The organism is uncultured Tenacibaculum sp. (assembly GCF_947499065.1).
Lineage (GTDB): Bacteria > Bacteroidota > Bacteroidia > Flavobacteriales > Flavobacteriaceae > Polaribacter.
Map to the genome: position 1 here is coordinate 173,014 of NZ_CANMMT010000001.1, position 57,671 is coordinate 230,684.

At 31.6% G+C, this 57,671-nt stretch carries 44 protein-coding genes (2 of these 44 only partly in view); 29 read left to right on the plus strand and 15 right to left on the minus strand.

Translation table 11 applies throughout. The features are described 5' to 3' along the window. The 4 genes from Q0958_RS00835 to Q0958_RS00850 all read left to right on the plus strand — a co-directional run. Positions 1 to 2,923, plus strand: partial view of a SusC/RagA family TonB-linked outer membrane protein gene (locus tag Q0958_RS00835; RefSeq protein WP_299118446.1) — the 3' portion only. The gene continues 167 nt to the left of window position 1, outside the view; only the last 2,923 of its 3,090 coding nucleotides appear in the window; its start codon lies beyond the left edge, outside the window; its stop codon occupies positions 2,921 to 2,923. A gap of 17 nt (positions 2,924 to 2,940) precedes the next feature. Beyond that, positions 2,941 to 4,296 (plus strand): RagB/SusD family nutrient uptake outer membrane protein, encoded by a 1,356-nt coding sequence (locus Q0958_RS00840; RefSeq protein ID WP_299118448.1) that lies wholly within the window; start codon positions 2,941 to 2,943, stop codon positions 4,294 to 4,296. Between the two features lie 55 nt (positions 4,297 to 4,351). Beyond that, positions 4,352 to 5,596 carry a DUF4929 family protein gene (locus Q0958_RS00845; RefSeq protein ID WP_299118450.1) on the plus strand — a complete coding sequence of 415 codons (1,245 nt, stop codon included), beginning with the start codon at positions 4,352 to 4,354 and terminating at the stop codon, positions 5,594 to 5,596. A 169-nt stretch (positions 5,597 to 5,765) separates the two neighbouring features. Next, entirely contained in the window at positions 5,766 to 8,378 is a 2,613-nt protein-coding gene (locus tag Q0958_RS00850) for an insulinase family protein (RefSeq protein ID WP_299118452.1), read from the plus strand. Positions 8,379 to 8,382: 4 nt separating this feature from the next. Here the strand turns inward: Q0958_RS00850 and Q0958_RS00855 are convergent, their stop codons facing one another. The 4 genes from Q0958_RS00855 to Q0958_RS00870 all read right to left on the minus strand — a co-directional run bounded on the left by Q0958_RS00855 (position 8,383) and on the right by Q0958_RS00870 (position 24,423). Continuing rightward, the gene (locus Q0958_RS00855) at positions 8,383 to 10,311 is read right to left on the minus strand and encodes an OmpA family protein (RefSeq protein ID WP_299118455.1); all 1,929 of its coding nucleotides are present in this window, start codon (positions 10,309 to 10,311) and stop codon (positions 8,383 to 8,385) included. Positions 10,312 to 10,321: 10 nt separating this feature from the next. Further along, positions 10,322 to 11,242 carry a type IX secretion system membrane protein PorP/SprF gene (locus Q0958_RS00860; RefSeq protein ID WP_299118457.1) on the minus strand — a complete coding sequence of 307 codons (921 nt, stop codon included), beginning with the start codon at positions 11,240 to 11,242 and terminating at the stop codon, positions 10,322 to 10,324. Between the two features lie 23 nt (positions 11,243 to 11,265). After that, the gene (locus Q0958_RS00865) at positions 11,266 to 23,415 is read right to left on the minus strand and encodes a gliding motility-associated C-terminal domain-containing protein (protein ID WP_299118459.1); all 12,150 of its coding nucleotides are present in this window, start codon (positions 23,413 to 23,415) and stop codon (positions 11,266 to 11,268) included. A gap of 420 nt (positions 23,416 to 23,835) precedes the next feature. Beyond that, positions 23,836 to 24,423: a riboflavin synthase gene (locus Q0958_RS00870; RefSeq protein WP_299118461.1), complete on the minus strand. Its 588-nt coding sequence runs from the start codon at positions 24,421 to 24,423 to the stop codon at positions 23,836 to 23,838. Positions 24,424 to 24,485: 62 nt separating this feature from the next. On the opposite strand from Q0958_RS00870, the gene pdxA reads away from it, so the two are divergent. The 10 genes from pdxA to Q0958_RS00920 all read left to right on the plus strand — a co-directional run bounded on the left by pdxA (position 24,486) and on the right by Q0958_RS00920 (position 32,618). Beyond that, the gene (gene pdxA, locus Q0958_RS00875) at positions 24,486 to 25,520 is read left to right on the plus strand and encodes a 4-hydroxythreonine-4-phosphate dehydrogenase PdxA (protein WP_299118463.1); all 1,035 of its coding nucleotides are present in this window, start codon (positions 24,486 to 24,488) and stop codon (positions 25,518 to 25,520) included. A gap of 74 nt (positions 25,521 to 25,594) precedes the next feature. Beyond that, a complete protein-coding gene (locus tag Q0958_RS00880; protein WP_299118465.1) occupies positions 25,595 to 26,134 on the plus strand; it encodes a DUF177 domain-containing protein in 540 nt (179 codons plus the stop codon). Between the two features lie 8 nt (positions 26,135 to 26,142). Next, positions 26,143 to 26,337 (plus strand): 50S ribosomal protein L32, encoded by a 195-nt coding sequence (rpmF, locus tag Q0958_RS00885; protein ID WP_150898450.1) that lies wholly within the window; start codon positions 26,143 to 26,145, stop codon positions 26,335 to 26,337. 149 nt (positions 26,338 to 26,486) lie between these two features. Next, positions 26,487 to 27,482 carry a beta-ketoacyl-ACP synthase III gene (locus Q0958_RS00890; RefSeq protein WP_299118472.1) on the plus strand — a complete coding sequence of 332 codons (996 nt, stop codon included), beginning with the start codon at positions 26,487 to 26,489 and terminating at the stop codon, positions 27,480 to 27,482. 26 nt (positions 27,483 to 27,508) lie between these two features. Then, complete coding sequence (gene accB / locus Q0958_RS00895; protein WP_299118473.1) at positions 27,509 to 28,000, plus strand: acetyl-CoA carboxylase biotin carboxyl carrier protein; 492 nt, start codon at positions 27,509 to 27,511, stop codon at positions 27,998 to 28,000. 65 nt (positions 28,001 to 28,065) lie between these two features. Then, complete coding sequence (accC, locus tag Q0958_RS00900) at positions 28,066 to 29,403, plus strand: acetyl-CoA carboxylase biotin carboxylase subunit (protein WP_272150657.1); 1,338 nt, start codon at positions 28,066 to 28,068, stop codon at positions 29,401 to 29,403. A 111-nt stretch (positions 29,404 to 29,514) separates the two neighbouring features. Further along, positions 29,515 to 30,375 (plus strand): DUF2911 domain-containing protein, encoded by an 861-nt coding sequence (locus tag Q0958_RS00905; protein ID WP_299118475.1) that lies wholly within the window; start codon positions 29,515 to 29,517, stop codon positions 30,373 to 30,375. A gap of 29 nt (positions 30,376 to 30,404) precedes the next feature. Beyond that, the gene (locus tag Q0958_RS00910; RefSeq protein WP_299118477.1) at positions 30,405 to 31,643 is read left to right on the plus strand and encodes a glycosyltransferase N-terminal domain-containing protein; all 1,239 of its coding nucleotides are present in this window, start codon (positions 30,405 to 30,407) and stop codon (positions 31,641 to 31,643) included. Beyond that, on the plus strand, positions 31,643 to 32,203 hold the full coding sequence (locus Q0958_RS00915) for a YeeE/YedE thiosulfate transporter family protein (protein WP_299118479.1): 561 nt from the start codon (positions 31,643 to 31,645) through the stop codon (positions 32,201 to 32,203). Before Q0958_RS00910 ends, Q0958_RS00915 begins: the two co-directional genes overlap by 1 nt. A gap of 1 nt (position 32,204) precedes the next feature. Further along, a complete protein-coding gene (locus Q0958_RS00920; RefSeq protein ID WP_272150653.1) occupies positions 32,205 to 32,618 on the plus strand; it encodes a DUF6691 family protein in 414 nt (137 codons plus the stop codon). On the opposite strand, the gene Q0958_RS00925 is transcribed toward Q0958_RS00920, so the two are convergent. The 4 genes from Q0958_RS00925 to Q0958_RS00940 are packed head-to-tail and all read right to left on the minus strand — an operon-like array spanning position 32,615 to position 35,604. After that, positions 32,615 to 33,217 (minus strand): DUF4230 domain-containing protein, encoded by a 603-nt coding sequence (locus tag Q0958_RS00925; protein ID WP_150898442.1) that lies wholly within the window; start codon positions 33,215 to 33,217, stop codon positions 32,615 to 32,617. The two genes, Q0958_RS00920 and Q0958_RS00925, sit on opposite strands and share 4 nt — an antisense overlap. Positions 33,218 to 33,270: 53 nt before the next feature. Next, a complete protein-coding gene (locus Q0958_RS00930; protein WP_299118483.1) occupies positions 33,271 to 33,852 on the minus strand; it encodes a lipoprotein signal peptidase in 582 nt (193 codons plus the stop codon). A gap of 51 nt (positions 33,853 to 33,903) precedes the next feature. Then, positions 33,904 to 34,620, minus strand: coding sequence for a LytTR family DNA-binding domain-containing protein (locus tag Q0958_RS00935; protein WP_299118485.1), 717 nt, complete (start codon positions 34,618 to 34,620; stop codon positions 33,904 to 33,906). Next, positions 34,621 to 35,604 (minus strand): histidine kinase, encoded by a 984-nt coding sequence (locus Q0958_RS00940; RefSeq protein ID WP_299118487.1) that lies wholly within the window; start codon positions 35,602 to 35,604, stop codon positions 34,621 to 34,623. Positions 35,605 to 35,812: 208 nt separating this feature from the next. On the opposite strand from Q0958_RS00940, the gene Q0958_RS00945 reads away from it, so the two are divergent. The 3 genes from Q0958_RS00945 (at position 35,813) to Q0958_RS00955 (ending at position 39,600) form a co-directional block, all read left to right on the plus strand. Then, positions 35,813 to 37,111 (plus strand): serine hydrolase, encoded by a 1,299-nt coding sequence (locus Q0958_RS00945; protein ID WP_299118489.1) that lies wholly within the window; start codon positions 35,813 to 35,815, stop codon positions 37,109 to 37,111. 62 nt (positions 37,112 to 37,173) lie between these two features. Next, on the plus strand, positions 37,174 to 38,037 hold the full coding sequence (locus Q0958_RS00950) for an ABC transporter ATP-binding protein (protein ID WP_299118491.1): 864 nt from the start codon (positions 37,174 to 37,176) through the stop codon (positions 38,035 to 38,037). A gap of 12 nt (positions 38,038 to 38,049) precedes the next feature. Continuing rightward, positions 38,050 to 39,600: a hypothetical protein gene (locus tag Q0958_RS00955; RefSeq protein ID WP_299118493.1), complete on the plus strand. Its 1,551-nt coding sequence runs from the start codon at positions 38,050 to 38,052 to the stop codon at positions 39,598 to 39,600. A gap of 75 nt (positions 39,601 to 39,675) precedes the next feature. Here the strand turns inward: Q0958_RS00955 and Q0958_RS00960 are convergent, their stop codons facing one another. From Q0958_RS00960 to Q0958_RS00980, 5 genes are all read right to left on the minus strand, one after another. Beyond that, on the minus strand, positions 39,676 to 40,257 hold the full coding sequence (locus Q0958_RS00960) for a hypothetical protein (RefSeq protein ID WP_299118495.1): 582 nt from the start codon (positions 40,255 to 40,257) through the stop codon (positions 39,676 to 39,678). 113 nt (positions 40,258 to 40,370) lie between these two features. Beyond that, positions 40,371 to 40,748 (minus strand): TraR/DksA C4-type zinc finger protein, encoded by a 378-nt coding sequence (locus Q0958_RS00965; protein ID WP_150898439.1) that lies wholly within the window; start codon positions 40,746 to 40,748, stop codon positions 40,371 to 40,373. A 3-nt stretch (positions 40,749 to 40,751) separates the two neighbouring features. Beyond that, positions 40,752 to 44,150: an isoleucine--tRNA ligase gene (gene ileS / locus Q0958_RS00970; RefSeq protein ID WP_299118497.1), complete on the minus strand. Its 3,399-nt coding sequence runs from the start codon at positions 44,148 to 44,150 to the stop codon at positions 40,752 to 40,754. Positions 44,151 to 44,263: 113 nt separating this feature from the next. Next, complete coding sequence (locus tag Q0958_RS00975; RefSeq protein ID WP_299118499.1) at positions 44,264 to 46,468, minus strand: OmpA family protein; 2,205 nt, start codon at positions 46,466 to 46,468, stop codon at positions 44,264 to 44,266. Between the two features lie 70 nt (positions 46,469 to 46,538). Then, positions 46,539 to 47,300, minus strand: a complete 762-nt coding sequence (locus tag Q0958_RS00980) for a TerB family tellurite resistance protein (RefSeq protein ID WP_299118500.1) — start codon at positions 47,298 to 47,300, stop codon at positions 46,539 to 46,541. A gap of 117 nt (positions 47,301 to 47,417) precedes the next feature. On the opposite strand from Q0958_RS00980, the gene Q0958_RS00985 reads away from it, so the two are divergent. Beyond that, a complete protein-coding gene (locus Q0958_RS00985) occupies positions 47,418 to 47,828 on the plus strand; it encodes a BrxA/BrxB family bacilliredoxin (protein ID WP_150898432.1) in 411 nt (136 codons plus the stop codon). A 50-nt stretch (positions 47,829 to 47,878) separates the two neighbouring features. On the opposite strand, the gene umuD is transcribed toward Q0958_RS00985, so the two are convergent. Further along, positions 47,879 to 48,316: a translesion error-prone DNA polymerase V autoproteolytic subunit gene (gene umuD / locus Q0958_RS00990; RefSeq protein ID WP_150898431.1), complete on the minus strand. Its 438-nt coding sequence runs from the start codon at positions 48,314 to 48,316 to the stop codon at positions 47,879 to 47,881. 3 nt (positions 48,317 to 48,319) lie between these two features. Beyond that, positions 48,320 to 49,576 carry a Y-family DNA polymerase gene (locus tag Q0958_RS00995; RefSeq protein ID WP_299118503.1) on the minus strand — a complete coding sequence of 419 codons (1,257 nt, stop codon included), beginning with the start codon at positions 49,574 to 49,576 and terminating at the stop codon, positions 48,320 to 48,322. 104 nt (positions 49,577 to 49,680) lie between these two features. Here Q0958_RS00995 and Q0958_RS01000 point away from each other — a divergent pair, with 104 nt between their 5' ends. The 11 genes from Q0958_RS01000 to Q0958_RS01050 form a co-directional block, all read left to right on the plus strand. Further along, on the plus strand, positions 49,681 to 50,142 hold the full coding sequence (locus Q0958_RS01000) for an Lrp/AsnC ligand binding domain-containing protein (RefSeq protein ID WP_150898429.1): 462 nt from the start codon (positions 49,681 to 49,683) through the stop codon (positions 50,140 to 50,142). Between the two features lie 9 nt (positions 50,143 to 50,151). Continuing rightward, the gene (locus tag Q0958_RS01005; protein ID WP_299118506.1) at positions 50,152 to 50,733 is read left to right on the plus strand and encodes a HupE/UreJ family protein; all 582 of its coding nucleotides are present in this window, start codon (positions 50,152 to 50,154) and stop codon (positions 50,731 to 50,733) included. 66 nt (positions 50,734 to 50,799) lie between these two features. Continuing rightward, positions 50,800 to 51,222: a dCMP deaminase family protein gene (locus Q0958_RS01010; protein WP_255689253.1), complete on the plus strand. Its 423-nt coding sequence runs from the start codon at positions 50,800 to 50,802 to the stop codon at positions 51,220 to 51,222. Next, positions 51,215 to 52,777, plus strand: coding sequence for a S41 family peptidase (locus Q0958_RS01015; protein ID WP_299118510.1), 1,563 nt, complete (start codon positions 51,215 to 51,217; stop codon positions 52,775 to 52,777). Before Q0958_RS01010 ends, Q0958_RS01015 begins: the two co-directional genes overlap by 8 nt. 112 nt (positions 52,778 to 52,889) lie before the next feature. Continuing rightward, a complete protein-coding gene (locus tag Q0958_RS01020; RefSeq protein ID WP_150898426.1) occupies positions 52,890 to 53,435 on the plus strand; it encodes an RNA polymerase sigma factor in 546 nt (181 codons plus the stop codon). Next, positions 53,425 to 54,195: a HEAT repeat domain-containing protein gene (locus Q0958_RS01025; RefSeq protein WP_299118511.1), complete on the plus strand. Its 771-nt coding sequence runs from the start codon at positions 53,425 to 53,427 to the stop codon at positions 54,193 to 54,195. Before Q0958_RS01020 ends, Q0958_RS01025 begins: the two co-directional genes overlap by 11 nt. Before the next feature lie 16 nt (positions 54,196 to 54,211). Then, positions 54,212 to 55,048 carry a hypothetical protein gene (locus tag Q0958_RS01030; protein WP_299118513.1) on the plus strand — a complete coding sequence of 279 codons (837 nt, stop codon included), beginning with the start codon at positions 54,212 to 54,214 and terminating at the stop codon, positions 55,046 to 55,048. A gap of 30 nt (positions 55,049 to 55,078) precedes the next feature. Further along, a complete protein-coding gene (locus tag Q0958_RS01035) occupies positions 55,079 to 55,810 on the plus strand; it encodes a DUF4097 family beta strand repeat-containing protein (protein ID WP_299118515.1) in 732 nt (243 codons plus the stop codon). A 163-nt stretch (positions 55,811 to 55,973) separates the two neighbouring features. Beyond that, complete coding sequence (locus Q0958_RS01040) at positions 55,974 to 57,092, plus strand: transglutaminase domain-containing protein (RefSeq protein ID WP_299118517.1); 1,119 nt, start codon at positions 55,974 to 55,976, stop codon at positions 57,090 to 57,092. A gap of 121 nt (positions 57,093 to 57,213) precedes the next feature. After that, a complete protein-coding gene (locus Q0958_RS01045; protein ID WP_150898421.1) occupies positions 57,214 to 57,561 on the plus strand; it encodes a YciI family protein in 348 nt (115 codons plus the stop codon). Then, positions 57,561 to 57,671: the beginning of a sigma-70 family RNA polymerase sigma factor gene (locus Q0958_RS01050; RefSeq protein WP_299118522.1), read on the plus strand. 1,128 nt of this gene lie beyond the right edge of the window; only the first 111 of its 1,239 coding nucleotides appear in the window; its start codon is at positions 57,561 to 57,563; the stop codon falls past the right edge of the window. The genes Q0958_RS01045 and Q0958_RS01050 overlap by 1 nt, the downstream gene beginning before the upstream one ends.

Below are 57,671 nucleotides of genomic sequence, written 5' to 3' on the forward strand. Positions count from 1 at the left end.
GTTTAAAATAATAGCTACATCAAAATTATCATTTAGCTATATTGGATATAAGACTAAAACCTTAAACTTATCCGACAACAAAAATCCTTTAGTTATACAATTAGAACATCAAGCTGAATTGTTAAATGAAGTTGAAGTAATTGCTAGGAAGAACATCAACGATATTGATTTACGTAAAGCCACTGGAGCTATTTCTACAGTAAAATCGCAAAAAATAATAAACAGACCTACTGTTAATGCACTACAACCTCTACAAGGTCAGGTAGCCGGTTTAACTATAAAAGCAAGTGGTGAGTTAGGCAAGCCCTTAAAAATTAGAATTCGAGGTACCTCAACACTACCTATAAAAACACCAACCAATAGTAAATTAACTGATGAGCAGCGTGAGTTATTAGACAACAAAGCCAATCAACCTTTGTTTGTATTGGATGGACAAATAATTTCAGCTGATGCTTTTGCTACTTTAAACGTTAATGATATTGAAGAAATAAAAGTACTAAAAGACGCTGCTGCTAATGCTTTATATGGAGTTAAAGCTTCTAATGGTGTAATTGAAATTACAAGTAAACGCGGTATTAATGGCGACACTCAATATACCTTTAATTTCCAACAAGGTGTTACTTTTAAAGGTAGACCCAGCAGAAATATGATGGGAACTAAAGAGAAATTAGAATTCGAGCGTTTATCAAAAAATCAAGCAACACCGGGTTATTATTTATCTGAAGAGTTTATTAGAAAAACTTTTAGTGGTAATCCTAATCTTGAACACTTAGTAGCTGAAGGACAACGAAAGTTAGATTCTATAAAAAAAATTAATACTAACTGGTTTAATGAGTTAGCTCGTATTAGCACATATCAATCTTACAACGTTAGTACTCGTGGTGGTAATGAAGCAAGTAAGTTTTATGTTTCTGGTAACTTCACCAAACATGGTGGTAAATTTGACGGAAATGAAATTAATCGATTTACTGGTAGATTAAATTATGAATATAATATATCGAAAAATATCTATTCCATGTTCAATGCTGGTTTTGGTATTTCTGAAAGCAAAACCCCACATGGTTCTTCATATTCTCCTACAAATTTAATTTATGAGTTAAACCCATATGAACAAAAACATGCTGGAAAATTAATATCATACAGAGGTTATACTTTTCAAGAATTAGTGAATCAATACACCAGAACTTCTAACGATAAACGTTTTAATTTTTCATCCAATATAACTGCTAAATTAGCTAAGAACTTAAACATTGCAACTGTTGTAGGTGTCGATTATGTAGTAAGTGAAAATTTATCTATCACCCCTCCAACGGCTTATTCTGAAATAATTAAAGGTACTCCTGTACATGAAAGGGGGCAAGCCACTAAAAATAAAGTAGTAAACACTAACTTAAACACTAACACACGTTTAAACTACGACATTAACTTTAATAAACATCATTTATCATTTAGTGCCAATATAGATTATTTTAAATCGACAAATGATTTTATTGGAATTAGCGGACATGGTTTACCTAGTAAATTACTTTCAGGAGCAGGAATAAACAATGATTTAACTGGAGCCAATAGAGCTAGAACTTCTTCATCAAAAGTCCAGGAAGCTACATTAGGTTACGGTTTTTCTACTTTATATGAATGGAATAATAAAATAGACATTTATGGTAGTTATAAAAGAGATGCTTCTTCTCTTTTACCTAGCGACAAACGTTGGAATACATTTTGGGCAACAGGTATTGGCTATACTTTAAGTAATGAATCTTTTTTAAAAAACAGCACTTGGTTAAACAGGTTAAAGTTTCGTGCAAGTTATGGTAAAACTGCAAGTTTAGCTGGTATTTCACCTTCTTTAGCCGTACCAACTTTTAGCTATTCTACAAATGCATACTTAGGGATTCGTGATTTTTCATTAGTAAATTTATTTAATGATGATTTGCGACCAGAAAAAAACACCTCGATAAACTTTGGGGTTGATTTACGATTATTTGATATTTTTAATTTAACAGCAGAAGTATATCATAGAAGGACAAAAGACATGCTACTTACTGTATCCATCCCTCCTTCTAATGGATTTACAAGTCAATTAAAAAATGTAGGAGTTATGGACAATGAAGGGTTAGAAATAACTTTAAACACTACACCTATTAAGAACGGTAATTTCCATTGGAATACTTCTGCTACTTTTTCTTACAACAGAAATAAGGTAATCGACTTATATGATGGGCCCACTTTGAATGTAACCCCTAAAGAACCTGGTTATTCATACCCTGATTATCAAGTTGGGCAACCAACAGATATCATTTATGGTTTAGTTTTTATTGGTATTAACCCAGCCGATGGCCAGCCATTATTTCAAAGAAAAGATGGAAGCTCTTTCAATGGTAATACAGAAAAACCAAATAAGGAAGATTTTATTGTTTTAGGTAGGTCTACTCCTCCATTCACTGGTGGTTGGTTCCATAATATTAGCTACAAGAACTGGCAGTTAGGAATTGATATCTATTATAGTTTTGGTGGTAAAGCAGTACACAGAAACAGAAGTAGAGTATTTGGACAAGAAGATGTATATAAAAACCTTAATGCAGGTCAATTAAACCAAACATGGTTTAATGTTGGTGATGTTAATAAAATATATCCAACACTATATCTACACACTAATGAGTTTGGAGGTCTAAATAGCATCGCAAACACACAAAACATTAGCAGCACAGATTTTATAAGGCTTAACAACATTATGCTACGTTATAATTTTGACAATCAAATGCTCAAAAAAATAAGTAATGGTCTTATAAAAAATTGGGGAATGTATACGCAAGTAAGCAACATATATACATGGACTAATTTTGGTGGAGGCGATCCTGAATCTGGTAATATACAAGGCTCTTCTCAACCTATTCTAACCTTTGGTACAAACATCACTTTCTAAGTTTAAATAAATTAATGATGAAAAAAACATTTTACTTTTTACTATTTATAGTAAACATATCATGTAGTTTAGACCTACCTGTTGAAGATAGAATTACAGGTTTAGATGCAATTGATAATGTAGCAACAGCCAATGAAAGTTTATCAGGTATATACAATGCTTTTCCAATCGATAGAGTAATTTTTTCAAAACTTTCAGATGATTTATACCCAAATCACACTGTAGACGATAATATATCTAGTTATAACTTATATAAGTGGAATGCTCAGGAATTAGTGTTTTTATCTAATACATTATGGGTTTCATATTATAGCGTTAATACAAAAGCAAATATTTTGCTTAGTAGAATTCCATTTATAGAAACTTCGAATACAGAAGATTCTAAATTATTAAAACACATTGAAGCACAAGCATTATGTTTAAAAGCATATGCCTATTTTGAACTTATTCAATTATACTGCACCAACTACAACTCCAATGGTTTAGGTATTGTTTTAAAAGATGAAATAGCTGCTGCTGAACTTCCAAGAAGCAATCAAGAAACTAGTTACTTAGCTATTGAAGAACTTTTATTAAAAGCAATTAACTTATTTCCTGAAAACAATTCAAATGTGCGATTTTCAAAAAATAGCGCAAAAGGCTTATTAGCTAAACTCTATTTTTACTGGGGTAAATATCAACAATCTATTGATCTAAGTACAGAAGTAATAACAAATCTACCACTAAAAAGTGATGATTTGAATACCGTATGGCTAAAACCAGAGAATAATAATGAAGCTTTACTGACTTTTAAAGGAGAACATTTTTATTACACTTCTATTTATGATGGGGTTAAACATAATGATGAATTTTATGTAAACTTCTCTATTAATTACGATACTAACGACACTCGTTTAGCTAACACTTTTATCAATGAAGATTTTAGGTTAATTAACAACAATATTATTAAAGTTAATTTCTTAAAAAAGTATAGAAATAATACTGTAGAAAAGCTTTTAACTTCTACTGTAATGCTAAGAACAGCTGAATTATACTATATAAAAGCTCAAAGTTTAATAGCCTTAAACAAAGAAACAGAAGCAAGAGAAACTATAAATAATCTTTTATCAATTCGAAAAGCAAATCCTATTACAAGCTCTGGAACAACTCTTTTAAGAGATATTTTAAAAGACAAACAAAAAGAATTTTTAGGAGAAGGAAACCGCTACTTCGATTTGAAACAACAAGCACTGGAATTACCTAGAGTAAACTTCAATAACCACAATACTTTATTTACAATACAACCAGATAATTACAGATGGTTATTTCCAATCCCACAAAGCGAAATATCGAATAATAAAGCCATTCAGAATCAACAAAATCCGAATTGGTAAGTATAACTGAATTTACAAACACCCTTAAACATAAATATTTTTAATTAAAACAATCATGAGAATTTTAAAATCAATATTCTTAGTACTTGTAGCAAGTACTATCCTAACATCTTGTAGCGATGATGATATACCTGTTTTTTCAGGAGATGTTAGTGTAACCTTAATAAACAAAACATCAACAGAAGTAATAGAAGGAGAAGCTGCTACTTTTACATACGATGTAGTATTAAGCAACACTTTTAAAGAAGATATTACTATTAACTTCAACTTAGATGAGTTAACAAATTATCCTAATTTATTAAGCATTGAACCTGTAACTATAGTTAAAGACCAAACAAAAGGAATTTTAAAAGTTACAGCTACTAAAAAACCAGATGCTGAAAATGTATTAGCTGACGATTTAAAGTTAACTTTTACAATTAAAGATTACCAAGGTATAACCAATAATGTATTATTAGCTGACAGTTATACAATTACTGTAAAAGCTGAAGAAGGAATTACTCCTTTAACTGCAGATCAACAAGCTTTAATTAAGCATTATAAATCACAAGGAATCGATCTTTCTATGTGGATTGGTAAAATTCCAGTACAGGTAAAAGTAGTTACTGCTCCAAATGGTTCTTTTGCCCCATTTGAAACATCTCAAACATTAAACTATACTGGTATAACTCACATCACTTTAAGTAAAAATGCTACTAAAGACAAGCCTTTATTAGTAATGACCAAAAATGCTTTTGGTTTATCTGAATATTTACAATATGTATATAGACACGAAACTATTTTAAACACAACTGACTGGTATGGACCAACTGACCCTAACTTTCCTCCTGCTGTAAAAGAAGTTTTAAAAGCATTAGGAGACGAACGTGTTAACAAATGGAAAAACAAAGAGTATTCATTCAATGTAAAAGTAGATAACCTAGAGTTTAAAGCTGGTGGCGATATAACTTATGTAGGTGAAAACAACACTTATGTAATTGGTTCTGACTTTTTAGACCCTAATTTAACTAAAACTTTAGCAGCAGTAGATTTCCAATATGAATTTCCTTTATGGGATGAGTTAGCTACATTAGCTAAAGGGAACACCCCTTTAAAAGAACACATTGTAACTGGAGGTTCTATTCATCCTAACTATTACATAGGTTACAGTACAATTATATCAGATGATTGGGGTGAAGGAGACTGGGTTGCTCCAACTAGCTCATATAATGCAACAGAAATGAACTTTAAGTTCAACACAGATCATGAAAACTCTGGATCTTACGATATTGTAACTGTTAAGTTTACACAACCTAACTAAAAAACACAATAACAAACAATTATTTTCTTAGATGAGCACTTCTAATCTATCAACCAAACTTTTACTTTTATTCATAGAAGTATTCATCTTCTTATACCTTACTAGTATAAAAACGCACGCTTTCCAACAACAGGAAAGCGTGCTATTTTCTAATAAGCTAAAAAATGGAATGGAATATACCATTCAGAAAAACAAAAACGCTAATGAAACACTATTCTATTTTTTAGTAAAAACAGGTTCTATTAATGAATCTGATGAACAATTAGGTTACGCTCATTTTTTAGAACATATGGCTTTCAATGGAGGAAAGCGTTTTAAAAACGATTCATTTGTTCAATACTTAAAATCTCAAGGTTTACAAATAGGTGTAAATTTTAATGCTACAACAAATTATAATTACACACTATATGAAATTAACTTTCCTAAAACTGTTTCGGAAGCCACCCTTAAAAAAGTACTTTATTTTTTCGCTGATATTTTAAGTGATTTATCTTTAAGTGAAAAAGATATTCAAACACAGCAAAAAATTGTTTTAGCTGAGAAAGAAGCTGCCGCTAAAGCTGATTCTTTATTTTTATTTAAACTTGGAAAATCTAAATATCTAAATAGGTTAGCCATTGGAACTACCAAAAGCATACAAGGAATTACTTCAAAAAAATTACAGGAGTTTTATAAAAAATGGTACCAGCCTCATGCTACTAGTTTATTTGTTATTGGAGATATAGACCTATCAATTAATAAATCGAAAAGAATAATAGAAAACACTTTCTCTTCTATTAAAAACACAAATAAAAGTTTTGTTTCTAAAAACTTTTTTAAAGACTTAAACAATACTGTAATTATAAGTCAATTCAAAAAAACTAAACAGCCCAAACTCATTCTAAACTTGGCTGAAAAACATACTCCTACTTCAAAAACAGAAAGAAAAATAAAAAATATTTTAAGCAATGTTCTTTCTAAACGATTAGACACTATTCTCTCATCAAAAACAAATCCTATTGTTCGCAGTAATTACTTTTTGGGAGATGTACGCTATACTTCGGTTGAGTCTAATTTAACATCAAATCCTTCAACTACTTTAACTACAATATTTACTGAGTTAAAACGATTAGCCCTTTTTGGTATTTCTAACAATGAATTAAAAAATTACCTTAAAGAAAACACGAAAAAAAACAACTCTAAGAGTAATAACTTTTATGCTAATGAATGGTTAGATTTTCAATTAAACATTAAAAAGAAACCTACAAATTCAACTAAAAAAATCACTTCTTCTGTTATAAAAAAGACAGCTAAAAAGTTATGGAAAAACTCTATTAAAAGAGTTTATATTATAGATTCTTTACATTCTAAAAACAATATTAGCTCTAAAAACTTAGAGAGTATTATACGAGAAGTAAATCGAAAAAAACTAAACGACTACCACTATAAAACTCCTATTAAAAAAAGAGAAAAAAAGGAAAAGACTCCTGTTTTAACAACTGAAAAATTAACTCCAAAATATCCTATAACTAAAAAAGAACATGAAAACTTAGGGATTTTAGAAGTCGAATATAAAAATGGTATAAAAGTATTCTTAAAACCTATAGATTCAACCGATGAAATTCGCATTCTTGGATATGCTAATGGAGGAACATCAAATATTCCAGATACTCTTTATTACCAATTAGAATCTACAGTTTCATATATAGAATTAGGTGGTATTGGAAATTTAAATTATGAAAATCTAGAAAAATTTTTAGAAAACAAAAACATGGGAACTTCTCAAATTGTTTCAGAAGACAGTCGTGCTATTTATGGTTTCTCATCGCAAAAAGATATTCCTGATTTTTTTAAATTTTTATATTTAAAAATGACAGCTGCTCGTGCTAACGAAAAAGAATTTAAATCGATAGTTTCTGATGAAATTAAAAGTTTATCCCCAATACATGAAAGCCCTTTTGCAATAAAATCTGACTTTAAAATAGCGGAACTCTCAGGTACTTATTACCCCAATAGAAAAAGTGCCAATTCTGGAGAAGAATTTAAAAAGTTAGATTTAAATCAAATGAAAGATTGGTATAACACATGCTTTTCTTTTGCTAATGATTGGCAATTTATTGTAACAGGAAACTTTAAAAATGAAGAAATACTCCCTTTAATTAACACTTACTTTGGTAATCTAAAAAGAAATCCTAATTCAATAAAAAATAAACCTTTATTCAATCTTAAAGTTATTGATAGTACTTATACTTACAACAAAAAGAGTACAACTATTAATACAGATAATACACAAATTTATTACTTGCCTTATAAAGCCAATCTTAAAAATAGTTTACTTCTTTCTTTAAGCGAACGCATGCTTCGCGATAAGATTACGTTATTATTGAGAGAAAGCTTAGGTTTTGTATACACACCACTTATAAGTATTGAAAAAGATATTTTAAACAAACAAGCCATCTTAAAAATAAACTGGCAGTGTAAACCTTCTGTTCTTAAACGTTCTAAAAAGAAACTAAAAGAATTATTATCTAATATTGTAAATACTACACTTTCTGAACAAGATTTTAACAGCTATAAACAACAATTATATTTACAATACAACTCTATTATAAATAGCACTAGTACCCATACATGGGCATTCAGTTTACATAAAAGCTTGTCGAACAAGGTTTCAGTAAATGAACTGAACAACTACAAAAAAACTTTACAGAATATTACTATTAAAGACTTACAGGACTTTTTAAAATCTAACTTTAAAGAATCTAAAAAAAATACTGTCCAAGTTGTAAGTCAACAACCATAAAAAGTTACTTTTCAAGATTCACTATATAAAAATAAGACCTTCTGTTTTTTTGATGTTCTTCTTCCGTACATTTATTTTGATTTAAATCATCACAATTGTTTAATAATTGTTCTTCTCCATAACCAATGGCACTTTCTATCCTTTCTTCAGAAATACCTCTTGAAATAATATAGTTTTTGGTAGAAATCGCTCTTCTTTTTGATAATTGCTTGTTATACTTTTTTGTTCCTCTACTATCTGTATGAGATTCTATTTTGATAATCATTTCAGGATTATTTTTCATAACTGAAACAATGTGTTCTAACTCATACTCTGCATCTTCTCGAATGTTATACAAATCAAAATCAAAGTATATAGGATTTATTACTATTTGATCTTCCACAATTAACGATTCTAATTGTAAATTAGTTATAATTGATTTATTGTTAACATCAAGTGTTTGTACTTCTTTTTGGTCATTTCTATAATCTTCTTTTGAAGCTATAACAACAAACTTTTTCTCACAATCTATTTCATCAAAAATATAACTTCCATCTTCATTTGTTCTTTCTGATTTTAAAACATTTCCTTTCTCATCAATCAGTTTTACCATAGCATTTTCAATAGGTTCATTTGTACCCATTGCAGTTACAATTCCTTTGATACTTTCTTTACAGTTATAAATCATATAACTATAAATATCATCATCTCCTTTTCCTCCTTTTCTATTTGAAGAAAAGAAACCACTTGTTTTTTCATCATTTATTACAAATGCAAAATCATCCAAACTTCCATTTACCGGAGCTCCTAAATTAACTGGTTTTGAAAAAGAATTATCCTGACTCCTTGATTCAAAAACATCTAAAGCTCCCAATCCTAAATGACCGTCAGATGAAAAATATAATGTTCCATCCATTCCTACGTACGGAAACATTTCTCTCCCTTCTGTATTTATTATGTTGCCTAAATTTTCTGGCTTACTATAACCGTTATTATCTAAAATATTTACTTTATAAATATCTGTTGCTCCAATTCCTCCGGGCATATCAGAAACAAAATATAACGTTTTCTCATCCGGGCTTAAAGCTGGATGTCCACACGAAAATCCATCTGCATTAAACGGTAATTCTTTTACATTCTTCCATTCTCCTTCTACATTATCGGCCTTGAATATTTTTAAATGTGTTACACTATTTTTATCTCCTTTTAATTTATCATCATTATAATTATCTCTAGTAAAATACATTGTTTTTCCATCTCTAGTAATAATTACATTAGATTCATGATAACGAGTGTTAATCGATTTCAATTTCTTCACATCTGATACATCTATCAATTCACTTTCATCATTGAATGTTTCTTCTGCTTCGTAAATATTTAAAAAAGGTTGATTATTCCATTTGTATAAGTTTTTATCAAATTTAGTTCCTTGAGGCTTTGTAGATGCAAAGTATAATTTATTATTAAAAATAAATCCTCCAAAATCGGAATACGCTGTATTTGATGACAGGTTATTAATATTTACAAACGTTTTTTTCTTCTTTGAATAATTCACAAAGTAATCTTTATTATTATCCAAAGCTATAGCCCTGCTATCGGTATTCTTTACTTTTTTTAGTTTTCTCAACCAAATATCAGATTCTTTAATTTTTCCATTACTTTTTAAAACCTGTGCATATCTAAAAATGTATTCTGGTAAAACAATCGCTTCATGTTTTTCCATCAATAAAGCATACCATTTCTCTGCTTCTATTGATTCTGTATTGAAATAATAAGCATCTCCCAATCTGCTTATTACTGCCATTGAAGTATCTCCTTTTTGATATATTGACTCATACAATTCAGCAGCCTTTTTATATGCATATTCCTTAAAATATCTATTGGCCGCATATTTCCTTTGAGAATATCCTAAAACCGTGTTTAGTAAAATTACTATGATTATAATTTTTTTCATTTTCTAAGCTTTAAAAGAATCTTGGTGATTTCAATACGTTTGGTTTAAAAATCTCATAACGCAACATCAGTTCATAAGTACCAGAATTATAATTCCTATAATTAGTAGTTGTTAAATCGTAAGCAAACCCAATGTGCAATCCTTTTGATGCTTGTAGTCCTAATAAAGCACTAATAGAATCGTCCCATCTCCATGCTAGTCCTACTCTGAACTTTTCATTAAACAAAACATTTGCAGATAAATCGATTGAAATCGGAGCTCCATTCACCACTTTAGCTAGAGCTGCAGGCTTAAATTTTATACGTTCGCTTAAATCAAAAACATATCCCCCTATCAAAAAGAAATGCAATCGTTCTTCAGCTTCGTCTCCTCCATTAAAAGTATCATCGTAATGAGTAGTTCTTAAAATATTAGGAACTGCGACCCCCATATACCACTTAGGTTTATGATAATAAATACCTGCCCCTATAGTAGGTAAAAATTTATTCACATTACTTTCAAATAAAATATCAGGATTTTCAGAAATTCCTTTTGACCAATCAATATTCAAATGTCTTCCACCTAATTTTAATCCAAAAGCTAAATTTCCTTCATCACTAGTTCTTACTGTATAAGAAATATTAACATCCAAATAAATTTCACTAGAGGGTCCTATATTATCATTAGTTAGATTTACACCTAATCCTACTCCTGAATATCCTAATGGTGTATCATAACTCAATGTTTGTGTATCAGGAGCTCCATCAACTCCTACCCATTGGGTTCTACCTAAAGCGGTAATAGTCGTATGCCCTCTTGATCCAACATAAGCTGGATTTACACTCATTGTATTATACATATATTGTGTATACTGAGGATCTTGCTGGGAATACACTTCAAGAGTCAGCAGTAAGAAAATTATAGTAATTATTTTAAAATGTGAATTATTCATATCTTTTTCTATTCAAATTATTTTTACCTGTTAATGTACAACCAGCCTACAATTGGCTTTTCGTTATTCCCTAAGTCTAATACATAGTAATAAGTTCCTACTGGTAGTTTAACATCCTTTTCTACAGTTGCTCTTCCATTTGAAGTACCATCCCAAGTATTATCATAACCTTTCTTTTTATAAACCAAATTCCCCCATCTATTAAAAATTTCTAGCGTGTTATTTGGATACTTTTCTATACAGTTTATTTTAAACTTACTATTAACTGTATCATCATCATTAGGTGAAAACTCATTAAATACCGTTAAACAAATAGGAGTTACACTGGCTGATGAAGAATTATTTGAGGAATCACTATCAAACTGATCTAAATTAGATACATTAACTATATTCAAATAGTCTCCTGAAGATTTCACTTTTACAGTTAAATACAATTTGATTGTTTCATTTGGATTAAGCGTAGGTATTTGCCACAGTCCAACTATATCATCGTAAGCTCCAGAACTAGCTGTATAAGAAACAAATTCATATCCATCTGGTAAAACTTCTTCTATCTCAACATTGGTCGCAACTCCTGGTCCACTATTCGTTAAAGTAATAGTAAACATAACATTAGTATTAGCTCTAGGCTCAAGATTATCCACTTCTTTTATTAAAGCCAAATCTACACCTTGCAATAAAATTCCCACACTACCTTCATCATCTTCACTCTGATCCCCATCATCATTATCCACCTCACTATCGGTATCATATTGGTCACTTTTAATTACTTGTGCTATATTTTTATATTCATCCACAACTCCTGTTGGAGCCTTTACTGTAGCATCATATGTTAATTGTAATCCAGAGCTAGTTACCGTCAAATTAGACCAAGTTATTTTATTTCCAATTAGAACTCCTCCATTTGTAATCGAAGTTATATTCTCATAACCAACTGGTAAAACGTCTTCTACACTTACCCCTGTTGCTGTATTAGCCCCCGAATTACTTAAATCAATTGTAAAAGTGACTACATCTCCAACATTTGGAGTTGGGTTACTAATAGTTTTTTGTAAACTTAAATCAACTACTTGAGGAATAATAACAATACTATCTTCATCATCTTCACTTTGATCTCCATCATCATTATTTACATTACTATCTATATCTCCACTATCACTTGCAATAATCTGAGCTACATTTTTATACTCATTTGCTATTCCTGTAGGAGCTTTAACAGTTGCTTTATATGTTAAGTTGATTCCAGAAGTAGTTATTGTTAAACCACTCCAAGTAATTTTACCACCACTTAAAACACCTCCATTACTTATCTGTGTAATATTCTCATAGCCTGAAGGCAATATATCTTCTACACTAACATCATTTGCTAAATTAGGACCCTGATTATTAATTTCTAGAGTAAATGTAACAACGTCACCTACATTTGGAATTAAGTTATCAACTGTTTTAATCAAACTCAAATCAGCACACTTTCCAACAACAACTATTGATTTACTACTGGTAACACTTGTACATCCTGTTCCTGCATTGCTAACTACCACTTGATAATATAAAGTTCCTTCGGTTGAAGTTACAGGATTATAATTCGCTGTTGTACCTCCTGTTCCACTAGTTACATCACTATAAGGCCCTGCTAAACTTGTTGCTGATTGCCATTGATAGCTTAAACTTCCTACGCCACCACTAGCTACGACATTTAAAGTCACTGCGCCATCTTTACAAACTGTAGTACTTGCAGCTGGCTCAGTATCAATGGTTGGTAATCCATTTACTGTTACTGTTGATTTACTACTGGTTACACTAGTACAACCTGTTCCTGCATTGCTCACTACTACTTGATAATATAAAGTCCCTTCGGTTGAAGTTACTGGACTATAACTCGCTGTTGTACCTCCCGTTCCTGTGGTTACATCACTATAAGGCCCTGCTAAACTTGTTGCTGATTGCCATTGATAAGTTAAACTTCCTACACCACCACTAGCTACAACATTTAAAGTTACTGCACCGTCTTTACAAACAGTCGTGCTTGCCGCTGGCTCAGTATCAATGGTTGGTAATGCATTTACCGTCACTGTTGATTTACTACTGGTAACACTAGTACATCCTGTTCCTGCATTGCTAACTACCACTTGATAATATAAAGTTCCTTCGGTTGAAGTTACAGGATTATAACTCGCCGTTGTACCTCCTGTTCCTGTGGTTACATTACTATAAGGTCCTGCTAAACTTGTTGCTGATTGCCATTGATAAGTTAAACTTCCTACGCCACCACTCGCTGCTACATTTAAAGTCACTGCGCCGTCTTTACAAACAGTTGTACTTGCTGCTGGCTCAGTATCGATGGTTGGAACTTGGTTAACCGTTACTGTTGATTTACTACTGGTAACACTTGTACATCCTGTTCCTGCATTACTAACTACTACTTGATAATATAAAGTTCCTTCGGTAGAAGTAACTGGGCTATAACTCGCTGTTGTGCCTCCTGTTCCACTAGTTACATCACTATAAGGCCCTGCTAAACTTGTTGCTGATTGCCATTGATAGCTTAAACTTCCTACGCCACCACTCGCTGCTACATTTAAAGTCACTGCGCCGTCTTTACAAACAGTCGTACTTGCTGCTGGCTCAGTATCGATAGTTGGTAATGCATTTACTGTTACTGTTGATTTACTACTAGTAACACTGATACATCCTGTTCCTGCATTGCTAACTACCACTTGATAATATAAAGTTCCTTCGGTAGAAGTTACAGGACTATAATTGGCAGTTGTGCCTCCTGCCCCACTGGTTACATCACTATAAGGTCCTGCTAAGCTTGTTGCTGATTGCCATTGATAGGTTAAACTTCCTACGCCACCACTCACTGCTACATTTAAAGTCACTGCACCGTCTTTACAAACAGTCGTACTTGCTGCTGGCTCAGTATCGATGGTTGGTAATGCATTTACTGTTACTGTTGATTTACTACTGGTTACACTAGTACATCCTGTTCCTGCATTGCTAATTACCACTTGATAATATAAAGTTCCTTCGGTAGAAGTTACAGGATTATAACTCGCCGTTGTACCTCCTATTCCGCTGGTTACATCACTATAAGGACCTGCCAAACTTGTTGCTGATTGCCACTGATAAGTTAAACTCCCTACGCCACCACTCACTGCTACATTTAAAGTCACTGCGCCGTCTTTACAAACAGTCGTACTTGCCGCTGGTTGGGTATCGATAGTTGGAACTTGGTTAACCGTTACTGTTGATTTACTACTAGTAACACTGGTACATCCTGTTCCTGCATTGCTAACTACCACTTGATAATATAAAAATCCTTCGGTTGAAGTTACTGGACTATAATTCGCTGTTGTACCTCCTGTTCCACTAGTTACATCACTATAAGGCCCTGCTAAACTTGTTGCTGATTGCCATTGATAAGTTAAACTTCCTACTCCACCACTTGCTGCGACATTTAAAGTCACTGCTCCGTCTTTACAAACTGTAGTACTTGCAGCTGGCTCAGTATCGATGGTTGGTAATGCATTTACTGTAACTGTTGATTTACTACTAGTAACACTGGTACAACCTGTTCCTGCATTGCTAACTACTACTTGATAATATAAAGTTCCTTCGGTTGAAGTTACTGGACTATAACTCGCTGTTGTACTTCCTGTTCCACTAGTTACATCACTATAAGGACCTGCCAAACTTGTTGCTGATTGCCATTGATAAGTTAAACTTCCTACGCCACCACTCGCTACTACGCTTAGAGTTACTGCCCCACCTTTACAAACAGTCGTGCTTGCAGTCGGTTGGGTATCAATGGTTGGAACTTGGTTAACCGTTACTGTTGATTTACTACTGGTAACACTAGTACATCCTGTTCCTGCATTGCTAACTACCACTTGATAATATAAAGTTCCTTCGGTAGAAGTTACAGGATTATAACTCGCCGTTGTACCTCCTGTTCCTTTGGTTACATTACTATAAGGTCCTGCTAAACTTGTTGCTGATTGCCATTGATAAGTTAAACTTCCTACTCCGCCACTTGCTGCTACATTTAAAGTCACTGCTCCGTCTTTACAAACAGTCGTACTTGCTGCTGGCTCAGTATCAATAGTTGGAACTTGGTTAACCGTTACTGTTGATTTACTACTCGTAACACTGGTACATCCTGTTCCTGCATTGCTAACTACCACTTGATAATATAAAATTCCTTCGGTTGAAGTTACTGGACTATAATTCGCTGTTGTACCTCCTGTTCCACTAGTTACATCACTATAAGGCCCTGCTAAACTTGTTGCTGATTGCCATTGATAAGTTAAACTTCCTACGCCACCACTTGCTGCTACATTTAAAGTCACTGCTCCGTCTTTACAAACTGTAGTACTTGCAGCTGGCTCAGTATCGATGGTTGGTAATGCATTTACTGTAACAGTAGATTTACTACTGGTTACACTAGTACAACCTGTTCCTGCATTGCTAACTACCACTTGATAATATAAAGTTCCTTCGATTGAAGTTGCTGGACTATAATTGGCTGTTGTACCTCCTGTTCCACTGGTTACATTACTATATGGGCCTGCTAAACTTGTTGCTGATTGCCATTGATAGGTTAAACTTCCTACACCACCACTAGCTACAACATTTAAAGTTACTGCACCGTCTTTACAAACAGTCGTGCTTGCCGCTGGCTCAGTATCAATGGTTGGTAATGCATTTACCGTCACTGTTGATTTACTACTGGTAACACTAGTACATCCTGTTCCTGCATTGCTAACTACCACTTGATAATATAAAGTTCCTTCGGTAGAAGTTACAGGATTATAACTCGCCGTTGTACCTCCTGTTCCTGTGGTTACATTACTATAAGGTCCTGCTAAACTTGTTGCTGATTGCCATTGATAAGTTAAACTTCCTACTCCGCCACTTGCTGCTACATTTAAAGTCACTGCTCCGTCTTTACAAACAGTCGTACTTGCTGCTGGCTCAGTATCAATAGTTGGAACTTGGTTAACCGTTACTGTTGATTTACTACTCGTAACACTGGCACATCCTGTTCCTGCATTGCTAACTACCACTTGATAATATAAAGTTCCTTCGGTTGAAGTTACTGGACTATAATTCGCTGTTGTACCTCCTGTTCCACTAGTTACATCACTATAAGGCCCTGCTAAACTTGTTGCTGATTGCCATTGATAAGTTAAACTTCCTATTCCACCACTTGTTGCTACATTTAAAGTCACTGCTCCGTCTTTACAAACAGTCGTACTTGCTGCTGGCTCAGTATCAATAGTTGGAACTTGGTTAACCGTTACTGTTGATTTACTACTCGTAACACTGGTACATCCTGTTCCTGCATTGCTAACTACCACTTGATAATATAAAGTTCCTTCGGTTGAAGTTACTGGACTATAATTCGCTGTTGTACCTCCTGTTCCACTAGTTACATCACTATAAGGCCCTGCTAAACTTGTTGCTGATTGCCATTGATAGCTTAAACTTCCTACTCCGCCACTCGCTGCTACATTTAAAGTTACAGCGCCGTCTTTACAAACAGTTGTACTTGCCGTTGGTTGGGTATTTATGGTTGGAATTTGGTTAACCGTTACTGTTGATTTACTACTGGTAACACTAGTACATCCTGTTCCTGCATTGCTAACTACTACTTGATAATATAAAGTTCCTTCAGTAGAAGTTACTGGACTGTAACTCGCTGTTGTGCCTCCTGTTCCACTGGTTACATTACTATAAGGCCCTGCTAAACTTGTTGCTGATTGCCATTGATAGCTTAAACTTCCTACGCCACCACTCGCTCCGACATTTAAAGTCACTGCTCCGTCTTTACAAACTGTCGTACTTGCCGTTGGTTGGGTATTTATGGTTGGTAATGCATTTACTATCACTGTTGATTTACTACTAGTAACACTGGTACAACCTGTTCCTGCATTGCTAACTACTACTTGATAATATAAAGTTCCTTCAGTAGAAGTTACTGGACTATAACTCGCTGTTGTGCCTCCTGTTCCACTGGTTACATCACTATAAGGACCTGCTAAACTTGTAGAAGATTGCCATTGATAGCTTAAACTTCCTACGCCACCACTCACTGCTACATTTAAAGTCACTGCGCCGTCTTTACAAACAGTAGTACTTGCCGCTGGCTCAGTATCTATGGTTGGTAATGCATTTACTGTTACTGTTGATTTACTACTGGTAACACTAGTACATCCTGTTCCTGCATTACTTACTACCACTTGATAATATAAAGTTCCTTCGGTTGAAGTTACAGGACTATAACTCGCCGTTGTCCCTCCTGTTCCACTAGTTACATCACTATAAGGGCCTGCTAAACTTGTTGCTGATTGCCATTGATAGCTTAGACTTCCTACGCCACCACTCGCAACGACATTTAGAGTCACTGCACCGTCTTTACAAACAGTCGTACTTGCTGCTGGCTCAGTATCGATGATTGGTAATGCATTTACCGTTACTGTTGATTTACTACTGGTAACACTAGTACATCCTGTTCCTGCATTGCTAACCACTACTTGATAATATAAAGTTCCTTCGGTTGAAGTAACTGGACTATAACTCGCTGTTGTACTTCCTGTTCCACTAGTTACATCACTATAAGTTCCTGCTAAACTTGTTGCCGATTGCCATTGATAAGTTAAACTTCCTACTCCACCTCTTGCCATCACACTTAAAATCACTGCGCCGTCTTTACAAACGGTCGTACTTGCTGCTGGTTGGGTATCTATGGTTGGTAATGCATTTACTGTTACTGTTGATTTACTACTGGTAACACTAGTACATCCTGTTCCTGCATTGCTAACTACCACTTGATAATATAAAGTTCCTTCGGTTGAAGTAACTGGACTATAATTCGCAGTTGTACCTCCTGTTCCACTGGTTACATCACTATAAGTACCTGCTAAACTTGTTGCTGATTGCCATTGATAAGTTAAACTTCCTACGCCACCACTCACTGCTACATTTAAAGTCAGTGCCCCATCTTTACAAACAGTCGTGCTTGCAGTCGGTTGGGTATCAATGGTTGGAACTTGGTTAACCGTTACTGTTGATTTACTACTGGTAACACTAGTACATCCTGTTCCTGCATTGCTAACCACTACTTGATAATATAAAGTTCCTTCGGTTGAAGTAACTGGACTATAACTCGCTGTTGTACTTCCTGTTCCACTAGTTACATCACTATAAGTTCCTGCCAAACTTGTTGCTGATTGCCATTGATAAGTTAAACTTCCTACGCCACCACTCGCAACGACATTTAAAGTTACTGCGCCGTCTTTACAAACTGTCGTACTTGCTGCTGGCTGGGTATCGATGGTTGGTAATGCATTTACTGTTACTGTTGATTTACTACTGGTAACACTAGTACATCCTGTTCCTGAATTGCTAACTACTACTTGATAATATAAAGTTCCTTCAGTTGAAGTCACTGGACTATAACTCGTCGTTGTACCTCCTGTTCCACTGGTTACATTACTATAAGGCCCTACTAAACTTGTTGCTGATTGCCATTGATAGCTTAAACTTCCTACGCCACCACTCGCTGCTACATTTAAAGTTACTGCTCCGTCTTTACAAACGGTCGTACTTGCTGCTGGTTGAGTATCGATGGTAGGTAATGCATTTACTGTAACTGTTGATTTATTACTGGTAATACTAGCACATCCTGTTCCTGCATTGCTAACTACCACTTGATAATATAAAGTGCCTTCGGTAGAAGTAACTGGACTATAATTGGCTGTTGTACCTCCTGTTCCATTAGTTACATCACTATAAGGTCCTGCCAAACTTGTTGCTGATTGCCATTGATAGGTTAAACTTCCTACGCCACCACTCGCTCCGACATTTAAAGTCACTGCTCCGTCTTTACAAACCGTTGTGCTTCCCGCTGGTTGGGTATCAATTGAAAAAGCTTCATTAACAGTTATAGTTACTGATACTTTTGCACTCACACACACACCTACCGTGTTACTTACATAATACGTTTTTACTCCCGCTGAAGCTGTACTTGGCACAGTAGAAGCAGACAAAACTGTTGTTGCATCTGAATCATACCATGTTAAAACACCTGAACCTGTAGCTCTCATTGATAAAGGATCAGCTGCTGTTCCTTCACAATAAACTCCATTAGTTACAACTGGCAACGGTGCTTGTGCTTGTTCTATTATTTCTTGTTCTGCACTTGTTACACTTCCACAGTTTTGCGAATCTGTCAAAACTATTTTATAAAACCCAGGTTGTAAACCTGTATAACTTCCATCACTATCCCCATCTGTTTGAGAAGCATCTATAAATACTCCTCCCGAACTAGTAGCATATAAAAGGTTATAAGAATAAGGAGCTACTCCCCCTGAACCTGTTGCTGATAAACTTCCATTATTCACTCCTTGACAACTATTCATTGAACTTAAAGTCGATAATGTTGCTGTTATACTTTCAACAATAGTAATAGTTATATCATCCGTACTTGGAGTACATCCTCCACTACTTACTGTCCATCTTAATATTGCCGTATCACCTGCATTAGCATTTGTTAAAGTTAATGTTGATGTAGGACTATTAGGACTATCAAAAACAACATCTCCAGAAGACAATCCTGTACCACTTACAAAAGACCAAGCTCCTAATCCGCTCGTAGGAGCAGTTGCGGCTAATCTTGCATCCAATACACATAGACTCATTGTCGCTTGCCCTGCATCTGCAGTACTTGGTGCTTCGTGAACTGTTATTGTTATTTCATCTAATTTTTGACAATCTCCACTACCAGTTGTCCATCTAAATATATAGATTCCAGGATTTGTTAAACCTGTAATAGTAGTTGTTTGAGCATTTGGATTAGAAATCCCTATACTTGCCGCAGAAGGTAAACCCGCCGAACTTGTAGCTTGACTAAGAGATTCTCGATAAGTCCAAGTACCTGAAACTTCAGCTGCAGTTACAGAAACTGAACTTATTGGTAAACACAATGATTGATCTACCGTAGTTATACTCGCTGTATTAGTTAACGCGTTATTAATTGTTACATCATCAGAAGAACCTACACATGAAGAACCTCCTGGTATAGTAAGCGTATAAGTAAATACATAATTATTCCCTGGAATAATTGTAGCCTTAGCCATATTAGCATTAATTGCTACTGGTGTAGGGCTATCTACACCTGTAGAACTTTGAAAACTCCAAGTACCAGTAGAACCTACAGTACCTTGTAACAACACTTCATTAGCAGCACACAAATCTTGATCATTTCCTGCATTTGCTGGAGCCACAACATTAATTGTTAAATCTGTACTACTTCCTAAATTACATGTTGGATCAGCACTTGGATAAAGAGGAGAACTAGTCCACTTATACTTATAGGTTCCAGTTACCAAACCACTTATGGTAGCTGTTGGTGAATTTGCATCATTTATTGAAGGTGTATTCGGACCTGAAACCCAAACCCATTTTCCAACCCCTACAGTAACTGGGTTAGCATTTAATGTAGCCGTATTAGAACAAGAAGCTATTGTTGGTGCAGCTACACTTGCTACAGTTGGGGTATTTGTTATTGTAAAAACAACTTTATCATTCACAAAACAATCTGCTAATGAAACCCTCCATTCAAATTCATATTTTCCATCACTTAAGTTAGAAAACATTGCTGTAGGACTTGTTATATCTGTTACCGTCCAACCTGCTGGACCAAACGTTTGCACCCAAGTACCTCCTCCATTTGGATTTGCATCTGCTGCCATGGTTATCGTACTAGCCCCGCAAATATCTTGATCAGCACCAGCTGAAGGCACAGAATTTAATAGTGATACGATTACAGTATCTTCAGTTATATTTAAAGGACAAGAAGTATTTGTTATCCTCCATTTAAACTCATAATTCCCTGGTATTAACCCTGTAATAGATGTAGACGCTGAGTTAACATCTGAAAAACTTGCTGTATTTGGTCCAGAAACCTGAGTCCAAGTTCCCATTTCACCAGCAGTAATTGCTGTTGCGTTTAATGTCGTTGATGTACCCGACGTTAAACAAATATCCGAGCCTGCATTTGCCGTTGATGGACTTGTATTCCCTGTTGTTGATACAATAACTGAATCGTTTATGCTTCCACAAGCATTTGATATTGTATACGTAAAGGTATAAACTGTTAAAGGACTTAACCCCATTACCAATGTCTTAGGATCTGTATCATCTACAATAGTTACTCCTGCCGAAGGGCTAACAGTCCACCTTCCTGCTTCGTTAACTAACAAAGCTGGACTTTGCATCTGATAACTTCCGGCACATACATTTACATCTGTACCTGCAAAATTTGCTGGATGAGAAGGAGGTCCAGTAGATACTATAACCGAAACTTCATCTGAATCTAAAGGATCAATTGTACTAGTTGGACCACTATTTATACTCCAACGAAAAACATAAGCACCCGATATAAGAGAAGATAACTCAGCATTTCTATCAAAAACATCTGATATAACTGCTGTATTAGGCCCGCTAACCTGTGACCACATTCCTTCACCTTGTACCGGATTATTACCTGCTAAAGTTGCTGTAGTTGTTGGCGTACATACATAAATATCTGATCCCGCATTTGCATTCGTTGCTGGTCCAGAAATTTTTACTGTAATTTCATCAGCTGCATTCTCACATCCATTATTTACATCACCATTTGGTCGCCTAAGAACACCTACCACATAAGTACCTATCTCTGTAAATGTTAAAGTCAAATCCCTTCCAGAAGAAGAACTTCCTGAGGAATTAGCCCCTATCCCTACATAACTTGATGTGGTTACTGGTCCGCTTAAAATTTTATATCTAGTACTAGAACTTGTATTATCTCTATTAATCCCAAATTTCACATCAACAGAACCCGAATTTCCTAATGTTGCAAAAATACATTCTGACGGAGTTCCATCATCAGTCAATTCAACAAATAATGGTTTCTTAATAAATTTAATTCGTACATCTTTGGTTTTAAAACAATTTGAATTATTATCTGGACCTTTTACAGTATATCTAAATGTATAATTAACAAGATTTACGTTACCTCCAGCCGTTTGAGACAAACCTGTTACTAAGGTCGTAGGCGAATTTGGATTTACTATTGTTACTCCTCCTGGCCCTGATACTTGAGTCCATTCGACAGTTTCTCCGGTCTTTTTTGGCGGATTAGCTACCAATAAATATTCTGTAGTTGGATTTGTATCACTATGGCAAATTCTTATCACATCATCATCTATCAAACTATCTGCACTTGTAACTGAACCTGTTGGAGATGGAACTGTAACTGATACAGTGCTTGTCCCTGAAGCACAAGGACCTGACACAGTCCAACGAAAAACATAGGTACCTTCTATTAAATCATTTACTTTGGTATCTTTTTTATCTACATTCTTAATTTTAGGGCTATTAGGACCACTAACCAACTCCCAAAGTCCTTCTTGTCCATTAAACCCATTTCCTCCATACGAACCATCTAAAGTTACTGTTGTTGTTGCATCAAAACATGGTTTTAACACTTGATCGGGACCAGCAGATATTACAGGATCCCCTCCTATATTTGTTACTGTTATTCTGGAAACTCCATCACAAGTTGCATTATTTCCATCAGAGACTCTCCATTCTAAAATAGTAGCACCTGATGACTCTTGAGGCAAATTTATAGTAGATGTTGGAGAATTCGAATTGGTTATTGTTAACCCTGCTCCATTTGAACCAATTATAGTCCAAGTACCTGTATAACCTACACTAGGGGTATTCGCTGCTAACGAATAAGTTCCTGGACAATTTGTTATATCAGTTCCAGATGTAGCTGTTGGACTGGATTTTACAGTATAAACAACATCTTGAAAAGTTGAAAGATTATCAGTACATACAGCTGTCAATCTAAATTTATATGTATTTCCTCCTGTTGCACCAGTAATATTTGGTTGATAAGTTGTAGGATCACTTATTCCTATTGTTGGCCCAGCTATTTGGGTCCACAAAATGGTTCCGGGTTTTATATTTGCATCTCCAGACCCATCTAGTTTAAACTCTGCTCCTTCACAAATTTCTCCTCCTGCTCCTGCATTAATACTACAATTTTGTGACTGAACATTAAAGTAATTTATTAACAGGAAAAATCCCATTAAAAATTTAATGCTTTTGTTCTTCATAAAAGTTTATTGATAGTTATTATATTCTTGTAGATATAAGGATATAATGTACCATAGATGCATATCTATTCTAACCCCAACTATATAATAGATAAATAAGATTACAACAATAATTTCATCTATGCATTAACCCCTATACATAGAAACCGTTATAGATTATTGAATCCATAACAATTAAAATTATTCTTGATCTATAAAAAGTCTAGAAGTTTAATTTTTTCGAAGTATAATAAACTACTCTTAAATGAAGATACGTGATTTAAGGCTCTTTTTCTCATGATTCCGGGGGCGGTTTAAATTTAAAAACGATATAAATATAACATTTTTTAAATTATAAACAACTACTAATCAATAAGAAAAGAAAACACCCCTTGTACTTTTTAAATCACATGTATAATATACAAGGGTTATTTTATATGATTATTGAAATTGTGTAAGCCTTGCTACATACTTACCAATTACATCAAATTCTAGATTAATTTCACTACCTATTATAAGGTTTTTAAAAGTAGTGTGCTCTAATGTATAAGGAATAATAGCTACGCTAAATTCATCTTTTTTAGAATTCACCACTGTTAAACTTACTCCATTTATTGTTATTGAGCCTTTTTCAATAGTAATATTATTACTATCAAAATCGTAAGAAAAAGTAAAAACCGTACTACCATCTTGATCTTGAATATTTTTACACACTCCAGTTTTATCAACATGACCTTGTACTATATGACCATCTAAACGAGCACCTAATTTCATTGCTCTCTCTAAGTTTACTTCATCACCACTCTTTAAACTACCAATATTTGTTTTATCAAGAGTCTCTTTAATAGCAGTAACCGTATATTCATTTCCAGAAATATTAACCACTGTTAAACAAACACCGTTGTGAGCAACACTTTGATCAATTTTTAATTCATTGGTAATATCACTTTGAATTGTGATATGTATATTTTCTTTATCTTTTTCTATACTTTTTACAGTTCCAAGAGTTTCAATTATTCCAGTAAACATTCTCTAAATTTTAGTTACTTTTGTTTGCATCAAAAATACAACTTTTACGCACGAAAGTAACTATGGATAATACAAACAAAATTATTGTTGGAATTTCAGTTGGAGATATAAATGGAATTGGTATCGAAATTATTTTAAAAACTTTCGAAGATAAACGTATGCTTGATTTTTGCACACCTGTTTTATTTGCTTCAAACAAACTAATCTCTTACCATAAGAAAAACCTTAAACTAAATAATAGTATTCATAGTATTAACTCTGTCGATAAAATTGCTCATGGAAAGATCAATTTAGTAAATTCTTGGAAAGAAGAAGTAAAGATTGAGCTAGGTAAAACAACAAAAATTGGTGGTAAATTTGCTCATAAATCGCTTAAAGCTGCAACTACTGCTTTAAAAAATGATGCTATTGATATTTTACTTACCGCTCCTATAAGTAAAGATAATATTCAGTCTGAAGAATTTAACTTTCCTGGACATACAGAATATTTAGAAGAAAACTTAGAAGGTAAAAGTTTAATGATTTTAATGACCGATGAACTTCGTATAGGTTTAATAACTGGTCATATTCCAATTTCTCAAGTTGCAGAAACCATAACTCCAGAGCTAATAGAAGCTAAGGTTGATATTATGCACACTTCATTAAAACAAGATTTTAATATTAATAAGCCTAAAATAGCTGTTTTAGGTTTAAATCCACATTGTGGTGACAAGGGTATTATAGGAAAAGAAGACGATGAAATTATCCGTCCAACTATAGCTAAAATTAAAGATTCTGGAAAATTGGTTTTCGGTCCTTATGCTGCCGATGGATTTTTTGGTTCAAAGACATACAAACAATTTGATGGTGTTTTAGCAATGTATCACGATCAAGGTTTAGCTCCTTTTAAAGCTTTATCTTTTGGTAATGGTGTAAATTTCACAGCTGGATTGAGTAAAATTAGAACCTCACCCGACCACGGAACTGGATTTGATATTGCAGGTAAAAATAAGGCAAATCCATCTTCATTCAAGGAAGCTTTATTTACCTCATTACAAATATTTAAGAACAGAAAACAGCATAAAGAACTTACAAAAAACACGCTAAAAGTAAAATAGTTTATTTTTTTTAGGTAAAATATAAAAGTAAAAACATTTTTTATATCTTTGCACGCTCAAATTGATCATTATAAATGAAAGACTTAAAAGAATTCAACATACCTTTTGTAGGTTTAAAAGAAGGGAGTCATTTGTTTGAATATCAAATTGACAACACGTTCTTTGATGCATTTCAGTTTGATGAATTTAACAATTCAGACATAGGCGCTAATGTTATTTTCGTAAAGAAAAGTACTCTTTTTGAGCTTTCTTTTACTATTAAAGGAACTGTAAATGTTCCTTGTGACATTACAAACGAACCATTTGATTTAAAAATTGAGGGTAATTTAAACTTAGTTGTTAAGTTTGGGCCTGAATTTGATGATGGACACGATGAAATTTTGATTCTTCCACATGAAGCTTATCAAATAAATATAGCTCAATATATATATGAGTTAGCAGTTTTATCTGTTCCAAGAAAAAGGATTCACCCGAATGTTATAGATGGATCTATGGAATCTGATGCATTAAAAAGATTAGAAGAATTAAGAATAAACGAAGAAAAACCTGTTGAGGAAGAAGAATCAACAGACCCTAGATGGGATAAATTAAAGGATTTACTAACAGATAAATAAAATATAAGATGGCACATCCAAAGAGAAAAATATCAAAAACTAGAAGAGATAAAAGAAGAACTCACTATAAGGCTTCTGTACCTCAAATAGCTGTTGATCCTACTACTGGAGAATCTCATTTATACCACAGAGCTCACTGGCACGAAGGAAAATTATACTACAGAGGTCAAGTAGTATTAGAAGGTGCAGCTGCTGAGGCTTAAAAATTAGTTAAAAAAATAAAAAACCCTCTTAAACAGAGGGTTTTTTGCGTTTTTAAACCAAAAATTAACGTTTTTGGTAATTTTTTCTATACAAAAGTGAAATAATTTTCATTTCTTTGAAAACTCGTTTTACGACAAAACAAACAACTATGACTAAAATAACTGCAGCTATCACAGCGGTAGGAAAATACCTTCCAGAATATGCTCTTACAAATAAAGAGTTGGAGACTATGGTAGACACCAATGATGAGTGGATTACTACTAGGACTGGAATAAAGGAAAGAAGAATTCTTAAAGGAGAAGGTCTTGGAACTTCTTTTATGGCTATAAAAGCTGCCGAGGATTTACTTCAAAAATCAAATGTTAAACCTGAAGAAATAGACATGGTTATTGTTGCAACTGCAACTCCTGACTTACCTGTAGCTTCAACTGCAGCTTATACTGCTTCTCAAATTGGAGCTGTAAATGCATTTTCATATGATTTACAAGCAGCTTGTTCTAGTTTCTTATATGGTATGTCTACAGCTGCTAGCTATATAGAAAGTGGTCGTTATAAAAAAGTTTTGCTTATTGGAGCAGATAAAATGTCTTCGATCATTGATTATACAGATAGAGCTACTTGTATCATTTTTGGTGATGGTGCTGGTGCAGCATTGTTTGAGCCAAATGAGGAAGGTTTAGGTTTACAAGATGAATATTTAAGAAGTGACGGTATTGGTCGTGAATTCTTAAAAATTGAAGCTGGAGGTTCTATTTTACCCGCTACTGAAGATACTATAAAGAACAGAAAACATTTTGTTCATCAAGAAGGAAAAACAGTATTTAAATATGCTGTTTCTAACATGGCTGATGTATCTGAAAAAATGTTAACTAGAAATAACTTAACAAAAGACGATATTCAGTGGTTAGTTCCACATCAAGCAAATAAAAGAATCATTGAAGCTACAGCTAATAGAGTTAGGCTTGAAAGTGATAGAGTAATGATGAATATACATAAGTACGGAAATACAACATCTGCTACTTTACCGTTATTACTTGCAGATTATGAAAAAGAGTTGAAAAAAGGAGATAATTTAATTTTTGCTGCATTTGGTGGAGGCTTCACATGGGGAGCTATCTATTTAAAATGGGCATATAATTCATAAAAAACCAAACAACTAAAATTAGGAAAATGGATATTAAAGAAATTCAAAGTCTTATAAAGTTTGTAGCTAAATCTGGTGCAAGCGAAGTGAAGTTAGAAATGGAGGATATTAAAATCACCATTAAAACTGGAAGTGAAACTCCTGAAACTACAATTATTCAAGCAGCTCCTCAAATAGCTGCAGCTCCACAAATGGTAGCTCAAGCTCCTGTAGCTCAGCCAGCAACTCCTGCTGCTGTTCCTGCAAATAATGCTCCTGCTGCTGAGGACGATTCAAAATATATTACAATCAAATCTCCAATTATTGGAACATTTTATAGAAAACCTTCTCCAGACAAGCCAAACTTTGCTGAAGTAGGTACTGAAGTAAAAGTTGGTGATACTGTTTGTATTATTGAGGCAATGAAATTATTTAACGAAATTGAATCTGAAGTTTCAGGTAAAATCGTTAAAATATTAGTAGATGATTCTTCTCCGGTAGAATTTGATCAACCATTGTTTTTAGTAGATCCATCTTAATTAACATATAACTCTAAATAAAAAGTACAGTACTTTTTATTTAGAGTTTTTAAATTTTAGAACATATGTTTAAAAAGATATTAATCGCCAATAGAGGTGAGATTGCGCTACGCGTAATTAGAACCTGTAAAGAGATGGGAATTAAAACTGTAGCTGTTTATTCTAAAGCAGATGCAGAAAGTTTACACGTAAAATTTGCGGATGAAGCTGTTTGTATTGGACCTGCTCCAAGTAATCAATCTTATTTAAAGATGGCAAACATTATAGCTGCAGCAGAAATAACTAATGCTGATGCTATACATCCAGGATATGGTTTCTTATCAGAGAATGCAAAATTCTCAAAATTATGTGATGAGCACGAGATTAAGTTTATTGGAGCATCTCCAGAAATGATTGACCGTATGGGAGACAAAGCAAATGCTAAGTCTACTATGCTAGCTGCTGGGGTACCTTGTGTGCCTGGAAGTGAAGGTGTTATAGAATCTTTTGAAGCTTGCGAAAAGACAGCTATTGAGACTGGTTATCCAGTAATGCTAAAAGCGTCTGCTGGTGGTGGTGGAAAAGGAATGCGTGCTGTATGGAAACCAGAAGATTTAAAAGATGCTTGGGATTCTGCGAGACAAGAATCTAAAGCTGCCTTTGGAAATGATGATATGTATATGGAGAAGTTAATTGAAGAACCTCGCCATATTGAGATACAAATTATAGGTGATTCTTATGGAAAAGCTTGTCATTTATCAGAAAGAGATTGTTCAGTACAACGTCGTCATCAAAAATTAACAGAAGAAACACCTTCTCCTTTCATGACTGATGAATTGCGTACTTCAATGGGAGAAGCTGCTGTAAAAGCTGCAGAATTCATTAAGTATGAAGGTGCAGGAACTGTTGAATTTTTAGTAGATAAGCACAGAAATTTCTACTTTATGGAAATGAATACTCGTATCCAAGTAGAACACCCTATTACAGAAGAAGTTGTTGATTACGATTTAATTCGTGAGCAAATTTTAGTGGCTGCTGGAGTACCTATTTCTGGTAAAAACTATTTACCTCAATTACATTCTATTGAATGTAGAATTAATGCAGAAGATCCTTTTAATGACTTTAGACCATCTCCAGGTAAAATTACTTCGTATCATGCTCCTGGTGGTCATGGTGTACGTATAGACACGCATGTTTATGCTGGCTATATGATTCCGCCTAACTACGATTCAATGATTTCAAAATTAATTGTTACTGCACAAACTCGTGAAGAAGCAATTAATAAAATGAAACGTGCTTTAGATGAGTATGTAATTGAAGGTATAAAAACTACAATTCCTTTTCATAGACAATTAATGGATCATCCTGATTATATTGCTGGTAATTATACCACAAAATTTATGGAGGATTTCGAAATGAAATAGATATAAAAATAAAAAGGTTAATGAATTTTCATTAGCCTTTTTTTATACCCTTAATTTTATTGTAATCTTCTAACGTTTTTCACGTCTATTTTTCAATAAAATAACTTAATCATGAAAAATAGCATTTTAACTTTATTTCTATTCCTTACTCTACATAGTTTTTCTCAAATTGAAAAACCTAGCTTAAGTCCCAAAATCACTACTAAACAACAAGTGGGCTTAGCCAATTTTACTCTTGAATATGGGCAACCAAGCCGAAATAATAGAGAAATCTTTGGAGCTTTAATTCCTTATAAAAAACTATGGAGAACTGGAGCCAATGCTTCTACAAAAATTACCGTAAACAAAGAGGTATCATTTGCTAATCATAAAATACCAGCTGGAACTTATGGTTTATATACAATTCCAGACACAAAAGAATGGACCATTATTATTCATAAAAAAAGTAACTTATGGGGAGCTGGTGGCTATCAAAAAGCTAATGATTTAATTCGTTTTACTGTTCCTGTAATAAAAACTCAATACCTTGTGGAAACTTTACAGATAGGTTTTGAAAAATTTACTGTAAATGGTGCTGACCTATTCATTACTTGGGAAAATTCAAAAGTTATTATTCCTGTCAATGTAGATTCTGATGCAATTATACAGAATCAAATAAATGAAAAGATAATCAATTCTGAGACTCCTGTAAAAGCTCAAACATATTTTGACGCTGCTCAATATTATTATTTAAAAAATAAAGATTTAGAAACTGCTTTTAAATGGTTTAGCAAAGCTGTTGAACTAAGACCAGGTGCTTTTTGGTATGTATATTACAAAGCAGAATTAGCTCATGTTTTAAAGAAAAACGACATAGCTAAAGAAGGAGCTACAAAATGTTTAAAGGCTGCTAAAGAAAGTAAATCATCAGACTATGGCTATATTGCTAAATGTTCATTACTATTAAAAGCTATAAACCATAATAAAAAATAACTTTCTTTTTTATTTCATAGATTCGCAGTATGAATTTGCTCTATAACTTATTGCTTTTTAAAGCATCAATTATACTGCCTCTTATTGCCTTATTTAATAAAAAAATAAGGCTTTTTGTTAATGGTAGAAAAGAAACATTTAGTAAGCTTAACAGTATTACCTCATTTGATAAAGTCATCTGGTTTCACGCTGCCTCATTAGGAGAATTTGAACAAGGTAGACCCATTATTGAAGAATTAAAAAAGCAATATGTAAACCATAAAATTGTTGTTACATTTTTTTCTCCTTCTGGTTATGAAATCAGAAAAAACTATAAACTTGCTGATGTAGTTTGTTATTTACCTCTTGACACAAAAGCTAACGTTAGGAAGTTTATCAATAAAGTACACCCAGAAATTGCTATTATTATTAAATATGAATTCTGGCCAAACCTATTGTCTGAATTAAAAAAGCAAGAAATACACACTATTTTAATTTCAGGTATTTTTAGAAAGAAACAATCATTTTTTAAATGGTATGGTAGTTTTACAAGAAAAAAACTAAAAGCTTTCAATCACTTTTTTGTTCAAAATGAAATATCAAAACAATTATTATCTTCTATAAATCTTAACAATAGTACCATTGCTGGCGATACTCGTTTTGATAGAGTGTACGATATACTAAAGCAAGACAATTCCATAGATTTTATTTCTGAATTTCAAAACAACCATTACACCGTAGTAGCTGGAAGTACATGGAAAGAGGATGAAAAGCTATTGGTAAACTATATTAATAACTTTGCTGATGATAGTGAGAAATTTATCATTGCGCCTCATAATATAAACGAGAAGCAAATTTTAGAATTACAAAAGTCTATTCATAAAAAATCTGTATTGTTTTCTAAAAAAGACAACTTAAATTTATCTGAATATCAAGTTTTTATTATTGATGCTATTGGTCTCTTAACTAAAATCTATTCCTATGCGGATGTTGCTTATGTTGGTGGTGGTTTAGCTACTGGGCTTCACAATATTTTAGAACCTGCTACTTATGGTATTCCTGTAGTATTTGGTGGAAACAAATACAAGAAATTTAATGAAGCCACTGACTTACTTGATTTGAAGAGTGTTACAATTGTTACAAACAATGAAGATTTTTCTAGTATTTTTACCGCGTTAAAGAATGATAAAAAACTAAGGGAGCAAATGGGGGACACGAATCATAAATACATTAAAGATAATATTGGAGCTACAAAAGCCATTTTAAATTATATTAAAAACGTATTGTAATGGATATTTTATTTCAACCATGGGCTTGGTATGTATCTGGTCCTTTAATTGCTTTAGTTCTTTTTTTCTTTTTCTATTTTGGTAAAAACTTTGGAATATCTACTAACTTAGAAACCATGTGTACCATTGCAGGTGCGGGAAAGATATCTGATTACTTTAAAAAAGACTGGAAAGAGCGTGATTGGGCACTTGTTTTTATTGTTGGATTAATTATCGGAGGATATGTCGCTGTAAATTATTTATCTACTACAACTACTATTGATTTGAATCCAGATACCGTGAAAGATTTAGCCGATTTAGGTTTTTCTAGCGCTGGTAATTCTTTTGTTCCTAATGAAATCTTTAACATTGAAAGCATGCTTACTTTAAAAGGTTTTATAATATTACTTGTTGCTGGTATTTTTATTGGTTTTGGTACTCGATATGCTGGAGGTTGTACTTCTGGTCATGCAATAACAGGTTTGAGTAGCTTACAGTTACCATCGTTAATTGCTGTAATTGGTTTTTTTATTGGTGGTTTATTAATGACATGGATTTTTTTCCCTTTAATTTTCGGTTAAAATGAAGAATTTAAAATTTTTATTACTCGGTGTTTTCTTCGGAATTGTTTTAACCAAATCTGAAGCAATTTCATGGTATAGAATTTATGAAATGTTTAAATTTCAGTCTTTCCATATGTATGGAATTATAGGTTCTGCTGTGGGGCTTTCTTTAATTTTAATGTACTTCTTTAAAAAAGGAACTATCAAAGATTATTTAGGGAATCAAATTACGGTAAAAGAAAAGAAAAAAGGCTTTATTAGAACTTTAATTGGCGGTACTATTTTTGGTTTAGGATGGGCTTTAGCAGGAGCTTGCCCTGCTCCAATTTTTGTATTAATTGGTCATGGAATATTACCAATTTTAATAGTTCTTATTGGTGCTATGTTAGGTGCTTTTATTTATGGATTATTAAGTAATAAACTTCCTAACTAGTCTTTGATTAAAATAGCTTCTCTTATTTTAGAGTTCGTATTGTCTATTACTTCCCAATTATATATTTGAGATAGTTGATATAATTTAGATAATTCTTCAAACAAGCGTGTTTTAGCTTCTTTTTGTAAGTTAGACACCGTTATGGTTGATTTTATATTTTCGATTGATTTATCAGTAAGTTTATTCAATTCAGCTTTTGAAAAAGTATTAAACTTGCTTTGTTGCAAATCAAAATACTTTATATCTGGAGATATTACTATTTCTTCTTCTGGAATTTTATTAATAATTATTTGTTTTGCAATACTATCTATTTGAATATCTAATTTAGATAAATCATAGCCTACTTCAACTTTAGCATTGACAGATAACATTGCTTTTTTTTCGAAAGATAAATAGTTATAAAAGTATTTTTTTGTATCTGTATAACTGTACATTTCAGAAAAATTGCCTTCTGAAACTACTAACTTGCTTAAATTTTGAATTCCGTTTAAAACTACCTTTATTTCTTCTTGTTGATGTTTCTCTTCTTTTCTTTCATACCAAAATTTTGCAATAAGAAAGCCTAATAAAAAAACAGCAATGTACTTTAAGAGACGCATAGATTTTATTTTCTATAAATATAGAAAATCTGCAACAAGTATAATTTTAAAAACTAAGCTTCTTTTTCTTCCTTAGGAAATGCTTGTTTGTTAAATAAGAATAATAATGCTACTCCAATGGTTATCCAAGAATCAGCTCCATTGAATATTGCATTAAAAAAAGTAAAACTTTCCCCTTCATAAATCGGGAAATACAACATATCTACAACTTTTCCATAAAATAACTCTCCGTAAGGTTTATCTGAAAACAATGTTGCTACATTATGATATGATGAATCAAAAATTACTCCATAGAAAACAGAATCGATAATATTACCTACGGCTCCTGCTAAAATTAATGATATGGCTACTACTACTGCAGTATGTGCTTGTCTTTTTATAGTTTGCCATAACCAGTAAATAATTCCTGATACCGCAACAACTCTAAACAGTGTTAAAAATAATTTTCCTGCTTTTCCTCCAAACTCAAAACCCCAGGCCATACCGTTATTCTCTGTAAAATGTATTTTAAACCAATCACTAAATACAACGACTTCTTCTCCTAATTGAAAATGAGTTTTTACATATATTTTACTAATTTGGTCAATTAATATTGCCAAAATTACGGTAAGTATTGCTATATTTTTTTTAGACATTTTGAGAATTTAATAGCAACAAAAATAAGAAAAGTATTGATATTCTTTTATTCACATTACTTCTTTATCTATTCTTAATAAAAGTTCTTTTCTAAAGGACTTTCCTATTACTAATTTTACTTCATTATGAAGTAGAATTTGATTGCCATCTATAAGTTTTAAATATTTAAAATTGATTATATAAGATTTATGAATTCTAATAAAATTGTTTGGCAGCTTTGTCAGAAATTCAGACAATGTTTGAGAAACTAAAATCATATTACCTGCATAAACCTTTATATAATTTCCATAAGCTTCAATATGTGAAATATCATCTAAGTTTAATTTAATGATTTTTTTTTCACTCTTTACAAAAATTGAATTACTTTGAAAATCATCTCTTTGTACTTCTTCTATTTTAATATTTTGAACAGGTTTTTGTTGAACCTTCATTACCGCTTTCAAAAAACGTTCAAAAGAAAAAGGCTTTAATAAATAATCAGTTACTGAAAGTTCAAATCCTTCCACAGCATATTCAGAATAAGCTGTTGTAATAATAACAGAAGGCCTTACTTGCAATGTTTTTAACAAACTAATTCCAGATAATTTTGGCATATTAATATCTAAAAACAATAAATGAACGGTTTCCTTCTGAAGTACATCCATAACTTCAAAAGCATTTTTACACGAAGCAACAAGATTTAAATTGGGTAGTTCCTTGATATAACTCTCTAATATTTGACGAGCAATTGGTTCATCATCTGCTACTATACATCTTATTTCATCCATTTATATTTCTAAAATTAATTCAACAAAAAAGTTATTTTTCTCTTTATTTATCTCCAATTGATGCGTATTTGGATATAATAAACTCAAACGTTTTTTTACATTAACTAAACCAATACCACTTCTACCTTTTTCTAAATTTTCTTCCAAGGGTTTAGTATCATCTATTGTATTTATACACTTAAAATATAGTTTTTCTTTTTTTTCACTAACCTCTATCATAACCTTACTTTGTTCTTCTCCTTGAATTCCTAAATGCTTAAATGCATTCTCTACAAAAACAATTAGCAACATAGGGGCTATATTTTTAGAATCAATATTTCCAGAAATATTTAGGATAATTTCTGTTTGCTCTTCTAATCTTATTCTTTCTAATGAAACATAATTTTCTAAATACTCTAGTTCTTTTTTTAAAGGAACAAATATCTCCTTAGTCTCATATAAACTATATCGTAATAAATCTGAAAGTTTTAACATTAAACCTGGTAATCTATCTGACTTAATTACTGATAAACCATATAGATTATTCAGTGTATTGAATAGAAAATGTGGATTTAATTGTCCTTTTAATAATTTTAATTCTGCTTCTTTTATTTGCTGTCTTTTATAAAAACTATCTCTTGCAATTTTTAGCCCAGACCCTAAGAATAATGCTAAAAGTATAACTCCTAAAAAATTAAAAAAAACTTTCCAGTCATTATGAGTACTTTCTACGGTAATATTTAGTAAAAAAGTAATTAAAAGAGCAAAAATGATAGCGTTAAAGAGCGTAAATGTGGTAAACTTTATATTATTTTTTCTAAAAAATGGAAGTACTATTAAGTTCTGTATATAAATACACGGAGCCAGAATAGCAATAGATACTAATGCTGAAAAAGCTCTATTCATTGTTCCTTGTATAGAAGCTGCGAGTACAAGAAACACAAAAAACCAAACAAATAAATTCTGTAGAACTTTATTATCAACTAATTTATCAAACTTAGACATTTTATTTTTTTCTTTTCAAAAATACCCGAAATCCTTTTGAATGTAAACTTTTAATGACGAAAGATATTTTTTTTAGTGTAAACATCCTTTTTTTAATGATATTCTTTCTTTTTTACTCTTATCACTAAACAATCTACCATCATCATTATTTTTTCCAAAGCAAGTTTTAGCTTATAATATTTGTGTCATAATCTTAAAACACATCATTATGACACGTATAACTTTAATAATCTCGCTTTTTATTTGTCAACTTATCTTTAGTCAACAATCTTTATCTAAGCTCACAGAAAAATATACACCATACTTATCTGAACTAAATCAAGATATTGGAATATTAGTACATAAAAATGGTAAAACTGAAGTAGCTAGCATAGGAACAAGAAATTATAATCAACATACTATTTTTAATATTGGAAGTGCTACAAAAAAAATTACAGCCATATTAATTTTACAAGAACTTGAAAAAGGGAATTTAAATTTATCAGACAGCATTGGCCTTTATTTACAACCTATTAAAAATGTAAATTCAAGTTTAACAATTGAATCTTTATTAAGACATAGAAGTGGTTTAGGTGAACTGGTAGGAAAAAACTTTGAAAATGATTTTTATGCTAAAAATGATAGTATTTATAATTCAAACCCCTTAGATCGAATTCCTGAAAATAACTCAAAAAAAATTGGAAAATATTCATACTGTAATACTAATTATATTCTTTTAGGCAAGATTTTAGAAAATATTACCGATAAAAGTTACTTTGATTTAGTACGTGAACGCATTTTCATTCCTTGTAATATGAAAGAATCATATCCGTATGTTTCTAAAAAATTAAAAAACTTAGCAACTCCAATTCACAAAGGACAAGATGTAACAAGTTATTTAGATTATCGTTTTTTTGCCAACTATGCCAATGCAGCCGGTTCTATAGCCTCTACTCTACATGATATGGCTAAGTTTTATAATCACTTATTTCAAACAAAGACTTTAATTTCTAACAGTTCATTACAAAAACTTATCGATTTTGATGATGCTGATTATGGTTTGGGTATGACAAAATTTAAAAATGGTTTTGTTGGTCATGGTGGAAATAATCTTGGATATTCTTTTAGAGAATACTACAACCCTATAACAAAAAACATGATTCTTTTCTTTGGAAACTCTAGGTTTATTCCTTTTAATAAAATGCTTAAAGAAGAGCTATTTGCCTACTTAAAAGATGAAAATAAGAATATAATTTTTAATCAAAATATTACAACACATTTCAAAAAAACAATTGGTAAATACTTATTTGATTCTCATGGAATGAAAATGGAAATTGAAATATTGAAAAAAAATAATCATCTATACTTTTCTGCTCAAGGTGCTGAAGTAATATTAATAAGTAAAGAAAAAAATAAACTTTATAATGGAGCCTTTGGAGTAGAACTAGAGCTAAATCCTGAAAATACAAATCAATTAGTTTTTAGACAAAATGGTTTAGAGACTACTATAAAAAGGATTAAATCATAAGTATTAAATACAAAACTAGTCCCCTTTTATTAAACTCTTTTTTAAAACTTTATTAATATCCGATGAAACTAGAAATTAAAAATACTACAAAAAAATATTCCTCAAAAAAATATGCTCTACATAACTTTTCTTTAACTATAGAAAAAGGAATTTTAGGCTTATTAGGACCGAATGGTGCAGGAAAATCTACACTATTAAAAATGATTGCCACAGTTAACCAACCAACTTCAGGAATTATTTCATTAAATAAAAATAATATTATCAAAGACCCAAACTATATCCGTAAGCAACTTGGGTATTTACCTCAAGATTTTGGTGTATACCCTAATTTGAATGCTTATGAATTTTTAGAATACATTTCTGCAATGAAAGGTATTGGTGGAAAAAAATTGAAATCTAGAATTTCCCTTTTATTAGAAGATTTAAATCTTATTGAAGTAGCAAACAAACCTATTGGAACTTATTCTGGAGGAATGAAGCAACGTATAGGAATTGCACAAGCTCTTTTAAATAATCCTAAAGTACTCATTTTTGATGAACCTACTGTTGGACTAGACCCTGAAGAACGTGTTCGATTTAGAAATTTAATATCAGATTTAGCTAATGATTGTATTGTCATTCTATCGTCTCATATTGTTTCTGATATTGATACTATTGCCGATCGTGTTGCCATAATGAACAAAGGTTCACTAATTATTGAAGAGGTCCCTGAAAATATTATTCATACCATTTCTGATAAAGTATATGAAATCAATATTCTTAAAGAAGATTTAGCTTCATTTAAAAACTCTTATATGGTAGTTAGCACTACACGAAAGAAAGGAAAACTATCTGTTAGATATATAACGAATTCTCCTTTACAAAACTCTATTCAACAAGAAGCTAGCTTAGAGGATGCATATCTATATTTCATTAAATCCAAATAAACCTTTATAATCATGAACTCTTTTTTCACCACTATAAAACTAGATTATTTACAACGAACCCGCAGTTATAATTTTCTAATTACATTATGTGCAAGCTTAGCTATTGCTTATACTTTTGTTCCAGAGCCTAATGCTAATTATTCTACTATAAGAATTTCAAACTATGTTGGTTTTTATAACTCTTCATGGTTTGGTTATGTCACTGCTATAATGAGTAGCATTTTTTTATCTCTTATTGGATTTTATTTAATTAATAGTGGCATAAAAAGAGACATAGACACCAAAGTAGGTCAAATAATAGCAACTACAAAAACTAGCAATTTCAGATATTTATTCGCTAAAGTTCTTAGTAACTACTTGATTTTACTAACCATACTTTTGATTATCTTTTTTATGAGTATAGTACTTTTCTTTTTATATAATGATGGCTTTCCTTTTGAACCATTAAATTTTATAAAACCTTACCTTTTAATTCCAATTCCAGCTATGTTCTTAATTTCTGTTCTTGCTGTTATTTTTGAAGTCTTTCTAGGAAAGTACAATACCATAATGAATATTACTTTTTTCTTTTTGTTCTCTTTCTTAATGATATTTCAAGCCAAAACTGAAATTCAATATTCTTTAGATATTTTTGGAAATAAAATTGTAATCCACCATCTAGAAGAAACAGTACGAAATATAAAACAACTAGATAACAACATCGACATGAATATAGGTTATGTCTTGGGAAATGTACAAAAGTCTAATAAATTTGAATTTAATGGAATGGAATTTTCTACTTTATTTATTATTAGTAGGTTTCTTTGGGTTTTTATTGGTTTTATAGCCATTATTAGTGTTTCTTCTTTCTTCCATCGTTTTAATCTTAAAGAAAGAAAAGAGTCTACAAAAAAAGATAAAATTACTTTACATCAAACAGGTATTAATAATATTCAATTATTTAATCTTCCAAAAGCGAAGAATAATTATAGTGTTATACCTCTTATTAAAACGGAATTTCTGTTACTGTTTAGAAAAGGGAAACGTTGGTTATGGTTGATTAATTTAATAGGAATATTAGTTCTTTTTTTAACTCCTCTAAAAATTGCTCATCAAATAGTTTTACCTATTCTATGGTTCTTTCAAGTAAATAGAATTTCAGACCTTACTACTAAAGAAAATACTAATAACATACATTACTTTACTTTCTCATCTTTTAAACCTTTAAGAAGAATATTTTTTTCTCAAATAATAGCTGCAATTTTTTTAATGATTTTTTTAGCGAGCCCTTTGCTTATTAGATTTGCTTTTAATGGTAATATTATTGCCTTTGGCAGTATTATTTCTGGAGGAGTTTTTATTATAGCTTTAGCATCAACTCTAGGATTAATTACTAAAGGAAAAAAACTATTCGAAGTATTGTTTTTTATGGTTACCTATATGAATATTAATAAAATTCCCTTTACTGATTATTTTGGAGGAACAAACCATACTGTTGTATACTTTATTACATTATTTGTTAGTTCTATATTTTTATGGTCTTTAAGTTATTTTTTAAAAAAAACAGTATTACAGTCTTTATAACCTTATAAAATTGAAAAAATAAAGAGCCAAAAAACTTTGGAATATATTATTAGATATTTCTTAAACTTTGGTTCTTTATTCTCTTATTAAAACAACATTAGCGTTTATTGATTTCACCTTAAAATCAGGACTAGAATTTACTTTCTTTTCATTAAATATATTATTCATTTTTTTATTGTTTAAAGTAAACTCCCCATTAGTAGTTTCAATATTTAAAAGTTTATTTTTATTCAATTTTGCATATACATTTCCTAAGAAGAGTTTAACCAGAACGTTCCCTTTCACTGTATTTAGCTTAACATTTCCTTTTTCTATAAAAATAGACAAATCTCCTTTGTAGCTTTTTGATTCTATCCCTACTGTTTTCCCATAAATAATAATTTTTTTTCCTTTTGGGACTTTAACAACTGCACTCGCTCTTTCTATACGCTTTGTGATATACTTTCTAAAAACTCCATTATCAAAAGCTTTAAAATTTAATTTAAATCTAATTTTGACTTCTTCTCTATCTTCTTCTATAAGGATTGCATGTGTATTTGGGTTTTCATCTAACAGGAATACCTCTAATTTATCTTCTAAAGAATTTTCTATAACAACATCATCCAATCCTTCAGTAATAATTTCAATTACCTCTACTTGTATATTTTTCTGCTTCATTAACTTTTCCTGTGAAAAAATTAAAAAACTTGAAAATATGAAGATGGATATCAAAAAGTTTCTCATATAAAAAAAGCCTCTTTTATAGAGGCTTTATATTTTATTTATAATTTTTATTGCTTACGTTTAGCTTCAATGCTTAACGTAGCGTGCGGTACTAATTTTAAACGCTCTTTTTGAATTAATTTACCTGTAACTCTACAAACTCCGTATGTTTTATTTTCAATACGAATTAATGCATTTTTTAAATCACGAATAAATTTTTCTTGACGAATGGCTAATTGCATATTTGCTTCTTTTGCCATTGTATCAGATCCTTCTTCAAACGACTTAAATGTTGGTGAAGTATCTTCAGTTCCGTTGTCGGCTCCATTTTTATATGAATCCTGTAATAGTCTTAAATCTTCTTCAGCGTGTTCTATTTTCTTTAAAATGATTTCTTTAAATTCTTGTAGATCACCGTCAGAGTATCTTACTTTAATATCATCCATACGCTATATTTTTTCTATTAACATTTTACTTTTGATGGCATCGAATTCAATATCCGTACCAGTCTTTAAATCATCAACAAAAACTAACGTATCTGTTAATGTTTCAGCTTTTATATAGTTTTCATTTGCTATAACCGAATTCTCTAAATCGGCAGCTTGTAAAATTGTTAACTTTATTTTATCAGTTACATCTAAACCGGTCTCTTTACGTGCGTTTTGAATTCTATTAACTAATTCTCTTGCAACTCCTTCTTTACGTAAATCATCATTAATTGTAACATCTAAAGCTACGGTTAAACCTTCAGCATTTGCTACCAACCAACCTTCGATATCTTTGGATGAAATCTCTACATCAGCGGTTTCTAAATTAATGATTTTATCATTAATTTCAATGGAAATATTCCCTTCTTTTTCAATTTTAATTATTTCCTCTTGACCGAATTTTTGTATCTCATTAGAAATCAACTTCATATCTTTTCCAAACTTAGGTCCTAAGGCTTTAAAGTTTGGTTTAATTTGCTTAACTAAAATACCTGAAGCATCGTCTAATAGCTCTATTTCCTTAACATTTACCTCAGATTTAATTAAATCTGCTACAGCTAAAATTTCTTCCCTTTGAGTTTCTCCCAATACAGGAATCATTATTTTTTGTAACGGCTGGCGTACTTTGATTTTTTCTTTAGCTCTTAACGATAAAACTAATGAAGAAATAGTTTGTGCATTTTCCATTTTACGCTCTAATGATTTATCAACTAAACCTGCATTGTATTTTGGAAACTCTGCTAAATGTACACTTTCAAAACCTTCAGTTCTTGTAGCCTTGATTAAATCTTTATATAATTTATCCATAAAGAAAGGTGCTACTGGAGACCCAAGTTTAGCTACCGTAATCATACAAGTATATAACGTTTGATATGCTGAAATTTTATCTTGAGCATATTCTCCTTTCCAAAAACGTCTTCTACATAAACGAACATACCAGTTACTTAAATAATCTTGAACAAAATCAGAAATTGCTCTTGTTGCTTTTGTTGGTTCATACTCTGCGTAGAATTTATCTACTTTTTGAACCAATGTATTTAACTCTGATAAAATCCAACGATCAATCTCTGGTCTATCTTGTAGTGCTATCTCTTCTTCACTGTAAGTGAAACTATCAATATTGGCATATAAACTAAAGAATGAATAAGTATTATACAATGTTCCAAAAAACTTTCTGCTAACCTCTGTAATTCCGTCTAAATCGAACTTTAAGTTATCCCATGGATTCGCATTTGATATCATGTACCAACGAGTAGCATCTGGACCATATTTATCTAATGTTTCAAACGGATCTACTCCATTTCCTAAACGTTTAGACATTTTTTGTCCATTCTTATCTAATACTAATCCATTTGATACAACATTTTTATATGCTTTATCGTCAAAAACCATAGTAGCTATTGCATGAAGTGTATAGAACCAACCTCTAGTTTGATCTACTCCTTCAGCAATAAAATCGGCTGTTTTCCATCCTTCTTCTACTAATTCTTTATTTTCAAATGGGTAGTGCCATTGTGCATACGGCATAGAACCTGAATCAAACCAAACATCAATTAAGTCTGATTCACGTTTCATAGGCTCACCGCTATCTGAAACTAATGTAATTTTATCAACTACATTTTTATGTAAATCTACTTTGTCATAATTTTCTTCAGACATATCTCCTGATACGAAATCAGCAAAAATATCCTCAGTCATTATACCAGCTTCTACTGAACGTTGCATTTCTTCTTTCAACTCAGCTATAGAACCTATAATTTTTGCTTCTTTTCCATCTTCTGTTCTCCAAACTGGTAATGGAATTCCCCAAAAACGTGAACGCGATAAGTTCCAATCGTTTGCATTCTTTAACCAATTACCAAAACGACCTGTTCCCGTTGCTTCTGGTTTCCAGTTAATTTCTTCATTTAAAGAATACATACGTTCTTTTACATCAGTTACTTTAATAAACCAAGAATCTAATGGGTAATATAAAATTGGCTTATCTGTTCTCCAACAATGTGGGTAACTGTGTACATATTTTTCTACTTTAAAAGCTTTATTTTCTTCTTTTAATTTGATTGCTATTTGTACATCTACAGATTTTTCTGGAGCTTCTCCTTCAGCATAATACTCATTCTTAACATACATTCCTGCAAACTCTCCCATATCTCTTGTAAATTTCCCTTGCAAATCTACCAATGGCACTAAATTATCGTTTGCATCTTTTACCAACATTGGTGGCACTCCTGCATCTTTTGCTACCAAAGCATCATCTGCACCAAAAGTAGGTGCAGTATGCACAATACCTGTACCATCTTCTGTAGTAACAAAATCTCCAGGAATAACTCTAAATGCCTGCTCTGGTGTTTCATAAGGTAACGCATACGGCAATAATTGCTCGTATTTAATTCCTACTAAGTCAGCTCCTTTACATTCCGCTACAACGCAATAAGGTATTTGTTTATCACCTGCATTATAAGAAGCTAAATCTGCTTCATTTTCAACCGCTTTAAACTTTTTACCTGCAAATTGTTTTCCAACTAATGGCTTTCCTAGTATTACTTGAATTGGCTCGAATGTATATTGATTAAATGTTTTAACTAATACATAATCTATTTTTGGACCAACTGTTAAAGCTGTATTACTTGGTAAAGTCCATGGAGTTGTAGTCCATGCAAGGATATGGATATCTCCTCTGTTTTCTAAAAAGCTTGGTAATGTTTCATTAACCGCTTTAAACTGTGCTACTACTGTAGTATCTGTAACATCTTGGTAAGCTCCTGGTTGATTTACCTCATGTGAACTTAATCCAGTTCCTGCTTTTGGTGAATATGGCTGAATTGTGTATCCTTTGTACATCAAGTCTTTGTTGTATATCTGTTTTAACAACCACCATACTGTTTCCATATATTTAGGTTTATAGGTTACATATGGATCTTCCATATCTACCCAATAACCCATTTTTTCTGTTAAATTATTCCAGATGTCTGTATACTTCATTACAGCTTTTTTACAAGCAACGTTGTATTCTTCTACTGTAATTTTAGTACCAATATCTTCTTTAGTAATTCCAAGTTCTTTTTCTACTCCTAACTCAACTGGTAATCCATGAGTATCCCATCCAGCTTTACGCTTAACTTGAAATCCTTTTAATGTTTTGTAACGGCAAAAAATATCTTTAATGGTACGTCCCATTGCGTGGTGAATACCTGGTAAACCATTTGCCGAAGGGGGTCCTTCAAAAAATATAAAAGGTTTGTTGTCATCACGTGTAGTTATACTTTTTTCAAAAATGTTGTTTTCCTTCCAATAGTTAAGGATTTCTTCAGCAACATTTGGCAAGTTAAGCCCTTTGTATTCAGTAAACTTCGTACTCATTTTATTATAATATTTATTGAATTTGCGAAATTACGTATTTTCTTGTAATAGTTGGGTTTACGAAATAAAAAAACACCTCAAAAAAGGTGTTTTTATTTCTCTTCTACCTTAATTTATTTACTTATTTCTAAAGCTTGTTTTATACTTATTCTTTTCCCTTCTAAAAAAGGAACAATAAAAGCATCATTATAGCCTGCTTTTTTTAATTGATTTAATCTTTCTTCTATTTTTTCTAAAGAAATATTTTCACAACAATAAAACTTATACGAAGTACCTGCACGTATTACCTCAGCTTCTTCCAAATTAGCAAATGGCTCTTTTTCATATTCTTGCTTTTTAGTTGAGGCTAGTTGTATTTTGTATATTAATCCTTGTTTTCTTTTTACTTCTGATGTTTTATTATCATTTAATATGTAAAAATATGAACGACGATTTATTTGATGTGCCTCCTCTGCACATTTAGCTCCATTTTTTTCATCACAATCATTCAATAATTGTTCTTCTCCTAAACCTTTTGCACTTTGTATTCTATCCGACGAAACACCTCTTGAAACAATATACTTTTTGGTTGCTTCCGCTCTTTTAGTAGATAACCACATATTATACTTAGCTTCCCCTCTACTATCTGTGTGTGATTCAATTTTAATTACCATTTCAGGATGATTATTCATTACAGACACCACGTGTTCTAACTCATATGTTGCATCTTCTCTAATATCATATTTATCAAAATCAAAATAAATAGGATTGATTACTATTTGATCTTCAACTATCAAAGATTCTAATTGTAAATTAGTAGTTATTGACTCTTTATTTACATCAAGTGTTTCTACTACTTTTTCTTCACTCTTATAGTCATCTTTTGATGCTACTACCGTAAACTTCTTTTCACATTCTAGCGCATTAAAAGTATATGTACCATCTTTTTTTGTTTTTGTTTCAGTTACTACTTTACCTGTAGAATCGATTAACTTCACTACTGCGTCTTGAATTGGTTTCTCTGTTTTTGTTTCTGTTACTAAACCAGAAATAGCTTCTTTACAATTATATACTAAGAAACTATAAATATCATCATCTCCTTTTCCTCCTTCTCTATTTGAAGAGAAAAAACCATTATTTCGTTTCTTATTAATTACAAAACCAAAATCATCATAAGGTCCATTAATTGGTGCTCCTAAATTTAGAGATTTCGTATAATTACCTTCTACAAATTTAGATTCAAAAACATCTAAAGCTCCTAAACCTAAATGCCCATCTGAAGCAAAATACAAGGTATTATCATCTCCTATAAAAGGAAACATTTCTCTTCCTTCTGTATTTATACCTCTTCCTAAATTTTTTGGTTCACTATACTTTCCTTCCTCTAATAATTCTACCTTATAAATATCTGTTAAACCATAACCATTGGGCATATTAGAGATAAAATACAGTGTTTTTTCATCTAAACTTAAAGCTGGATGTCCTATTGAGTAGTTATCATTATTAAAAGGAAGTTCTGTTATATTCCCCCAAACATTTCCAATTTTTTCTGCCTTATAAATTTTAAGGTTTGCTTCTTTGTTTTTTCCTCCTTTTAATTTTTCTCCATCAGAACTTGTTCTTGTAAAATACATTGTCTTTCCATCTGATGTAATTACAGCATTAGATTCATGGTATTTAGAATCTACAGATTCAACTTTCTTAGAAGCAAACACATCTAGAATTTTTGCTTCTTCGTTAAAAGATTCTGTTCCTTTATAGATACTAAGATGTGGTTGATTATTCCAACTATACAACTTTTTATCATTGGTTCCATTAGGCTTCGTTGAAGCAAAATAAAACTCATTACCATATATAAAACCACCAAAATCAGAATACTTTGTATTTATTGAAAGGTTATTAAGATTTACATATAACTTTTCTCTATTAGTATACTCAATAAAATAGTTTTCATTTTGTTTTAATGCTTCTCCTCTACTATCTTCTTTTCTTAAATTATTTAATTTCAAAAGCCACTTATCTGACTCTTTAATTTTCCCATTACTTTTTAATACTTGTGCGTATTTAAAAATATATTCTGGTGAAATAATTTTCTCATACCTTTTAATTAATTCTTTGTACCATTTCTCAGCCTGTACAAAATTTGAATTATTGTAATAAGAATCGCCTAGGCGACTTAAGACAGAATAGGAAGTATCTCCTTTCTTAAATAAACTTTCATATAATTTGGCTGATTTCTTATAAGCGTACTCATTAAAATATTTATCTGCAATAGATTTTCTTTGCCCCCAACAAGTTACACTTATAAAAACAAATAAGTATAGTATCTTTTTACCCATATTTAAAATGCGTTTTTACGTATCTAAGCCACCCCTTATAAAGATAACTTTTTTTTATTACACTAAAAAATTAGCTAAGTCCCCTCTCTTTTTTTATTTGGTCGTAAGCTGCTTGAATTTGTTGGAATTTTTCTTTTGCCCCCTTTTTATGCTCTTCTCCCAAACCTTGTAATTTATCTGGATGGTATTTTTTAGCCATCTTTCTATATGCTTTTTTAATTTCACTATCAGTAGCACTTTTAGAAACTTCTATAATTTTATATGCATTACCTGAAGCATCATAAAACATTGCTTTTATTGAAGAATAGTCTCGTTGATTTATATATAAATAACTCGCTATTTTTCTTATCTCTTGCTCTTCTGGATTTGTAACTTGCCCATCGGCTTTCGCTATTCCAAATAAAAAGTGAAGTAATTGTAATCGAGTAGAATGCGTCATATGTTGGCGAATTTGCAAACAAACCTGACGTGTTGAAATTTGTTTCTTTATTATTCCATTGAATAATTTAAATGCATGATTTGCTCTCTCTTTACCATACATTCTTACAAAATACGATCGAACATAGTCTAATTCTCTTCTATCTACTCTTCCATCAGACTTTATAACAACTGAAGCCAGTATTAATAAACTTATTTCAAAATCTCCTGAAGTAGCTCTTCCCCTATATTGTTGCTGTTCTGCTTGTTCTTGATATTTTCTTTGCTCTTCTGTAAAATCTTCTATAGAAACCCCATCAATAAAACTACCTACTGCAAACCCTATGATTGCACCTATTGGACCTCCTAATGTAAATCCTGCTCCTGCTCCGAGCCATTTTCCAAATTTCCCCATTCTATTTTTTTAAAGCTGTAAAGATACTATTATGTCTTAATATAAAAGCATCAGTTTTTTAGGTTTGATTCTTGCTTGTAAATGAAGTATCTTTGCATCAAATTTTAATTTAAAAATATGTATCCAGAAGAATTGGTAAAACCGATGCGCGATCAGTTAATTGACGCTGGTTTTGATGCTTTATATACTGCTGAAGATGTTGATAATGCTTTAGCTAAAGAAGGAACAACGTTAGTAATGGTAAACTCTGTTTGTGGTTGTGCTGCTGGTACAGCTAGACCTGGTGCTATTGCTTCTTTAGGAGCTGATAAAACTCCTACAAACTTAACTACTGTTTTTGCAGGTGTAGAAAAAGAATCTACAGCTAAAGCGAGAGAATATATGATTCCTTTCCCTCCTTCGTCTCCTGCAATTGCTTTATTTAAAGATGGTAATTTAGTACACATGTTAGAGCGTCATCATATTGAAGGTCGTTCTGCTCAAGCTATTGCTCAGAATTTAGCAGCTGCTTACGATGAGTTTTGCTAATTATTAGATAAAAGACTTACAACAAAAAACCAGCAATATTGCTGGTTTTTTTATACTTTCTTAATAACATTCGTTACTATTCCCCAAATAATAAAATTATTTTCTTCTGTTATTTTTATAATTGGATAATCTGGATTCTCTGGTTGCAACCATACTTCATCTCCTTCAACGCGTAAACGTTTAACTGTAAACTCTCCATCTAAAAAACAAACAGCTATTTTGTTGTTTGTAGGTGCAATACTTCTGTCTATTACCAACAAATCATTATCATCCAATCCAGCACCAATCATAGATTGACCACTAACTTTTGCAAAAAAAGTTGCTTCTTTATTCTTTATTAATTCCTCATCTAAAGAAATACGTGTTTCTCTAAAATCGTCTGCTGGCGAAGGGAATCCTGCCGAAATACCAATATCCATAAAAATAGCTCCTTCATTTTCATTCTTTTCTTTTGGTAAAAAAAGAGTTAATTTTCCTAATGCTCCCATAATTTATTTCACCTTAATAATCTCGTTAATATTTGTAGTATACTTTGGAGACAAACGTTCTTGACGCATTTTCCAAGTACGTTTTAAATCTTGATTTGCTAATTTTACTTTATCAGATTTAAATGTTTTATTCAACTTATCAATTGCCTTCATCAAAGGTTTATGTTTTGGGTTTTCCCCTTCAAACATATTTAATTGATAATTATCTGAAGGCACTAACCCTGTTACAATAACTCCAGCTCTCTTATACTTAATTCCTTTTTTAAATATAGTTGTTACAGCTTTCACTGCACTTTTACTGATAGTTAATGTTGAATCTGTTGGATATGGAAAAACTACTGTTTTACTTACCCTATGCTGTTCACTATCTTTTTTATGGCGATCGCTGCGCAACATTACAACCACCATATGACAACTAGAATTTTGTTTTCTTAGTTTTTCTGCACAACTTGTGGCAAATGTAGAAATTCGCTCCTTAATATTATCTATATCTGAAAATGTATACTCAAAACTTCTTGTTGTTGCTATTGCTTTTTTTGTTACGGGTTCGTCCAATATTATTTTAGAATCTCCTTCTAAATCTTTCTTCAACTTCCAAACCGTAATTGATAAATTTTTTCGCACCCAATCATCGTCTAACTGAGTAAAGTCATAAGCTTTAACACAGCCTTTTGCTTTCAATTTTTTGACTAATCCTCTACCAATTCCCCATACACCTTCAATAGGCATCCATTGTAGTGCTTTAACTCTCTTTTCTTCAGAATCTATTACATAAACCCCTCTTGTCTTTTTAGGGAACTTTCGAGCAATTTTATTAGCTACCTTACTTAAAGCTTTTGTAGGTGCTAGTCCTACACAGGTTGGTATTCCTGTCCATTGTAAAATTGTATTTCTTATTTTTTTTCCATAAGAATCAAAATCGTAATTATCAAATCCTTTAAACTGTAAAAAAGCTTCATCTATTGAATACACTTCTACATCGGGAGAAAATTGTTCTAATATTTTCATCACTCGAGCACTCATATCTCCATATAAGGGATAGTTTGATGATAAAACTGAAATATTATTGTTCTTACAAAACTGTTCCCACTTAAAAATAGGTGCTCCAAAGGGAAGGTTTATCTTTTTTGCTTCATCACTCATAGAAATTACACAACCATCATTATTGCTTAAAATAGCAACTGGCTTGCCTTCTAAATTCGGATTAAAAACCCTTTCACAAGAAGTATAAAAGTTATTACAATCTACGAGTGCATACATAAACGTAAAGATAAAAAATCTTCTTCCATTACGCTTCTACATATTCTAAAATATCCAATTTTATACTCCCTTATAATCAAGTAAACTTTCCTTATTTTTGCTGTATGCTTAAGAAATTAAAAATTGACGGTATTGATAAAATTATTATCAAGCGACTAGTAAAGGATGCTCGAACACCTATTTTAAGTATTGCTAGAGAGGTAGGAATATCGGGTGCTGCAATACATCAACGATTACGAAAATTAGATAGTTCTGATTTAATTGATGGTTATAAAATGGTTTTAAATCCAAAAGCCTTAGGATATACCACAACCGCTTTTGTAGGGGTATTTTTGGAGGCTTCTAGTCAATATTCTTCAGCTATTAAAAGATTGAAAGACATTCCTGAAGTTGTAGAGAGTCATTATACAACTGGAAACTATGCTATTTTCATTAAAATACTATGTAAAAACAATGAAGATTTAATGCATTTATTAAATAAGGATATTCAAACTATAAAAGGGGTTTCTAGAACAGAAACTTTTATATCTTTAGACCAACAAATAGACCGACAAATAAAAATTTAAAAACCCCGAATGAACGATTTTATTTTTTACTTTAAAATGGGCTTGTTTCATGTATTAGACATCAAAGCCTATGATCATATTTTATTTCTAATAGTACTTGCAGTTGTATATCAGTTTAAGCAATGGAAAAAAGTCTTATGGCTTATTACATTGTTTACTATTGGGCACTCAATCACTTTAGCACTTTCTGCTTATGGAATACTAAATGTTAGAGCCGATTTAATTGAGTTTTTAATCCCTTTAACTATATTCATTACTGGATTAATGAATGTACTTACTGCTAAAAAAGCATCTGTAGGAAAAGAAAATCAAAACTTATTTTTCGCTCTATTCTTTGGTTTAATTCACGGATTAGGTTTTTCTAACTATTTTAAAATGATGATTGGAAAAACTTCAGACAAATTAGTTCCTTTATTAGAATTTGCATTAGGTGTAGAAGCAGCTCAAGTTATTATTGTTTTACTTATTTTGTTAGTAGGTTCTTTAGTACAATCTGTATTTGGAGTAAACCGTCGCGACTGGATTTTAGTCGCATCATCTATTGTAATTGGTTTTGCTTTTCAAATGATGATAGATCGTGTTTTTTGGTAAAAAATTAACGCCTAAACACCTTAATTCTAATTATATTAGCGTTTCACATAACTACCTAAATTACTCTTGAATAAAAAACAATTAAAATACGATAAGGCTTATTTAAAAATGGCTAGAGAATGGGGTAAATTATCTCATTGCAAACGAAAACAAGTTGGAGCCCTTATTGTAAAAGACCGTATGATTATTTCCGATGGATACAACGGAACTCCTTCAGGTTTTGAAAATTATTGTGAAGATGAGGAAGGATATACTAAATGGTATGTATTACATGCAGAAGCAAATGCTATTTTAAAAGTAGCAGCATCTACACAATCGTGCAAAGATGCTACATTATATATTACACTTTCTCCATGTCAACAATGTAGTAAATTAATTCATCAAGCAGGAATTAAACGGGTAGTATACGCAGAAGCATATAAAGATTGTTCTGGTATAGATTTTTTAGAAAAAGCTGGTGTTGAATTGACTTATTTACCTTATGAATAAAAATAACTTACCTATATATTTATCAATAGCTGTTGTTTTCGGTATTCTTATCGGAACTTTTTTTAACCAAGGAAACTCTAGTGGTTTAATTGGGAAAAACACTGCTAATGAAAGAAAAATTAAACGTCTTATTGATTATATAGATAATGATTATGTAGACAATGTAAACACCGATGAATTATTAGATGGTGCAATTACTGAAATGCTTGGTAAGTTAGATCCACATTCTGTTTATATTCCAAAAGAAAATCTTCAATTAGTTACCGAAAACATGCAAGGTAATTTTGTTGGAATTGGTGTTCAGTTTAGAATGATTGGTGATACCATTACCGTTATTTCTCCAATAAAAGGTGGACCTAGTATTAAAAAAGGAATTAAAGCTGGTGATAGAATTTTGTTAGCAAATAAAGATACTCTTTATGGAAAGAGGCTTCAAACTTCTCAAATAATGAAGGCTTTAAAAGGTAAGCCTAACACCAAAGTAGACATACAAATTTACAGAAAAACAAACGATAGTATTTTTGACGTAACTATTAATAGAGGAAAAGTAAATATAAAAAGTGTTGATGTAGCTTATATGCTAAACGATAGCATTGGTTATATAAAATTAGATCGTTTTGCTCGAAATACTTATAAAGAATTCAAAAGTTCTTTAGACAATCTTTTAGAAGATGGAATGACCGACTTAGTTCTTGATCTTCGTGGAAATGGTGGTGGTTTTATTGATATAGCTAATAGTATTGTTGATGAATTTTTAGAAGACCAAAAATTAATTGTTTTCACTAAAAATAACAAAGGTGATGTTGTTGAATCTTTTGCTACCGAAAAAGGAGATTTTGAAAAAGGCGGTTTATATGTTTTAATTGACGAAAACTCTGCCTCTGCTTCTGAAATTGTAGCTGGTGCTTTACAAGATAATGACAAAGGTATTATTATTGGACGTCGTTCTTTTGGAAAAGGATTGGTACAACAGGAAATGGATTTAGGTGATGGGTCAGCTGTTAGACTAACTACCGCTAGATATTATACTCCTACCGGACGCTCAATTCAGAAACCCTATAAAAAAGAAAACACAACTTCTTCTTACGATAGCGATATTAGAAATCGCTACTCAAACGGAGAACTTTTTAACAGAGATAGTATCAAAACAATAGACAGTTTAAAATTTACAACTCCTAAAGGAAAAACTGTTTATGGCGGTGGTGGTATTATTCCTGATCATTTTGTTTCCGTAGATACAACATCTTATATACCAACTATATTTTTTAGATCATTAAACAACTACGCATTTAACTATGTAGACAACAATCGTAAAAAACTTGCTAAAATTACAGTTGAAGATTTTATAAAGAATTTTGATAAGGACAATACTATTTCTGATCAGTTTTTATCTAAATTCAAAGACTATCAATTATCACAAAGAACAAAAAAACAACTAAGAGATAATCTTAAAACATTAATAGCTCGAGAACTCTTTAGCGACGAAGGTTTATACAAAGTAAATCAACCAAATGACAAAATGCTTCAAAAAGTTTTTGAACTAGAATCTCAATAAAAACAAGGCCTCGTAAATTTACGAGGCTTTTTTTTATAAAAAATTTAATATCACATGTAACCTTTCTGTAAATTGATGGTTTTTAATATAGAAACTAATCAAAACTAACACATTGAAACATCTAACTGATGAAGATTTAATGCTAGCAGTAGCTAAAGGAGATTTAGATACTATGTCGATTTTATTCGACAGATATCATGTGCGCATCTACAATTTCTTTAATAAGATGATTCAAAATAAAATGGTTAGTGAAGATTTAACTCAAGATGTTTTTATCAAAGTTTTAAAATATAGAACATCTTATAAAAATGGAAATTTTGCTTCTTGGATATATACCATAGCTAGAAACATTTTTTCAACATACTATCAAAAACAGAAAAAAGAGAGAACTAATATTATTGAAGATGATAAACTTAACTCAGAATTAATTGAATCATCAACAAATAATAAAGAAGAAATAGAACATTTAAAAGTAGCCTTATTACAACTAAATAATTCAGATAGAGAATTAATTGTAATGCATCGCTACCAAGGAATAAAATACGAGCAAATTGCTGAAATAATAGGAAGTTCAGAAAATGCCGTAAAGGTGAAAGTGCATAGAGCATTAAAAAAACTAAAAAACATTTATTTTCAAACAGTAGGTAATGAAGTGTAACGATATAGAAAATAAACTAATAGATTATATTGAGAAGAACCTTACCAAAGAAGAATCTTTAATAGTCGAAAAACATATTGAAAGTTGTATTACTTGTCAAAAAGAAGTGAAAGAAATGAAACTTTTTTTAGATGTAATTGATAATGATATAGAAGAAACACCTTCAAACAACTTAAAATTAAATTTTGAAACGTTTTTAAACAAGGAAAAAGAGCAACCTAAAGTTATACCAATACAACCAAAAACAAATTGGAAATCGCATATCCGTGTTGCTGCTAGTATCCTTATAGTTGTTAGTGCTTTTTTAATAGGTAAATATCAATCGGCAATTGGTTCTAGTAACTTAACCTTTGCTGAGAAACAAAAAATAGAAAAAGAAAATCAAGTATTGGCTTTATTAGAAAATCAATCAGCAAGTAAAAGAATTTTAGCAGTAAGTAATGCTGAAAAATTCACAAAAAACGACATAAAAATAATTGATGCTCTTATAAATAAACTATTCAATGATGAGAACGTAAATGTACGTTTGGCTGCAGCAGAAGTACTCTCCAAATTCTCATCATTAGAAAAAGTAAAAGCTGCATTAATCAAATCGCTAGAAACAGAAAAAGTACCCTCAATGCAAATTGAATTAATTCAAATCTTAGGAAATATACACGAAAAAAGAGCGCTCGAACCTATGAAAGAATTATTAGAAAAAGAAGAAACACCAAATTACGTAAAACAAGAAATTCAGTATAACATACCTAATTTACTGTAAAAAACATACAAGAATCATGAAAAAAATCATTTTAATATTATTATTAATTAGCGGTGTTGTAACTGCTCAAAACAAAGAATACAAACACTCTTTATCAGGGATTAAAAAAGTACGAATAGAAACAAATACTACAACAAAAATTACAGTAGGTACATCCAACTCTTTAGTACTTAAAAACTATAAACATTCTCACAACGATTGTAACAATTGCGATCATGATGATGACCACGACCATGATAACAGATTTCCTTATAATAATCATGATAAAACAAAAAAAGACAAACGAAAAGGTTTAACAGCAATTTATCCTGGAGGTAAAGACAATACAAATGGTTATGGATTTTCTCTAGAGAAAGAAGGAGATGTACTTTATGTTAAAGATTTAAAATCTCACTTTCAACGTAGTGGTATTCATTTAGAACTTCCAAAAAATATCGACATTTCTGTTGACACAGGCAACTTAGGAAGTCTAAATATAGAAGGTTTTACTTCTGAAGTTGAAGCTAATACCAATGTAGGAAGAATTACCATGATGGATGTTACAGGGCCTATAACGGCACACTCTACTGTTGGACCAATAAATATTGAATTTTCTAAAGTTAGTCAATCATCACCTATTACAGTAAGCTCCTCTACTAGTGAAATAGATGTTGCCATTCCTTCTTACACAAAAGCAAATCTAGAATTAAAAACTAACGGAACCGTGTACACTAATTTTGATATTGAAATTCCTACCAAAAAAGGAATGAAAAACGTAAGTGGAGCTAAAAGTATCGTGAGTACTATTAATAATGGAGGCGTAAAAATTAAATTAAAATCGTCTTTAGGAAACATTTATTTACGCAAAAAATAACCTAACACACAACAACATAAAACTATAAAAATGAAAAGATTACTCTTATTCATAGGATTACTATTGACTTATAGTAACCTAGCAGCACAAAAAAAAGTAACTAAAAATAGAAAAGCATCAGGAATTAACGAAGTATATATTCATGTGAAATTTGCTAAAGAAATAAAAATCGAAAACTGGTCAAAAAATGAAATTTCAGTACAAGCTACAGTAAATATAAACGACAATAAAGACAATGATTTTTTTAGCTTGAAGGAAGAAAAAACAGGAACTATTTATACAATAAAATCTAACTATGGTGATTTATTTAAGAAACATAAAAAGCATACAATAATTCATAGTGGCGAAGGATGTAATAGTTACAACTACTGTTCAAATCATAATGAAATGAAAATAAGCTATATTATTTATGCTCCTAAAAATATGCAACTTAAAATAAAGAGTATTTCTGGAAATGTAGACGCTCAAGCCTATAACGGCAAATTATCCTTAGACTTAGTTAGTGGAAATATTACCATAAAAAAACATTCTAAGTCTATGAATTTAAAAACTGTAAGTGGCGACATTGATGTTGCTATTTCAGATGCTAAATTTAAAGCACAAACCTTAACAGGCACAGTATACTCTAACTTAGATATTGATTTTGATAAAAACAGGAGTAAGTCTTATGGAAACCAAAAGATATACGGAACTGTAAAAAACGGAAAGGCTTCGTTACAATTAAAAACTGTAAGTGGTGATATATTTTTACGTAAAATATAACTCATCTTACAAAAACAAAACATTCACTCAATACTTCTTTTAAGATTTTTCTCTTAAAAGAAGTATTTTTTTTTTGCATAAAAGACAACCTATATGCAAAAAAGAATGTCTTATTTATATATTTACAACTAATAAAAAAAGTTAACCAAAAACTCTATTCACTATGAAAAAAAACCTTTTATTACTTCTTTCTATCTGCTTTATTATGGTTTCTTGCCAAAAAGAAAAACAACATAACGGGCATCCTGTAATTAACGCAAATTCTACAGGCACAAAATATAAAATTGCAGAAAATTGGTATGACGGATGGTGGTCAATAGCACCACAAGTAAAACACGACACCTTAAAAGTCTTATGTTATTCAAATCCTGAAAAGTTTATTTTTAAAACAGATATTGATAGTATATCCTTTGACGTATCAGCTGGTAAATCCTATGATTTTTATGTTAACCTTAAAGATTCTACCTATGCGCATACTATTATTACAGGAATTGATTTCCCTAAAGATAAAATAAAGTACGCCACAACCCCTCAAGACACAACCTTTAACATCTTATATGAAGAAAACAAAGGAAATTCATACTTGTCTGAATTAGCGGCTAAATACCCTGTTCAGGAATTTAAAAAAGATATTACTGATACTGAAAAATTATTACAAATATTAGACTGGACAAATTCTAGATGGAAGCATAATGGAAATAATTCCCCAAGTAAATCTGACCCTATTACAATTTTAGATGAAGCAAAAGCTGGTGGTAATTTTCCTTGCTTTGCTTATGCTATAGTTCTTAAAGCACAATTAGAAAATGCTGGTTTTAAATCTAGAACCATTTATTTAAAAACAAAAGATGCTGAAACAAGAAAATCATCTCCTGGTCATGTTGCTACTGAAGTATATGTTAACAGTTTAAACAAATGGGTATTTCTAGATGGGCAATTTAACATTATGCCTTCTCTTAACAATGTTCCTTTAAATGCTGTTGAATTTCAAGATGCTCTAACAAATAACTACAAAGACTTAAAACTAAAAAGTTTAAAAAAGGTTTCTAAAAGACAATATGCTGAGTTTGTATACGACTACCTGTATTATTTAGATACTAGTTTAGATCACAGAACTAGAATAGGCTCTAATATTGAAGCACATAAAATTAAAGATAAAACAAGTATAATGCTTGCTCCAGTTGGCGCACCAAACCTTACAAAAGTGAATTTTTGGGACTTGACAATAGATTACTGTTTATATACTAACTCATTAAATGATTTTTACGCTAAACCACAATAAATCAATTGTTTTAATAATTTTCAATTAAATTAGTAACTCTAAGTTATAAAAAAATTAAAGAAGTGTCCTCTTTACATTTCTGACATACGTCTTAATAGTAAATAATTTAAAACTTTAATTTATGAAAAATTTTATGATGATTTTTATCGGTAAAGAATATATCGATTTAGGACTTTCAGAAGAAGATGTACAAGCAAGAATGGAAAAATGGTTTGCTTGGAGTAACAAAATGGAGCAAGCTGGAATTTTACGTGGAGGTGAGGCTTTGACTCCACAAATAAGACGTGTTACTGGAAAAAACAGAACAATTACAGACTTAACTTCAGCAGATGTAAAAGAAGTTGTTGGTGGATACTTTTTAGTTGAGGCTAAAGATTTTAACGAAGTGCAAGAAATTGCACAAGATTTCCCTGATTATGACTTAGGGAATACTGTAGAAATTCGTGAAATCATGGTATTTGACAAATAATGAAAAACTCTCACATAGATCATCTTTTCCGCCATCATAGCGGAAAGATGATTTCTGTTTTAACTCGAATCTTTGGACTTTCTAACTTAGAGATTATAGAAGATGCTATT

What these genes read in the sequence shown, in the direction of transcription:
- pdxA (WP_299118463.1), top strand. Translation starts at nt 24,486, where the DNA reads ATGGATAATACAAACAAAATTATTGTTGGAATTTCAGTTGGAGATATA.
- Q0958_RS00985 (WP_150898432.1), top strand. Translation starts at nt 47,418, where the DNA reads ATGTATCCAGAAGAATTGGTAAAACCGATGCGCGATCAGTTAATTGAC.
- Q0958_RS00880 (WP_299118465.1), top strand. Translation starts at nt 25,595, where the DNA reads ATGAAAGACTTAAAAGAATTCAACATACCTTTTGTAGGTTTAAAAGAA.
- Q0958_RS00915 (WP_299118479.1), top strand. Translation starts at nt 31,643, where the DNA reads ATGGATATTTTATTTCAACCATGGGCTTGGTATGTATCTGGTCCTTTA.
- Q0958_RS00860 (WP_299118457.1), bottom strand. Translation starts at nt 11,242, where the DNA reads ATGAATAATTCACATTTTAAAATAATTACTATAATTTTCTTACTGCTG.
- Q0958_RS00935 (WP_299118485.1), bottom strand. Translation starts at nt 34,620, where the DNA reads ATGGATGAAATAAGATGTATAGTAGCAGATGATGAACCAATTGCTCGT.
- Q0958_RS00950 (WP_299118491.1), top strand. Translation starts at nt 37,174, where the DNA reads ATGAAACTAGAAATTAAAAATACTACAAAAAAATATTCCTCAAAAAAA.
- accC (WP_272150657.1), top strand. Translation starts at nt 28,066, where the DNA reads ATGTTTAAAAAGATATTAATCGCCAATAGAGGTGAGATTGCGCTACGC.
- Q0958_RS00850 (WP_299118452.1), top strand. Translation starts at nt 5,766, where the DNA reads ATGGAATATACCATTCAGAAAAACAAAAACGCTAATGAAACACTATTC.
- accB (WP_299118473.1), top strand. Translation starts at nt 27,509, where the DNA reads ATGGATATTAAAGAAATTCAAAGTCTTATAAAGTTTGTAGCTAAATCT.
- Q0958_RS00975 (WP_299118499.1), bottom strand. Translation starts at nt 46,468, where the DNA reads ATGGGTAAAAAGATACTATACTTATTTGTTTTTATAAGTGTAACTTGT.
- Q0958_RS00845 (WP_299118450.1), top strand. Translation starts at nt 4,352, where the DNA reads ATGAGAATTTTAAAATCAATATTCTTAGTACTTGTAGCAAGTACTATC.
- Q0958_RS01025 (WP_299118511.1), top strand. Translation starts at nt 53,425, where the DNA reads ATGAAGTGTAACGATATAGAAAATAAACTAATAGATTATATTGAGAAG.
- Q0958_RS00980 (WP_299118500.1), bottom strand. Translation starts at nt 47,300, where the DNA reads ATGGGGAAATTTGGAAAATGGCTCGGAGCAGGAGCAGGATTTACATTA.
- Q0958_RS00925 (WP_150898442.1), bottom strand. Translation starts at nt 33,217, where the DNA reads ATGCGTCTCTTAAAGTACATTGCTGTTTTTTTATTAGGCTTTCTTATT.
- Q0958_RS01045 (WP_150898421.1), top strand. Translation starts at nt 57,214, where the DNA reads ATGAAAAATTTTATGATGATTTTTATCGGTAAAGAATATATCGATTTA.
- Q0958_RS01000 (WP_150898429.1), top strand. Translation starts at nt 49,681, where the DNA reads ATGCTTAAGAAATTAAAAATTGACGGTATTGATAAAATTATTATCAAG.
- Q0958_RS01030 (WP_299118513.1), top strand. Translation starts at nt 54,212, where the DNA reads ATGAAAAAAATCATTTTAATATTATTATTAATTAGCGGTGTTGTAACT.
- Q0958_RS00940 (WP_299118487.1), bottom strand. Translation starts at nt 35,604, where the DNA reads ATGTCTAAGTTTGATAAATTAGTTGATAATAAAGTTCTACAGAATTTA.
- Q0958_RS01015 (WP_299118510.1), top strand. Translation starts at nt 51,215, where the DNA reads ATGAATAAAAATAACTTACCTATATATTTATCAATAGCTGTTGTTTTC.
- Q0958_RS00910 (WP_299118477.1), top strand. Translation starts at nt 30,405, where the DNA reads ATGAATTTGCTCTATAACTTATTGCTTTTTAAAGCATCAATTATACTG.
- Q0958_RS00960 (WP_299118495.1), bottom strand. Translation starts at nt 40,257, where the DNA reads ATGAAGCAGAAAAATATACAAGTAGAGGTAATTGAAATTATTACTGAA.
- Q0958_RS00905 (WP_299118475.1), top strand. Translation starts at nt 29,515, where the DNA reads ATGAAAAATAGCATTTTAACTTTATTTCTATTCCTTACTCTACATAGT.
- umuD (WP_150898431.1), bottom strand. Translation starts at nt 48,316, where the DNA reads ATGGGAGCATTAGGAAAATTAACTCTTTTTTTACCAAAAGAAAAGAAT.
- Q0958_RS00855 (WP_299118455.1), bottom strand. Translation starts at nt 10,311, where the DNA reads ATGAAAAAAATTATAATCATAGTAATTTTACTAAACACGGTTTTAGGA.
- Q0958_RS00865 (WP_299118459.1), bottom strand. Translation starts at nt 23,415, where the DNA reads ATGAAGAACAAAAGCATTAAATTTTTAATGGGATTTTTCCTGTTAATA.
- Q0958_RS00965 (WP_150898439.1), bottom strand. Translation starts at nt 40,748, where the DNA reads ATGGATGATATTAAAGTAAGATACTCTGACGGTGATCTACAAGAATTT.
- Q0958_RS01040 (WP_299118517.1), top strand. Translation starts at nt 55,974, where the DNA reads ATGAAAAAAAACCTTTTATTACTTCTTTCTATCTGCTTTATTATGGTT.
- Q0958_RS00930 (WP_299118483.1), bottom strand. Translation starts at nt 33,852, where the DNA reads ATGTCTAAAAAAAATATAGCAATACTTACCGTAATTTTGGCAATATTA.
- Q0958_RS01035 (WP_299118515.1), top strand. Translation starts at nt 55,079, where the DNA reads ATGAAAAGATTACTCTTATTCATAGGATTACTATTGACTTATAGTAAC.
- Q0958_RS00945 (WP_299118489.1), top strand. Translation starts at nt 35,813, where the DNA reads ATGACACGTATAACTTTAATAATCTCGCTTTTTATTTGTCAACTTATC.
- rpmF (WP_150898450.1), top strand. Translation starts at nt 26,143, where the DNA reads ATGGCACATCCAAAGAGAAAAATATCAAAAACTAGAAGAGATAAAAGA.
- Q0958_RS00870 (WP_299118461.1), bottom strand. Translation starts at nt 24,423, where the DNA reads ATGTTTACTGGAATAATTGAAACTCTTGGAACTGTAAAAAGTATAGAA.
- Q0958_RS01005 (WP_299118506.1), top strand. Translation starts at nt 50,152, where the DNA reads ATGAACGATTTTATTTTTTACTTTAAAATGGGCTTGTTTCATGTATTA.
- Q0958_RS00995 (WP_299118503.1), bottom strand. Translation starts at nt 49,576, where the DNA reads ATGTATGCACTCGTAGATTGTAATAACTTTTATACTTCTTGTGAAAGG.
- Q0958_RS00920 (WP_272150653.1), top strand. Translation starts at nt 32,205, where the DNA reads ATGAAGAATTTAAAATTTTTATTACTCGGTGTTTTCTTCGGAATTGTT.
- Q0958_RS00955 (WP_299118493.1), top strand. Translation starts at nt 38,050, where the DNA reads ATGAACTCTTTTTTCACCACTATAAAACTAGATTATTTACAACGAACC.
- Q0958_RS00840 (WP_299118448.1), top strand. Translation starts at nt 2,941, where the DNA reads ATGAAAAAAACATTTTACTTTTTACTATTTATAGTAAACATATCATGT.
- ileS (WP_299118497.1), bottom strand. Translation starts at nt 44,150, where the DNA reads ATGAGTACGAAGTTTACTGAATACAAAGGGCTTAACTTGCCAAATGTT.
- Q0958_RS00890 (WP_299118472.1), top strand. Translation starts at nt 26,487, where the DNA reads ATGACTAAAATAACTGCAGCTATCACAGCGGTAGGAAAATACCTTCCA.